This window comes from Aeromonas bestiarum, assembly GCF_000819745.1.
Lineage (GTDB): Bacteria > Pseudomonadota > Gammaproteobacteria > Enterobacterales > Aeromonadaceae > Aeromonas > Aeromonas bestiarum.
The window spans coordinates 1-55,979 of record NZ_CDDA01000037.1; the positions used below are offsets into that span (position 1 = coordinate 1).

A 55,979-nucleotide genomic window follows, 5' to 3' on the forward strand; every position below is an offset into this window, starting at 1 on the left:
ACATAATTGGGACAGCGCCTAAAAAAAGCCCGCAGGGTTGCGGGCTTTATGGATATCCAGTTGCTGACGCCGGGCTTATTCCGCCTTGGGGGCGGCCTCTGCAGGAGCGTCAGTGCTCTCGGCGGCAGTGCTCTCGGTCACTGCGCTGTCGGCCACAGGGGCTTCCGGTGCCGGACCCGGCACCAGATCCACCGCCGGTTTGGCGATGAGGGAGCGGGTATCTTCCACCGCCTCGGTCAGCTTGACCTCGATGATCTGGCCCAGCTCATAGACCACTTCGGTCTTGTCCAGGTAGACGCGGCCGTTGTCCCAGTTGCACTCCAGCCGCTCCTTGTTGTCCAGGATGTGGCGGGCGGGCATGAAGACCACGGCGCCGTTTTCCTGCAGGCGCAGTTTGAGACCGGCACGCATCACGTCGATGATCTCGGCGTTGAACACCTTGTCGGTGCCGGCATCGGCCTTGAGGTAACGAACATAGAGCCAGTCGCCGATGTCGCGCTCCACCCTGCGGTGCAGGCGGCGGCACTCGGTCAGGTGCTCGGTCAGCTCCTGGCTTGGGCGCTCACCCGGGGTCTTGCCAGCGATGACGGCCTTGAGCAGGCGATGGTTGACCATGTCGCCGTACTTGCGAATAGGCGAAGTCCAGGTGGCGTAGGCATCCAGGCCAAGGCCGTAGTGGGCGCCCGGCTCGGCGGACATCAGCGCATAGCTCTGGAAGCGGCGGATCTTGCCGTCCAGCCAGCGGGTATCCAGGCTGTCGATCCAGCGGCGCAGGGCGCAGAAGCCGGACAGGCTGGCGATCTCTTCCTTCTCGAACGGGGCCTCGGCGCTTTTCAGCAGGTCGATGGCGCCGTCGAGGGACTCTTCATCGAACCCTGTGTGGACGTTGAAGATGCCGTAGCCGACGCTCTTGCCCAGCACGCGACCGGCGCAGATGTTGGCGGCGATCATCGACTCTTCGATCATGCGGTTGGCGATGCGGCGCGGCTCCACGTGGATGGCCAGCACGGCGCCGTTCTCACCCAGCTCGAAGTCGTAGTCGGGTCTGTCCGGGAACACCAGGGCGTGCTCGGTACGCCATGCGATGCGTGCCTCCGTCATCGCCTTCATCAGTGGCAGCTGGGCCATGACGTCTGCGTCTATGTCCAGTGCCTTGCCATGCTCGGCCCAGTCGGAGACCTCGTCATAGTTGAGGCGGGCGTGGGAGCAGATGCGGGCGGCGAAGAATTCGGTCTCTTCCAGCAGCAGGCCATCTTCGGCGATCAGCAGGCGGGCGCACAGGGTGTTGCGCTCCTCGCCCTCTTTCAGGGAGCAGAGCTCGTCCGAGAGGGTGCGCGGGATCATGGGCACGTTGCGGCCCGGCATGTAGACGGTGAAGGCGCGCTGGGCGGCTTCCTTGTCCAGCTCGCTGCCTTCGGCCACATAGGCGGTCGGATCGGCGATGGCGACCAGCAGTTCCCAGCCGTTGTCCAGCTTGCGGATGGCCAGGGCGTCATCCATGTCCTTGGTCTTGGCGCCATCTATGGTGAAGAAGGGGGTCGCGGTCAGGTCGGTGCGCGGCAGCTCTTCCTCTTCGATGACGTTCCACTCGGGCAGGTCGGCCGGTTCAATCTGGGCCAGGTTGTGGCGCGCCAGCACCACCCACCAGGGCACGTTGTGGTCTTCCTGATCGGCGATCTTGTGGCTGATCTCGGCGGAGAAGTTGCCATCACTCAGGGCGTGGCGCTTGAGGGTCGCTACCACCCAGTCCCCTTCCTTGAAGGACTTCTCATCCAGACCCTTCTTGGCGCGGGCCTTGATGGCGTCCTTGATCAGCGGATGGTCCGGCACCACGTTGAGGCGATCGCGGAACATCTTCACGCGACCGACGAAGCGGGTCACCGCCTGCTCCAGCAGGGCATCCGGCTCGGCCACTTCCTTCTCTTTTTCGGTACGGATCAGGGCGCTCACCCGGTCACCGTGCATCACCTTCTTCATGTAGGGAGGCGGCACGAAATAGCTGGTCTTCTCATCGACTTCCAGAAAGCCGAAGCCCCGGTCCGAGGCGCGGATCACACCCTCTTTCTTGGGGATGTTTTCGCGGATTTGTTGCTTGAGCTGGGCCAGCAGCGGATTGTCTTGGAACATAAGTGAGGAACCTGAAGTGGAAAACCTGGGTGGAGACCTGATGAAGGATCGCCCAGCACTATACGTTTTTACCCCTCCAAAGCCAAGGTGAATGGCCCCGTCAGCCCCTGTGCAGTGCGTGGCGCCCCTGATCGATCAGGCGCTGGGAGATCTGTTTGTGCAGCCCGCGCTCCAGCACCCAGCGGTGCCAGTAGAGCCGCTCGACCAGGTGATGCTGCGGGCTGAGATCGAGCAGGCTGCCCTGGGCCAGCTGCTGGCGGATCTGCAGTTCGGGGATGAGGCAGTAGGCGAGCCCCTGCTCGGCCATGGCGACGAAGGCCTCCGACGAGCGCACCGTGTGGCAGGGATAGCCGCCGGGCTCCAGCCCGAAGTGGCGTGCCATGAAACTGACGTGCATGTCGTCACGCTGATCAAACGCCACCGCCGGCGCCTTGGCCAACGCTGCCCGGGTCATGCCATTTGGAAAATGGCGAGCGACGAAGGCGGGACTGGCGGTGAGCAGGTAGTGCATCTCGCCGAGCTCGTCGACGCAGCAGCCCGCCAGTGGCTGGCCGTGCAGGCTGACGGCGCCGAAGGCCTGCCCCTCGCGCACCCGGTCCAGGGTGCGGCACTCGTCATCCACCAGCAGGTTCAGCTCTATGGGGTGCTGCTCCAGCAGAGGTGCGAGGGCTGGCAGGAACCAGGTCGCCAGACTGTCGGCGTTGACCGCTATGCTGACCCGGATCGGGGCCTGGGGTTCGTCGGGCGCTATCTCGCCGGCCAGCTCCAGTTCCAGCTGGCGCACCTGGCGGTAGTGGGCCAGCAGCTTCTGGCCGAGAGGGGTCGCCTGTAGTGGCTGGCTGCGAATGAGCAGCGGCTCGGCGAATTGCTGCTCCAGCTGCTTGATGCGCTGGGAGATGGCGGACTGGGTGATGTGCAGGCGCTGGGCGGCCCGCTCGAAGTTCTGTTCCTGCATCACGGCATCCAGCGCCAGCAGCAGCTTGTAGTCCAAGGCCTTCATCAGCATTCCTTATCCGTACAGGTATTGAGAAGGGATGCTACTGGAGTGGCGACCGCAGGACAACGCTGCGCTGGCCGGATCGCCGACAGGCCCGGCTGGCGTGGTGTGCGGGGTGAAAGCGGGTTTGTCACTGTGAGATGTGACAGTGGTGGTCAAAAGATATTCAGGAGATACTCTTTTGCGTCCGTTTTTGCATGGGGTGGAAACGGGCCATAGCGAGAACTTTTAATCCCGGGTCTTATCCCGGGATTTTTTTATGGCGACTCTCACTCAGTGACCAGCTCGCGGGCATCGGCATACTCGCCCTGCATGGGCTGGCCGACGGCACGGGCGAAGCGCTCATCCAGATGGAAGCGGATACCGACCCCGCGCACGGCGCCCAGATCCACCGCCTGACGGTGGCCGAGCCGCTCGATGGGCAGGCCGAGACGGCGGAAGATGCGCTCCACCGGCAGGCTGACCACGGCGACCAGTTCCCGGATCCCCTTCGCCCTGGCGAAGGCATAGACCTCGCGGAAGATGATGCAGGTCAGCTCGCTGATGCCGTTGCCGAGCCGGGGAGCCCGTTCGGCATCGATGGCGAGGCGGGTCAGTTCCCAGACGTCGTTGCTGCGCGGCGGCGCCTCACCGGCGAGGGCGCTGGGGAATATGCTGGGCAGCATGTAATCCTGGGCACAACTGAGCAGCCGGATACAGCCACACAGGCCCTCTTCGTCCTCGATCAGCACCCAGTGGGTGTCCGGGGTATCGAAGCTGTCCTGCTCCAGACCACGGTGGGACTCCACATCCCAGCCGAGGCGATCGGAGAAGACGCGATTACGGAAGCGATAAAGCTCGTTTTCTACCTCCCATCTGGGGTGTTCTTTTAATTTTCCTTTGAAAACAAGCATTCAGATGTCTCCATTTCAGTGTTCGGCGCTATAATCGAGGCCCTGGCCAGGGGGGCTAGCATATGAAACAAGACCAACTGCTTGAGTACCTCGAACATTTCACTTCGGTAACGGACGGGGATCGTTTGGCCGAGTTGATCGGTCGGTTCACGCTCGGTATGGGCTATGACTACTACCGGTTCGCGCTGATCATTCCCATGTCGATGCAAAGGCCCAAGGTGGTGCTGTTCAATCAGTGCCCCGACTCCTGGGTGCAGGCCTATACGGCCAACCATATGCTGGCCTGTGATCCCATCATTCAGCTGGCCCGCAAGCAGACCTTGCCCATTTATTGGAACCGGCTGGAAGGACGGGCGCGTTTTCTGCAAGAGGGCAGTCTGGATGTGATGGGGTTGGCGGCGGAGTTCGGGCTGCGCAACGGCATTTCGTTTCCGTTGCACGGTGCGGCGGGGGAAAACGGCATACTGTCGTTCATCACCGCCGAGCGGGCGTCGAGCGATCTGCTGCTGGAGTCCTCGCCCATCCTCTCCTGGATGTCCAACTACATCTTCGAGGCGGCGATCCGGATTGTGCGGGTCAGTCTGCGGGAAGATGACCCTCAGGAGGCCCTGACTGACCGGGAGACGGAATGCCTGTTCTGGGCCAGTGAAGGGAAAACGTCGGGTGAAATTGCCTGCATCCTGGGGATCACGGAACGCACCGTGAACTACCACCTCAATCAGGTCACCCGTAAAACGGGGTCGATGAATCGCTACCAGGCCATCGCCAAGGGGGTGAGCAGTGGCATTTTGCTGCCCAATCTGGAGCAGGTCGTTGTCACCAACTTCCCCAAGCTGATGCAATAAAACCCAATGATTCTCGGGGCAGAGCGACAGGCTCACAATTGTCAGATCATGCAATTGACAGTTGGTGCCGGATGGAATTCATCCCTGCCCTCAGGAATCTGGCTGATTAGGAAAATGAATCCATCAGCAGATTTATGAATTTCTCTGAACACCCCGCCACCCTTTATAGTGCCGTCCAATTCCTCTTCTGGACGTTCAATCCATGTTCGCAACTAGCCTGCAAGGCTTCACCCTCGGCCTTGCCATGATCATTCCCATCGGTGCCCAGAACGCCTTCGTGCTGAGCCGGGGCATACACCGCAACCACCATCTGCTGGCGGCGACGCTCTGCTGCCTGTGCGATCTCGTTCTGATCGGGATCGGGGTGTTCGGCGGGGCCAACCTGCTGGCGGCCAGCCCTATCGGACTGGCGCTGCTGACCTGGGGCGGCGTGCTGTTTCTCAGCTGGTTCGGCATCCGTTCCCTGCGCAGCGCCTGGCGCGGGCAGGGGGCCAAGCTTGCGGACTCGCCGCAGTTGATGGGGGTCAAGAGCGTGCTGGCCATGACGCTCGGGGTGACCCTGCTCAATCCTCACGTCTATCTGGATACCCTGATGCTGCTCGGCTCCTTCGGCAGCCAGTTTGCCGAGGAGTTGCGGCCGGCCTTTGCGGCCGGGGCCATGCTGGCCTCCCTGGTCTGGTTCTACAGCCTGGCGTTTGGCGCGGCTGCGCTTTCGCCCTGGCTTGCCCGCGGCAGGGTTCAGCAAGCTATTGATACCATTGTTGGTTTCATCATGCTGGGGTTGGCGTTGCAACTGGCGAGCGGGGCTTTGCTGGCCTCATAAGGCTATTTTTGTGCCGTACCTCATAAAAATTAATCCCGGCTTCATGCCCTGACATATTCGTCTGTTAAATTCCCGTCGCTGGTAAAGCGACACTCATAATAAAAGGGACAAGACAGTGAATAAAACCATGAAGCTGGGTGCTATTGCAGCCATCGTGCTGTTGTCTGCCTGTAGCAACGAAAACGACAGCAAGGCGCAACCGGGAGCGGTTGCCCTGCGTCTGATCCAGACCTCCGATATCCACTCCAACGTGCTGGGGTATGACTACTACCAGAACAAGGAGGATCGCAAGTTTGGCTTCTCCCGCACCGCGCTGCTGATCCGCGCGGCCCGCGCCGAAAACCCCAACAACCTGCTGCTCGACAACGGTGACCTGATCCAGGGCACGCCGCTGGCGGATTACATCTTCGAGCAATCCGGTGCCGGCTACCTCGACAAGCAGGCCCATCCTGTGTTCAAGGCCATGAACGAGATCGGCTATGACGCTGGCAACCTGGGCAACCACGAGTTCAACTACGGGTTGGATTACCTCACCAAGACACTGCAGGGCGCCAAGTTCCCCTATGTGAACGCCAACGTGTTCGAGGCGGGAGCCTTCAAGCGCGATGCCAAGGGGCAGATCGACTGGAGCGGCAACAAGTTCAAGCCTTACCTGCTGCTGGAGCGCAAGGTGAAGGATGACAAGGGCCAGTTGCAGACCGTCAAGGTGGGCATACTGGGGCTGACCCCGCCGCAGGTGCTGCAGTGGGACAAGCGTCATCTGGAGGGCAAGGTGGTGGTGGCCGACATGGTCGAGACCGCCAACCACTATGTGCCCGAGCTGCGCGCCAAGGGCGCCGATATAGTGGTGGTGGTGGCCCATACCGGCATCAACGCCAGCAGCTACGAGGCCATGATGGAGAACTCCGCCTGGCATCTGGCCAAGGTGAAAGGGGTGGATGCCCTGATGCTGGGTCATGCCCACAAGAACTTCCCGGGCGACTTCCCGGATCTGCCGGAGGTGGACAACCAGGCCGGTACCCTGAGCGGCGTGCCGACCGTGATGCCCGGCTACTGGGGCAACCACCTCGGTATCATAGACCTCACCCTGCAGCAGGTAGACGGCAAGTGGCAGGTGAAACAGAGCCAGGCCAGCCTGCGCAAGATCGACTCCAGCGAGGGCAGCGCCGTGGATCAGCGGGTCGTGGACCTGGTGCAGGCGGATCACGACGCCACCAACCAGTGGCTGGACGAGCCGCTCGGCAAGATCACCTCCTCCATCCACAGCTTCTTCGCCCTGGTGCAGGATGACCCTTCGGTGCAACTGGTGAGCGATGCTCAGCGCCGCTATGCCGAACAGCTGCAACAGGACGGTCTGCTCAAGGAGTCCTACCCCATACTGTCGGTGGCGGCGCCCTTCCGCGGCGGTCGCAACGGCATCAACGACTTCACCTATGTGGCCCAGGGCGACATCTCCCTGCGCAACGTCTCCGACCTCTATATCTACCCGAACACCCTGCAGGTGGTCGAGGTGAACGGGGCCACCGTCAAGGAGTGGCTGGAGATGAGCGCCGGTCAGTTCAACCAGATAGATACCGGCAAGACAGAGGTGCAGTGGCTGGTGAACGAGAAGTTCCCCACCTACAACTTCGACGTGATCGACGGGGTGAACTACGAGGTGGATATCACCCAGCCGGCCCGTTACAGCAAGGAAGGGGCCAAGGTCAGCGATGGTCAGCGCATCAGCGGGCTCACCTTCAACGGTCAGCCCATGGATCCGGCCCAGAAGTTCTACGTGGTGACCAACAACTACCGCGCCAGCGGTGGCGGCCACTTCCCGGGTATAGACGGCAGCAACATAGTGCATGAAGATCCTTCCGAGACGCGGGAGATCATAGCCCAGTACCTGAAGGCCCAGTCTGCCGACAACCCGGGTGGTTTCAGCCCGGCGGCCAACAACAACTGGCACATGAAGGCACTGCCGGCCAACGTGGACGTGCGGCTCTACTCCTCTCCCCGCGAAGAGGCCAGGCAGCTGGCCGGTGCGGATCTGGAGTACAAGTCCACCCTGCCGATGGACGATGCCAAGCACCCCGGTTACGCCATCTTCCGCCTGATCCGTCAGTAATGCCTGACTGACACCGGCGATAAAAAAAGCCCTCGCAGTGCGAGGGCTTTTTCGTGGGCGGCTGCTGGCCTGTGCTTAGTTCACCACGGCCACGTTGATGCTGCCGTTGCCCTGGGTCATGCGTACCCGGGCGCCCGGCACGAAGGTGGGGCTGGCTTTTTGCACCACTACGATGGATTCGCCGTTCTCTTTCTTGATCTCGAGCTCGACGCCATCGACCTGATTGAACTTGTCACCGGCGGCCTTGCCGGCGGCGGCCCCGGCGATGGCGCCACCGGCGGCGGCGATGTCGCTGCCGCGCCCGCCCCCTATGGTGCTGCCGAGCAGGCCGCCGACCACGGCGCCGCCTATGGTGCCGACCAGGGAGTTCTCATCGGCCTGGATCTTGACCGGGCGGGTGGAGAGTATGGTGCCGTAGCTGACGGTCTGGACCTGCTTGGCGCGATCCTTGGTGTAGACATCACCGGAGTAGACGTCGCTGTTGGCACAGCCGCTGAGGGTGGTGGCTGTGGTGGCGGCCAACAAGGCGATAAGGGTGATACGTTTCAACATGATGGGCCTCCTGGGCTGGCATCTGATCTGGTTAATTCGGTCAGTGAGTTCAACTTTACGCCAACCGGATTGGGCATGAAACCAGCAAAGTGTAACCAATTATAAGACCCGGGCGCCGCAAATCCCGTCAGCAGTGGCTCAGCCGAGCCGTTTTTCCAGCAGCAGGCGATCCTCGCCCGGGCCGAAATAGTCGCGCTCCTCGGCCAGTTGCTGATAACCGAGTCGAAAGTAGAGGCGCTGGGCCGGATTGGCGGGATCCACCGTCAGTTTGATCCGATCGATCTCCAGTTTCAGCAGTCCCTGCTCCACCTGCAGCATCATGCGTTCGGCCAGGCCGAAGCCGCGCGCCTCGGGCAACACAGCCAGGGAGAGCAGCCAGCCCTGCGACCGATCCTGTCCCAGCCCGCCCAGGGCATAGCCCAGCAGTTTGCCGTCCAGCTCGGCCACCAGCAGCAGATCGGGCCAGAGATCCATGGCCTGACGGAAGAAGAAACCGGGGTAGACATCCTCCCCGAAGACGTCGACGTCTATCTGCCAGATGGCGTGCATGTCGGCGTGGCGGGCCACTCTCAAAACGGGGGGCTGATGCATCCGGGCTCCTGTCATTGCGTGCGTGCTGCCGTGCGGCAGTCAAAAAGGAGTCACAGGTTAGTGGGCCATCCGGGCTGATGCAAGCGGGTCTGGTGATGGGGGCGGGCGTCGCAGCTTGCCCGGTTCAGGGCGGCAGGGGCCGGTTGCTGGGCAATCTGGGGGCCTTGCGGCGGCTGTCCAGCAGGTGGCGCAGGGCGAGCCAGGGGTGATGCCACAGCATGCGCGGGCCGCTCCACTTCATGATCAGCTGGATCTGTTTGCGCATGGCCGGGGCGTAGCAGTGGATGTTGCAGTTGGCACAGGTGGGTTTGTGGCCGTGGCCATAGCGGCAGCGCCGCAGGCGCTGGTGGGCGAAGGCTTGCAACTGCTGGCAGTGGCGGCAGGCGGGATCCTGATGATGGTGGTCGCAGTAGAGGCGGATCATGGCGCTGACCGTCTGCTGCTCCCGCTTGAGCCTGGGGTGCTCGGGTGCCTTGCGGGCACGGACCTGGCGCACGGGATCGGGGTGATGGGTTTTCATGGGAGTCATTGTCCTGACCTGCCCCGGCGGGGTCTTGATACAGGTCAAGCCGGCGGGCAAAAAAACAGGGCCCGCGGGCCCTGTTTCATCAGACAATTCTGCTTGTCTGCGATTAGATGAGGCTGGTTGCCTGTTCCAGCCAGGCGAGATCCTCACCCTCCAGCAGCGGGCTCAGGCGGCGGAACACCTCGACATGGTATTCGTTGATCCAGCGGAACTCGGCCGGGCTCAGCAGGCTGCGCTCGATGAGGCGGGTATCGAACGGCACGTAAGTCAGCCGCTCGAAGCCCAGCATCGGCAGCTCGCCGATCTGCTCCTGCTCGGTCACCACCACCAGGTTCTCGCAGCGGATACCGAACGCATCTTCCCGGTAGTAACCCGGCTCGTTGGAGAGCACCATGCCCGGCTGCAGGGCCACCAGGCTGCCCTTGGGGGCGATGCGCTGCGGGCCTTCGTGCACGCTCAGGAAGTGGCCGACCCCGTGGCCTGTGCCGTGGTCATAGTTGTAACCGGCCTGCCACAGCGGCATGCGGGCCAGCACGTCGAGCTGGATGCCGGCGGTGCCGCGCGGGAAGCGGGCCTGATCCAGCGCGATATGACCCTGCAGCACCCGGGTGAACATGGCCTTGTGCTCGTCGGTCAGCTCACCCACCTTGACGGTGCGGGTGATGTCGGTGGTGCCGTCCAGATACTGGGCGCCGGAGTCCACCAGATAGATGCTGTCCTGACCGAAGGCGCGCGGTGTGCCGTTGGTGTGACGGTAGTGGCACATGGCGGCGTTGGGGCCCAGTGCCGAGATGGTATCGAAGCTCGGCTCGACGTAGTGCTCCTGCTCGTGGCGGAAGGCTTCCAGCTGGTCGGCCAGGGTGCCTTCGTCCACCCCTTCAAACTCGCCGGCGGCGATCAGCCGATCCAGCCAGGCGAGGAAGCGGGTGACGGCGACGCCATCGCGCAGGTGGGCACGCTGCATGCCGGCCAGCTCAACGGCGTTCTTGCACGCCTTCGGCAGCATGGTCGGATCCTGACCCGCCACCAAGATGGCACCCGCCTCTTCCATGATGAGCTGGGTCCAGGCGTTGGCCGTGTTGGGGTCAGCCAGCACTTTTTGCTGGTCTTCCCCTATGCGTTGCAGCACGTCACCCAGCTTGTCGATGGGGTAGACGGAGACATCTTGCCCCACGTGCTGGCTGAAGGCGAAGCAGTCGATCTTGTCGGTGTCGACGAAGAAATCCATGCTGGTGTTGGCGTAGAGCACGGCAAAGCCCAATACCACCGGCAGCCGATCCACGTCGCGACCACGCAGGTTGAGCAGCCAGTTGATGGGCTCGGCCTGGGTCAGCAGCACCGCATCCAGCCCGCGTTTGCGCAGATCGCTGGCCAGCAGTTCACGCTTGGCCTGGCTCGACTGGCCAGCCAGTTCCTCGCTGTAGAGGATGACCGGGGTCTTGGTGGGGGCGGGGCGATCGCTCCAGTGCAGGTCTATGGGGTTCTGCTCCACGCGTACCAGCTCTATGCCGCGCTCGGTCAGCAGGGCCCTGGCGTTTTGATACCAGGCCAGGCTGTGCAGGCGGGCGTCGAAGCCGACCCGGGAGCCGGACGGCAGCTGATCCGCCAGCCACTGGACGTGGGGATCTTCGTTCAGATGGAGAAACTCAAACAGCTCGGCCGGTGCCTGCATGCGGGCCTGCACCGTGTAACGACCGTCGATGAACAGGGCCGCCCGCTGCGCCATTATGATGGCGAGCCCGGCGGAGCCGTTGAAACCCGTGATCCAGTCCAGACGCTCGGCGTAGGCGGGGATGTACTCGCCCAGGTGCTCGTCATCGTGGGGGACTATTAAGGCGTCCAGCTCTTGTGTGGCCAGTGTGGCCCTGACCTGGGCGACGCGGGTTTCAATAATCTCGAAATGATTCATGTCGTTAATGCCAGATTGTTGTGATGTGAGTGTTCATTGGTGGTGGCCGCTGTCCAGGATCCGCTTGACTGACTGGCCAGCCGCCTCGATATGTTGCTTGAGCAGCACCACGGCCTCGTGTTTGCGACGGGCGCGGCACAGTTCCAGCAATTGGGCGTGTTCACGCTCGGCCTTGTCCACTCCGTCGCTGGCAAACAGCAGCTCGAAGCGCACATAGCGGTCACAGCTCAGATTGATCTGGGCGATCAGCTCCAGCGCCTGGGGGCGGCCGGCAGCCTGATAGAGGGTGGCGTGAAAACTGTGGTTCAATTCGGCCCAGTGTTCGATCTGGGTGCCTGACTCGAGCGCCTGATCAAACTGGGCGAGGATGGCCTGTGCCTTGACGAAGGTCTCCTCCGTCATCATATCCACGGCGTGAAACAGGGTATCGGCTTCCAGCAGGGCTCGCAAATAAAAGAGCTCCTCGATGGCCGAGGCGTCCAGCATGGTGACCACGGCGCCGCGGTGGGCCTCGAACTTCACCAGCCCCTGGGCCTCCAGTTGCATCAGGGCTTCGCGCACCGGAATGCGGCTCACCGCCAGCTCCTTGGCGATGGCATCCTGACGCAGGGGGGCGCCGGCGGGGAATTCGCCACGCAGGATCCGGCCACGGAGATTTTCCATCACCATCTGGGTTCGGGTCTTGTAGGGTGGGGTCATGGTCGGGTCACAGGGGATTCGTTACAAAATTGTATATTGTATAAAGTTGGGCTGAATCTAACGCGCAACCGCCCACAAGGCAAGGTTTGGCGGGGATCAAACGCCGTCCTCTGGTTAAAAAAATACCGGTCAGCAGGGCTGACCGGTATGGATGTCGGCAAGAGAAGGGAGGCTGGTGTTACAGCTGCGGACCCGCAGCAACCAGGCGCTTGCCCTCTTCGTTGTCGGTGAAGCGCTCGAAGTTCTTGATGAAGCGCTGGGCCAGATCCTGGGCCTTGGCATCCCACTCGGCCTTGTTGGCGTAAGTGTCGCGCGGGTCGAGGATCGCCGGGTTCACGTCGTGCAGCGCGGTCGGCACTTCCAGATTGAAGATCGGCAGCACCTTGGTCTCGGCCTTCTCGATGGAACCGTCCAGGATGGCGTCTATGATGGCGCGGGTATCCTTGATGGAGATGCGCTTGCCGGTGCCGTTCCAGCCGGTGTTGACCAGGTAGGCTTCCGCGCCGGCCACTTCCATCCGTTTCACCAGCTCCTGACCGTACTTGGTCGGGTGCAGGCTGAGGAAGGCCGCACCGAAGCAGGAGGAGAAGGTCGGGGTCGGTTCTGTGATGCCACGCTCGGTACCGGCCAGTTTGGCGGTGAAGCCGGACAGGAAGTGGTACTTGGTCTGCTCCTTGGTCAGCTTGGAGACAGGGGGCAGCACGCCGAAGGCATCGGCGGTCAGGAAGATCACCTTGTTGGCATGACCCGCCTTGGAGACCGGCTTGACGATGTTCTCGATGTGATAGATGGGGTAGGAGACACGGGTGTTCTCGGTCTTGGAGCCATCATCGAAGTCGATGGTTCCATCGGCGGCAACGGTCACGTTCTCCAGCAGCGCATCGCGACGGATGGCGTTGAAGATGTCCGGCTCGGCTTCCTTGGAGAGCTTGATGGTCTTGGCGTAGCAACCCCCTTCGAAGTTGAACACGCCGTCGTCGTCCCAGCCGTGCTCGTCATCGCCGATCAGCTGACGCTTGGGATCGGTGGAGAGCGTGGTCTTGCCGGTGCCGGAGAGGCCGAAGAAGATGGCCACGTCGCCGTCCTGACCCACGTTGGCGGAGCAGTGCATGGAGGCAATGCCGCGCAGGGGCAGGAAGTAGTTCATCATGGAGAACATCCCCTTCTTCATCTCGCCACCGTACCAGGTGCCGCCGATGAGCTGGATCTTCTCGGTCAGGTTGAAGGCGACGAAGTTCTCGGAGTTGAGACCCTGCTCCTTCCAGTTCGGGTTGGTGCACTTGGCACCGTTCATCACCACGAAGTCAGGTTTGAAGGCTTTCAGCTCTTCATCGCTCGGGCGAATGAACATGTTCTTGACGAAGTGAGCCTGCCAGGCCACCTCTGTGATGACGCGCACGGCCAGGCGGGTATCCGGGTTGGCACCGCAGAAGCCGTCAACCACAAACAGGCGCTTGCCCGAGAGCTGTTTGGTCACCAGGGATTTCAGATGTGACCACACTTCCGGGGTAATAGCTTTGTTATCGTTTTTACCCTGGTCAGACCACCACACAGTATTCTGGGTAGTAGCGTCTTTGACGATATATTTATCTTTCGGGGAGCGGCCGGTGAAGATGCCGGTGTTTACGTTGACGGCGCCCAGCTCGGTCACCACGCCGCGCTCGAACCCTTCCAGGTCAGAACGTGTCTCTTCCGCGAAAAGCTGATCGTAAGAGGGGTTGCGAACGATTTCTTGGCTGTTTTTGATACCGTACTGGTCCAGTCCTAATTGTTGGGCCAGGGTGGGTTCTGCCACGATTGTCATTGTATTCTCCTGGGTTCAGAGGTTTGTAGGGTTCTATCTGGCGTTCATCCTATCACTTAGGTGGTAGAGTTTAGCGATCGCCATCAAACTTTATAAAATAGGGTATTTTTTTGTTATTTAAGTTAAAGGCGGGTTTTGCCCGCCTTCAATTAGTGTAACTTGTTTGCATCATTATCGGGAGCCCTGCTGAACAGGGTTTCGACGTCGATCCCATCGAATTGGTACTGGGCGCCGCAATAATCACAATGCATGTCGATCTTGCCGAGCTCCTGCACCATCTCCATGACTTCTTCCTTTTCTATCTGCAGCAGGGCCCCTTCGCAGCGTGCGCGGGAGCAGGTGCAGCGGAACTCGACCGCCTGCGGATCGAACACCCGCACCTTGTCCTGGTGGTAGAGGCGGTAGAGGATCTCTTCCGCTTCCAGGCCGAACAGCTCTTCATCCTTGATGGTGGCGGTGAGCTGGGTCAGGTGATCGAAATCTGCGCTGTGATCCTCGCTCTGGGCGGGCAGCGCCTGCAGCAGTATACCGGCGGCGCGGGGCTCACCCTGGTGGTAGCCGGTACGGATCCACAGCTTGGTGGCCAGCTGTTCAGACTGGGCGAAGTAGTGCTCCAGGCAGCCTGCCAGGGTGTCGGCGTCCAGCGCTATGATGCCCTGGTAGCGCTCGCCCTGCTCCGGGGTGATGGTGATGATCAGCTGACCTTCACCGATCAGGCTCTGCAGCTTGCCATCACTCGGCAGCTCGCCCTCAAAACGGGCCACGCCGCGCAGTTGCTGGTTGTTGTCACCGTTGATGACGGCGAGGCGCACCGGGCCATCGCCCTGCAACTGCACTGTGATGGAGCCTTCAAACTTGAGGGTGGCGGTCAGCAGGCTGGTGGCAACCAGCAGCTCACCCAGGAGTTTTTGCACCTGCACCGGGTAGTTCTGGGCTTCCACCACGTGGCGGTAGGTATGGTCCAGCTGGACCAGCTCACCCCGGACTTCGTACTCTTCAAACAGATAGCGATACAGGAGATCTTGGTTACTCATCATGCATTCCTGGGTTCTTAGGTGAGGTAAATAGATAAAAACATTATTAAACAGGTGGTTAGGAACTAATCCCGTTTCCTGTCGTCATAAAAGGGCCACGTTGGCGAGTCAGTATTGCTTGACCTTGATCAGCTGGCGCCGCTCCTGCTTGTCGGGACGACGCTCGGGGCTCGGGGCAAACTGGCTGTTGAAGCGGCGCGCCTCGCTGTTCTCGGCCCGTTTTTTCAGGCTGGCCTCCGTCTCTTCATAGAGCAGCTGGGCCAGCGGGGCGGACTTGCGCTGTTCGCTCACTTGCAGCACCCGCACCTCCCGTTCGTCCTGGCCTTGCCAGACACGGATGAGGGCACCGGCTTCGACGGCCTTGCCCGGCTTGCTGCGCTGGCCGTTGTAGTGCACCTTGCCCCCTTCAATCTGCTCGCGGGCCAGGCTGCGGGTCTTGTAAAAACGCGCCGCCCACAACCATTTGTCGAGGCGGACCTGGGTTGTGGTTTCTGCGGGATTCGGCATGAATCGACTCCGGGATGGCTGAAAGGGGAGCCTGATTATACCAGAGGCAGGCCTCGGGATAGAAACGGGGGGGCTTATGGTGTGACGGAATGTCAATTTTCGCAGCTTCATCCCATCCGGTCGGTTGTCTCTGGGTCCATTGCCGTACACAATAGCCAACCGATTTGGATGCCAGAATATATTGATAAACATGACGCTACCGTTCAGGGATGACTTGTTGAGCTCCCTTCTGGCCCGTTGCAAAACCGTGCCGCTCTCCCGTTTCAGCCAGCCCCTGTTCTGGCTTCTGCTGCTGTTGCTGGCCCACCAGTGCGCCGGTCTCACCTGGCGTCTGCTGGATCTCGGCAGCCAGCAGGCCAGCCAACCCTGGCAACCGGCCATGGTCGCCAGTCAGGGCCAAGGCTCGGCCCGGCTCGATCTCAGCGGCATCAGCCGGCTGTCGCTGTTCGGCAAGGCGAAGCAACAGGCCCAGGCGGCCGATGCTGTCGCAGCCGATGCCCCCAAGACTCAGCTCAACGCCCAGCTCAACGGTGTGCTGGCGAGTTCAGATCCGGCCAAATCCATCGCCATCATCGCCCACAACGGCGTGCAGAACTCCTATGGTATCGGTGATTTCATCGATGGCACCCAGGCCAAGATCCGTCAGGTGTTCGCCGATCGCGTCATCATAGAGCGGGATGCGCGGGACGAGACCCTGATGCTGGACGGGGAAGAGTACGGCAAGCCGTTGCCCAAACCGGGCAATCAGGATGGCAAGCTCTCCTCGGTGCGCAGCGAACTGCTGGGCAACCCCGGCAAGATCACCGATTACCTCAATATTTCCCCGGTGCGGGTAGATGGCCGCATGGTCGGCTATCGCCTCAATCCGGGCAGCAATCCAGAACTGTTCAATCAACTCGGTCTGGTCGCCAACGACATGGCGGTCAGCATCAATGGCCTGGATTTGCGGGATAACGCTCAGGCCATGCAGGCAATGCAGCAGGTGGCTGGCGCCACGGAAATGACCGTCACCGTCGAGCGGCAAGGACAGCTCTACGACGTTTATGTCGGCTTGTCAGAATAATGATTTGGAGTAGCACCAAGAATGATAAATAAAGGGAAGGGCTGGCGTCTGGCCACGGTTGCGGCGGCGCTGATGATGGCGGGCTCCGCCTGGGCCACCGAGTATTCTGCCAGCTTCAAGAATGCCGACATCGAAGAGTTCATCAACACGGTCGGCAAGAACCTGAGCAAGACCATCATCATAGAGCCTTCGGTGCGCGGCAAGATCAACGTCCGCAGTTACGACCTGCTCAACGAGGAGCAGTACTACCAGTTCTTCCTGAGCGTGCTCGACGTCTATGGCTTCGCCGTGGTGCCCATGGATAACGGTGTGCTCAAGGTGGTGCGCTCCAAGGACGCCAAGACCTCGGCCATCCCGGTGGTGGATGAGACCAACCCGGGGATAGGCGACGAGATGGTGACCCGGGTGGTACCTGTGCGCAACGTCTCGGTGCGCGAACTGGCGCCCCTGCTGCGTCAGCTCAATGACAACGCCGGTGGCGGCAACGTGGTCCATTACGATCCCTCCAACGTGCTGCTCATCACGGGCCGTGCCGCCGTGGTCAACCGTCTGGTGGAAGTGGTTCGCCGGGTCGACAAGGCGGGCGATCAGGAAGTGGACATCATCAAGCTGAAATATGCCTCCGCCGGCGAGATGGTGCGTCTGGTGACCAACCTCAACAAGGATGGCAACAGTCAGGGCGGCAACACCTCCCTGCTGCTGGCCCCCAAGGTGGTGGCCGACGAGCGCACCAACTCTGTGGTGGTCAGTGGTGAACCCAAGGCGCGGGCCCGCATCATACAGATGGTGCGCCAGCTCGACCGGGATCTGCAGAGCCAGGGCAACACCCGGGTCTTCTACCTGAAATATGGCAAGGCCAAGGACATGGTGGAGGTGCTCAAGGGCGTCAGCTCCAGCATAGAAGCAGACAAGAAGGGCGGCGGCACCACTACGACCGGTGGCGGCGCCAGCATAGGGGGTGGCAAGCTGGCCATCTCCGCCGACGAGACCACCAATGCCCTGGTCATCACGGCCCAGCCGGATGTGATGGCCGAGCTGGAGCAGGTGGTCGCCAAGCTGGATATCCGCCGTGCCCAGGTACTGGTTGAGGCGATCATAGTCGAGATCGCCGACGGCGACGGCCTCAACCTCGGCGTGCAGTGGGCCAATACCAACGGCGGCGGCACCCAGTTTACCGATACCAACCTGCCCATCGGCTCGGTGGCCATCGCCGCCAAGGATTACAAGGACAACGGCAATACCGACTCGCTGTCCAAGCTGGCCGGTGGTTTCAACGGCATGGCGGCCGGTTTCTACCATGGCAACTGGGCCGCGCTGGTGACGGCACTGTCGACCAATACCAAGAGCGATATTCTCTCCACCCCGAGTATCGTCACCATGGACAACAAGGAAGCCTCCTTCAACGTCGGTCAGGAAGTGCCGGTGCAGAGCGGCTCCCAGAGCTCGACCACCAGCGATCAGGTGTTCAACACCATAGAGCGCAAGACGGTGGGCACCAAGCTGGTGGTGACGCCACAGATCAACGAAGGGGACTCAGTGCTGCTCAATATCGAGCAGGAGGTCTCCAGCGTGGCGCAGAAACAGGCGACCGGGACTGCCGATCTGGGCCCCACCTTCGATACCCGCACCATCAAGAACGCCGTGCTGGTGAAGAGTGGCGAGACTGTGGTGCTGGGTGGCCTGATGGATGAGCAGAATCAGGAGAAGGTCTCCAAGGTGCCATTGCTGGGCGACATACCCGTGCTCGGCTACCTGTTCCGCTCCACCACCAACACTACCTCCAAGCGCAACCTGATGGTCTTTATCCGGCCCACCATATTGCGGGATGCCAACGTCTACTCAGGCATCTCCAGCAACAAGTACACCATGTTCCGGGCCGAACAGATCGAGGCTGCCGCTCAGGAAAACTACCTCACCTCGCCCAAACGCCAGGTGCTGCCTGAATATGGCCAGGATGTGGCCCAGTCGCCCGAGGTACAGAAGCAGATCGAGCTGATGAAGGCGCGCCAGCAGGCGACGGCCGACGGAGTGCAGCCGTTCGTGGGTAACAAGTAATGGCAGCGTACCAGCTCGATGACACGAGTCTGCCTGCAGCCCTGCCCGAGCTGCCGTTCGCCTTTGCCCGCAACTTCGGTGTCGTCCTGACCGAGCGGCAGGGAACCCCCCTGCTGCTGTGTCGTCCTGGGGTGGCGCCGCAAACCCTGCTGGAGGTGCGGCGGGTGGCGGGCTGCGCCTTCGAGGTGGAGCAGCTCGGCAGTGACGAGTTTGAAGAGCTGCTGATGGCGCACTACCAGCGCGACTCTTCCGAGGCGCGTCAGCTGATGGAAGATCTCGGCAACGAGATGGACTTCTTCGCCCTGGCCGAGGAGCTGCCGCAAAGCGAGGATCTGCTGGACGCCGATGACGACGCCCCCATCATTCGCCTCATCAACGCCATGTTGAGCGAGGCGATAAAAGAGGAGGCGTCTGACATCCATATCGAGACCTTCGAGCGGGTGCTGGTCATTCGCTTCCGCATCGATGGCGTGCTGCGGGAGATACTGCGGCCTCATCGCAAGCTGGCTTCCCTGCTGGTGTCGCGCATCAAGGTCATGTCGCGGATGGACATAGCCGAGAAGCGGGTGCCCCAGGATGGCCGCATCTCGCTGCGTATCGGTGGCCGGGCGGTGGACGTGCGGGTGTCGACCATGCCGTCCAGCTACGGCGAGCGGGTGGTGTTGCGTCTGCTCGACAAGAACAACGTGCGCCTCGAGCTCAAGCAGCTCGGCATGACGCTGGCCAACCGCAACATCATCAGCGAACTCATTCGCAAGCCCCACGGCATCATTCTGGTGACAGGCCCGACCGGTTCGGGCAAGTCCACCACCCTGTATGCGGCGCTCTCCGAGATCAACTCGCGGGATCGCAACATTCTCACGGTGGAAGATCCTATCGAATATGACCTGGAGGGTGTGGGTCAGACTCAGGTCAACACCAAGGTGGACATGACCTTCGCCCGCGGCCTGCGCGCCATTCTGCGTCAGGATCCGGATGTGGTAATGGTGGGGGAAATTCGCGACCTCGAGACCGCCCAGATAGCGGTGCAGGCGTCTCTGACCGGTCACCTGGTGATGTCGACCCTGCACACCAACACCGCCATAGGTGCCATCACCCGGATGCGGGACATGGGGATAGAGCCTTTCCTGCTCTCCTCGTCCCTGTTGGCTGTGCTGGCCCAGCGGCTGGTGCGGACCCTCTGCCCGGATTGCCGCGCCCCGCGCCCCATCACGGAGCAGGAGCGTCTGGCCATGGGCATGGAACTGGCGCCGGATCAGCAGGTGTGGCGGCCGGTGGGCTGCGAGCAGTGCAACCACACCGGCTATCGCGGCCGGACCGGCATTCACGAGCTGGTGGTGATCGACGAGGCGGTGCGCGAAGCGATCCACAGCGCCAGCGGCGAGCTGGCCATAGAGCGGCTGATCCGGGACCATACCCCCAGCATACGCCGCGACGGCATCGACAAGGTGCTCAAGGGGCAGACCAGCCTCGAAGAGGTGCTGCGCGTGACCCGGGAAGACTGACCGCTGGGCATGGAGTCAGCTGCTCAAGGGCCAGAGCCAAGTCTCTGGAAGAAATATTGCGCGTGACCCGGGAAGATTGATGTTTGGTCAGGCAAGCGATTTGAATCGGGATAACGAGACGTCACAGTGCTAGGGCAGAGGAGCAAGAGTATTGTCAGCATTTGAATACAAAGCCCTCGACAGCAAGGGGCGCCAGAAGCAGGGGGTGACCGAGGGTGACTCGGCCCGTCAGGTGCGCCAGCAACTGCGTGAGCAGGGGCTGACCCCGCTCGAGGTGAACGAGACCACAGAGAAGGCAAAGCGGGAAGCGAATCGCTTCGTGCTGTTTCGCCGTGGCGCCTCCACTTCCGAGCTGGCTCTCATCACCCGTCAGCTGGCGACCCTGGTGGGCGCAGGGCTGACCATCGAAGAGGCGCTGAGGGCGGTGGCCGAGCAGTGCGAGAAGGCCCATCTGCGCAGCCTGGTGGCGACGGTACGCAGCAAGGTGGTAGAAGGTTACTCGCTGGCCGATTCGCTGGGGGCCTTCCCTCACGTGTTCGATCAGCTGTTTCGCTCCATGGTGGCGGCCGGTGAAAAATCGGGCCATCTGGAGAAGGTGCTGAACCGGCTCGCCGACTACACGGAGCAGCGCCAGCACATGCGCACCAAGCTGCTGCAGGCGATGATCTACCCCATAGTCCTCACTCTGGTGGCGGTCGGGGTCATCTCGATCCTGCTCACCGCAGTCGTGCCCAAGGTGGTGGCCCAGTTTGAACACATGGGCCAGCAACTGCCTGCGACGACCCGTTTCCTCATCGGCACCAGCGAGCTGATGCAGCATTACGGCCTCTGGTTCCTGCTGCTGCTGTTTATCGGTGGTTTTGTCTGGCGCTGGTGGCTGACCGACGAGAAGCGTCGCCGTCACTGGCATCAGCTGGTGCTGCGCCTGCCGGTCATAGGCCGGGTCAGCCGTGGTCTCAATACCGCCCGCTTCGCCCGCACCCTCAGCATACTCAACGCCAGCGCCGTGCCCCTGCTGGAGGGGATGAAGATCGCCGGCGAAGTGCTCTCCAATGACTTCGCCCGTACTCGCATCGGTGAGGCCACCGAACGGGTGCGGGAGGGGACCAGCCTGCGCAAGGCTCTGGATGAAACCAAGATTTTCCCGCCCATGATGCTGCACATGATCGCCTCCGGCGAGCAGAGCGGCGAGCTCGACAGCATGCTGGAGCGGGCGGCTGACAACCAGGACAGGGAATTTGAAACCCAGGTGAACATCGCACTCGGCGTGTTCGAGCCCCTGCTGGTGGTCTCCATGGCCGGGGTCGTGCTGTTTATCGTGATGTCGATCCTGCAGCCGATCCTCGAGCTCAACAACATGGTGAATTTATGATGTTGGCGTGAGGGTGACTTCGGTCGATCCTGCCGTCAATTCGCTCGAACTCAATAATATGGTCAATCTCTGATGGCCCGCGCCATCTCATTTCGTTAGGGAGTAAGTCATGCAAAAGCGTCGTCAATCCGGTTTTACCCTGCTGGAAGTCATGGTGGTCATAGTGATCCTCGGGATCCTGGCCAGCCTGGTGGTGCCCAACCTGATGGGCAACAAGGAGAAGGCTGACCAGCAGAAAGCCGTCTCCGATATAGTGGCGCTGGAAAATGCCCTCGACATGTACAAGCTGGACAACAACCGTTACCCGACCACGGAGCAGGGCCTGGATGCACTGGTCAACAAGCCGACCGCCGCCCCCGAGCCGCGCAGCTACCGTGACGGCGGCTACATCAAGCGCCTGCCGCAGGATCCCTGGGGCAACCCGTACCAGATGCTGAGCCCGGGCCAGTTTGGCAAGATCGACATCTTCTCCATGGGGCTGGATGGCGAAGCCGGTACCGATGACGACATCGGCAACTGGAATCTGAAGGATTTCCAATAAGTGATTGATTGCGCTGCCATCAAGCTGCTGTGGATGAGGCTGCCGTGAGGGGCTCGTCGTCTCGTCATCGCCAAGCCGGCTTCACCCTGCGGGAGGTGATGTTGAGTGGCGCCATGCTGATGAAGCTGGAGTCTGCTGTCGTCACCTTGGTGGGGTGGGACCAATGAGGCGTCATCGCCAGTCGGGTTTCCCCCATGGCGCCATGCTGATGAGGCGGGAGTCTGCTGTCGTCACCTTGGTGGGGTGGGACCAATGAGGCGTCATCGTCAGTCGGGTTTCACCCTGCTGGAGGTATTGCTGGTGGCCATGCTGATGGGGCTGGTGGCCACCGCCGTCACCCTCAGCATGGGGGGCGCCAGAGGCGATCGCGAGCTCGACAAGCAGGCGCGCCGCTTCATGGCGACCCTGCAACAGGCGCAGGAGTATTCGGTGATGGATGGCCGGCTGGTGGGGCTTCGCATCGAGGATCACGGCTGGCAGTTCATGCAGCGTGCCGCCAAGGATCGCAAGTGGCAGGCGCTGACCGGCGACAAGATCCTGGGACAGGTACAACTGCCCGACACCATGTTGCTGGCCATCGAACTCGAAGGGTTCAGCTGGCGAACCGAGTCCGACAAGAAAACCGAGCGGGGTCGGGACGAGAAGGCGCGCACGCCCCAGGTGCTGATCTTCCCCGGTGGCGAGCTCAGCCCCTTCGTGCTGACGCTGACCCAGCAGGATGAGGATGTGCGCTACCTGCGTACGGTCAAGGCGGATGAATTCGGCCGCTTGCGACTGCTGCAGGACGAGGAGGAAGAGGAATGAACGCCCGTGGCATGACATTGCTGGAAGTCATGGTCGCACTGGCGGTGTTTGCCATCGCGGGTCTCGCCGTGATGAAAACCGCCAGCGAGCACCTCTCTGCGCTCAATTATCTGGAAGAGAAGACGCTGGCGACCTGGGTGGTGGAGAATCAGCTGGTGCAGCAGAAGCTGGAGGCCAAGTGGCCCGGTGACAGCTGGGTGGAAGGGGACGAGCAGATGGCAGGCCAGACCTGGTACTGGCGCTATCGCGGCGTCGCCACCGCCGACAACAACTTCAAGGCGCTGGATATGGAAGTGCGTACCGCGCCCAAGGCCGAGAGCCCAGTGGCCTTCATCCGGACCTATATCAGCCGATGACAACCGCCAACGACACCCAAATGAAGTCCCGTCAGAGCGGCTTCACCCTGCTGGAGACGTCGATGCGGCCATCGCCAGTACCAAGGCCGCGAGTTCGGCATTGCATGCGTCAGGGCGGTTTTACTCTGCTGGAGATGCTGGTGGCCATCGCCATCTTCGCCAGCCTCAGCATGGGCGCCTATCAGGTGCTGCAAGGTGTGCTCACCAGCGACGAGGTGGCCAAGAAGAAGGAGGCCCGCCTCTCCGAGTTGCAGCTGGCCTTCACCCTGATGGAGCGGGACATCACCCAGATGGTGCCCCGCAGCGGCCGTATCGACGGCGAGAACAACAAGGTGCTGCTGGCGGCATCCCGCTTCGGCCAGCAGAGCGATGACTGGGGCATGGCCTTTATCCGCGGTGGCTGGCTCAATCCGGATGGCATGCTGCCACGTTCCGGTTTGCAGCGGGTCGGCTGGCGGCTCAAGGATCACAAGCTGGAGCGGCTGAGCTATCTCTATCCGGATCCCGTGATAGGCACAGAGCCGCGCATCCAGCCCATGCTGGATCGGGTGACGGCGCTGCGGCTCTATTTTTACGACAAGGGGGCCTGGAAGGAGGAGTGGACCCAGCGCAACGTGCTGCCTTACGGCCTGGCGGTGGAGCTGGATCTGGAAGATTACGGCACCCTTCGCCGCCAGTTCCTCATCGGGGCCGGTGGCCAGCGAGCTGAAAATGCGAACTAAGCGGACCGGCAGCATGCCGTCTTGTCGTCGCCAGGGGGGCATGGCCCTGCTGGTGGTGCTGCTCATCTTGTCGGTGATGGTGATCATCGCCAGCAACATGAGTGGCCGCCTGCAGCTGGAGTTGCGCCGTACCGGCAACCTCACCGCCGGCAAGCAGGCCTGGTGGTATGCCATGTCGGCGGAAGCCCTGGTGAGCAAGGTGCTGGTTCAGGATTTCAAGGATGACCCCAATGTGGTGAACCTGGGGCAGAACTGGGCCAGGCAGGATGCTGTCTTCCCGGTGGATGACGGCAAGCTGACCGGCCGGGTGCGGGATCTGCAATCCTGCTTCAACCTCAACAGCCTGAGCGTGCCCCTGAAAGACGGGATCAGCGGCGACGACCTCGAGAAGCAGCCTTATCCGGTGAAGGCGTTTCGCGCCCTGCTCAAGCAGCTCGAGGTCGAGGATTACGAGGCGGTGCAGCTGACCGATGCCATCCGCGACTGGACCGACAAGGACACGGCACTGGTCTCCAGCTACGGCGCCGAGGATGCCTATTACGAGGGGCTGACGCCCCCTTATCTGACCGCGAACCAGTGGATGCTCAGCACGGACGAGCTGAGGGCGGTGCGCGGTGTGAGCGCCAGGCTGTATGCCCGGTTGGCGCCTTATGTCTGCGCCCTGCCTAGCGACAAGCTGCTGGTGAACATCAACACCATCAAGCCGGAACAGGCGGCGCTGCTGGTGGCCCTCTATCTGGACAAGGTGGGGCTCGATGACGCCAAGCGGGTGCTGACCAGCCGCCCCCAGAAGGGGTGGAAGGAGAAAAAGGCGATGACGGATCAGATGCCGGTACCGCTGAGCACCATCCCCGGGCTGGATGCCGTGCTGGACGTCAAGAGCAGCTACTTCGAGGCCAGGCTGATCGCCGAGGTGGGTGATACCCGGGCCAGGCTGGAGAGCGTCTTCGTGCGTGGCAAGGACAACAAGCTGGTGATGCTGCGCCGCCTCAACGGCGGCGCCGAATGACAGACAGGTGTGGGTGGCGGCCGCTGGCCGTACCCGCCCTGACCCCGTATTGGACAGCAGCCGAGAGCTGCGCTCCCGCCCATCCAGAGGGATGCGGACGGGAATGGCAGGAGAGATATTTGTGAGCGAGAGTCTGGTCATCCGTCTGGGGACCAATGCGCAGCAACCGGTCGAGTGGCTGGTGTGGTCGGCCAAGGAGGAGGAGATCATTGCCTCCGGCACCCTGGCCTCGGCCCATGCCCTCGGCGAGTTGCGGGAGCGTGCCGGTGGCCGCCCCGTGGTGACCCTGGTACCGGGCAGCGATCTTATCTTCCGGCGGGTGAGCCTGCCGGGCAAATACAGTCGCCAGGCTGCGGCCGCCTTGCCCTACCTGCTGGAGGAGCAGATCGCATCCGACGTGGATGAGCTGCATCTGGTGGTGCTGGGCCACGAGGGCCACGAGGTGGACCTGATGGCGGTCGACAAGGAGAAGATGCAGATCTGGCTGGGCTGGCTGCAGCAGGCGGGCCTCAAGAGCCAGCAGCTGTTGCCGGACGTGCTGGCCCTGCCGCCCGCTGCCGACGGCTGGTCTGCCCTGCAACTTGGCAAGGAGTGGCTGCTGCGTCAGGGCCCCTGTCAGGGCATAGTGGCCGACGAGTCGCTGCTGGCCATGTTGCTGGCGGCCGAGGCCGACCCCGTCACCATCCACAGCCATACCCCCTTGCCGGCGATCCCGGCGGCCAACTGGCTGGCGGCGGATCCCGAACTGCCCATGCTGTTGCTGGCCAAAGGGGCGCTGAACTGCCAGGCCAACCTGTTGCAGGGCCCCTACCGGCCGCAGACCGAATATTCCCGCTACTGGCTGCAGTGGCGCAAGGTGGCCGTAGTGGCCGGGCTCTTGCTGCTGGTGGCGCTGACCCAGCGCGGTATGCATCTTTATCAGCTGGCGGAGCAGGACAAGGCCCTCAAGGCCGAGATCCGGCAGGTCTACACCCGCATCTTCCCGGGGGAGAACCGCATCGTCAACGTGCGCAGCCAGATGGCACAGCACCTCAAGTTGCTGGGGCAGACCCCGCAGGATGGCGTGCTCTTGCTGCTGACCGAACTGGCCCCCACCTTTGCCGAGGTGCCGGGTCTCAAACCGCAGGTGTTGCGTTTCGACGCCGCCAGGGGCGAGCTGAGATTGCAGGTGACGGCGCCCGGTTTCGCCGAGATAGAGCGCTTTCGCGAACTGGCGGGCAAGCGCTTCGAGGTGCAGCAGGGCGAGGTGCGCAGCACAGAGGGCAAGGTTGAAGGGGCACTGGTGCTGAAGGGTAAATCATCATGATGGACAAACTACAAGGCTGGTGGCGCAGCATCAGCGCCCGCGAGCAGCGGCTGGTGGCCGTGGGGGGCAGTTGCCTGCTGATCGGGTTCTGCTACTGGATCGTCTGGCAACCCATCGCCAACCGCATCGCCGAGCGCGAGCGGCAGGTGCTGAGCCAGCAACAGACCCTCGCTTGGCTCAAGGAGAAGGGGGAAGAGGTGCTGGCGATGCAGGGCGGTCAGGGCCGCCAGATCGACACCAGCGGTACCCTGGAAGGGGTGGTGAACCGCACCGCCTTCAACCAGAAGATCAAGATTGCCCGTCTGCAACCCCAGGGTCAGGAGCTGCAGGTGTGGATCGATACGGTCCAGTTCGATGATTTGCTGATCTGGCTGGCGAGCCTGGCCGATCAGCACGGCGTCCAGGTGCAGGTCATCGAGGTGGCCCGCGAGAATCTGGCGCCGGGTCTGGTCAAGGTCAGACGCCTGCAGTTGAGTCGTCCCCAATGACGCCTGGCGTGCCTAGCGCAGTCCGGTTTCCGGCATCTCGTCCCGGTATGGTGCCGGGCCTGGCCAAGGCCAGATATTTGCAATCGAGTCGTTTTCTATGAAGCAAAAAGTACTGATCGCCGCCCTGTTCCTGGTGGCCTATCTCGGTTTTCTGCTGGTGAAACTGCCAGCCACCCTGGTGGTGCGCCATCTGCCGTTGCCGCCCAACCTGGTGCAGCTGGAAGGGGTGAGCGGCACCCTCTGGAGCGGCCAGGTCGCCCGGCTGCAATACGCCAGCGAGTCGCTGACCCAGCTGCGCTGGGAGCTCAACGGCTGGTCGCTGTTGCGCTTCGCCCCCGAGGTCTCCCTGCGTTTCGGTGATCGCAGCGGCCTCAACGGCCAGGGCGTGGTCGGCTGGAACGGCGCCGCCTTTGGTCGCGACATCACCCTCAACGTGCCCGCGCCCTGGGTGCTGGATCGGGTGCCCATGCGGTTGCCGTTCCCGCTGACGGTGGCGGGCCAACTGCAGCTCAAGGTCGATCAGTTTGCCCAGGGCAATCCCTGGTGTGACAATCTCTACGGCAACCTCCATTGGTATGGTGCCGATGCCGATACCCCGGCCGGCAAGCTGCCGCTAGGGGATCCCGAGCTCAAGCTGACCTGCATCGACTCCCGGCTGGTGGCCGAGCTCAAGCAGGGCTCGGAGGCGGTGCAGGTGCTGGGCAAGCTGGAGCTGCAGCCCAATCGCCAGTACCTGTTCCAGGGCACCCTCAAACCGGGCCCGGAACTGCCGGATCAGATGAAGCAGGGGCTGCCCTTCCTCGGCCAGCCCGACGGTCAGGGGCGCTTCCCGCTGCGCTACCAGGGGCGTATCTGACGATACTGTCTGGTGTTGTGGACGCATGATGAAAATAACCCCGCTTCGGCGGGGTTATGTCGTTATGGGGTTTGTATGTCGCCAACCGGCGCCGTGATCAGGTGATTCAGAAAGAAGCTGAACAGCTCGGCCCGCGAGCCGAGCCGCAGCTTGCCATAAAGATGCTTGCGGTGATTCTTCACCGTGCCGCTGCCAATCCCGAGCTCGGCGGCGATCGCCTCGGTATCCAGCCCCTGCAACAGCAGACCGGCTACCTGCCGCTCCCGGCGGGTGAGTCTATCCCCGCCCACGCTGGCGATGGCCTGCGCCACCGCGGCCTTCAGACTGGCACTGTCAGGCAGTGCCGGGCTTTCCGCCAACAGCGGTTGGCTCTGCTGCCACTGCTGGCGGCAGAGGGAGTGCACCAGCGGAAAGATCGCCTCCAGTTGGGTCAGCTCGCCGCGGCTCAAGACGCTGCGCTTGTCGAGGCGGCCGAGAAACAGCATGAGCGTCAGTCCATCCCGCACCGGCAGAATAAGCCCCACCTCCTCCTGCCAGCCTGTGGCCTGATAGAAGTGGTGGCGATACTCGGGATCCAGCCGTCCCCGCGACACCTGCGCCAGGGTCCAGACCCCAGCCTCCAGACCCTGTTCCAGCGCCAGCATAAAGGGATCCTGGCTGAAGTGGCTGGTGAGGTAGCGGTCAAACAGCAGGGCCCGCTGGTGGCTCAGGTTGTCGTAGAGGTAGACGGGGCGCTGCCCGACCCCGAGCAGCAGGGCGCAATCGAACGCCACCTGCTGCTGGATCAGACGCACCAGCGCCGCCGGAAAGGCACTGCCGTGCAGGGCATCGACCACCTCGGTCATGCTGCGGGTCAGGGCATCTGTGGCGAATGGCTGGGTCATGGTCGTTGAATCATGGTGGTGGGCTCTCGGGGGTGGGGAGCTGCTCCCCACTATGACAGGATGCTAGCACGAGAGTGGCAAAACTGTCCCTCAGGGGACATATCCGCAGCGCACCAGAGCGGCGAGTATGGCCACTTTTCCCCTGCTGCTGGAGCACCCATGATCAACCCCCACCTGCTCGATGAGCTGACCGAGCGCGGCCTTGTGGCCCAGAATTCCGACCCGGCGGCCCTGGCCGATCATCTCGCCACGCCGCGTACCCTCTACTGCGGGTTCGATCCCACAGCCGGCAGCCTGCACATAGGTCATCTGGTGCCGCTCCTGATGCTGCGGCGCTTCCAGTTGGCGGGCCACACCCCGGTGGCCCTGGTGGGCGGAGCCACAGGCCTTATCGGCGATCCCAGCTTCAAGGCGACCGAGCGCAGCCTCAACAGCAGCGAAACCGTGCAGGGCTGGGTCGCCAGCCTGTCGTCCCAGATCAAGGCGCTGCTGCCCGCCGGCGACGGCCTGTCAGCCCCTGTGCTGGTCAACAACGGCGACTGGATGGGGCAGATGTCGGCCCTCGATTTTCTGCGCGACATCGGCAAGCACTTCTCGGTCAACGCCATGCTGGCGCGGGAATCGGTGCGCCAGCGGCTGGCCCGTCCGGATCAGGGCATCTCCTTTACCGAGTTCTCCTACACCCTGCTGCAATCCCAGGATTTTGCGGTGCTCAACCAGCGGCTCGGTTGCACCCTGCAGATCGGTGGCAACGATCAGTGGGGCAATATCACCAGCGGCATGGATCTCGCCCGCCGTCTGCATCAGGCCCAGGTGTACGGCATGACGTTGCCGCTCATCACCAAGGCGGACGGTACCAAGTTCGGCAAGACAGAGGGGGGGGCGGTCTGGCTGGATCCTGCGCTCACCTCGCCCTACGCCTTCTACCAGTTCTGGCTCGGCACCGCGGATGAGGATGTCTACCGCTTCCTGCGCTACTACAGCTTTATGTCGCTGGCCGAGATTGCCGAGCTGGAAGCGGAAGATGCCCAGCGGCAGGGGCGCAAGCAGGCCCAGCAGGTGCTGGCGGACGAGCTGACCGAACTGGTGCACGGCAAGGCGGCGCTGGCGGCGGCGCGTCGCATCAGCGAGCTGCTGTTCAGCGGCGAGGTGGCGCGCCTTGGCGAGAGCGATCTTGCCCAGCTGGCGCAAGACGGCATGCCGAGCTGCACCGTCGGTGGCGAGACGGATCTGGTCAGCCTGCTGGTCGAGAGCGGTCTGGCGAGATCCAAGCGCATCGCCCGCGAACTGCTGGCGGCGGGGGCAATCAGTCTCAATGGCGCCATCAAGCAGGATGAGCAGCTGAGTGCAGAGGATCGGCTGTTTGAGCGCTACCTGCTGCTGCGCCGGGGCAAGAAGCAGTACCAGCTGGTGGCGTGGGCAGAGTAGCCTGTCGCGCCATAGCAACGAGAAAGGGCTGCCCGGGCAGCCCTTTCCATTGTGCGGCAGTCAGCAGGCTCGCTCTGCCAGCAGCAGTTGCCCGGCATCACGGAGAAGATGATTAGCGGCTTATTTTTTGATGTTCAGAGGGTGAGGGGCAGCAGTTCGGCATAGTCACGGATCGCCGGGAAGGCGGTGATGTGCTGCTCGGGCTGGCGGCTGTCAGGGTTCTGGATGGCGAGCTGATAGCCGATGCCGTAGTCGGCGGCGGCGCGCAGGATCCGCTCGCTGTCATCCACAAACAGGGTGCGGGCCGGCTCGAACGCCAGCCGTTCCGCCAGCGCCTGCCAGCAGTGCTGGCTCTCCTTGGACCAGCCCAGCTCGTGAGTGCTCACCATCAGATCCAGATGATCAGACAGCCCCAGCTGCGCATCCTTGACCGACAGGCTGGCGGGGTGGGCGTTGGTAAAGAGCACCAGCCGCTTGCCTGCCGCCCGCAGCTCGGCCAGAAAGGGGATGGCGTTGGGCCGCCACCGGATCTTCTCCAGCAGCTCCTGCTTGAGGGTGCGTATGTCCAGCCCCAGGGTCTGGTTCCAGTAATCCACGCAGTACCAGTCGAGGGTGCCGCTGACGGCGTGATAGTGCCGATCGATCCGCGCCTTGGCCTCCACCAGTGGCAAGCCGAGGCGCTCGGCGTAACGCTCCGGCACCAGTTGCTGCCAGAGGTGGTTGTCAAAATGGAGATCGATCAGGGTGCCATCCATATCGAGCAGGACTGTGTCTATCTGGTGCCAGGGCAAGGGGGTCGGCATGGGGCTTCTCGCGGTCAATGAGGGGAAGGAAAACGGGGCGGCATTATAACGATTTTTCCGTCCGCTTTCGCCGCTTTGCCCCGTGGTGTTCGCTCGGGGAGTCGTTTACTCTTGAAGCACGATTTTTTAACGAGCAGCCAGCGCCCGATGAGTGACCACCACAAGAGCAAGCCCGAATACCTCAGTGTCGAGAAGATGGCGCATGACAAGATCAAACCGGAGATCCTCAGTGTCGAGAAGATGGCGCATGACAAGAGCAAACCGGAGATCCTCAAGGCCGAGATAGTGGCCGAGAGCCGGCTGTTCAAGGTGGAATCCCTGCATCTGAAATTCAGCAATGGGGAAGAGCGGGTCTACGAACGGATGCGCGGTGGCAACCGGGGCGCCGTCATGGTGGTGCCCCTGTTCGATGCCCACACCCTGCTGTTGGTGCGCGAGTACGCGGCGGGCACCCACTCTTACGAGCTGGGCTTCCCCAAAGGGCTGATCGACCCGGGCGAGAACGCCTTCGAGGCGGGCAACCGGGAGCTGATGGAGGAGGCGGGCTTCGGCGCCAACAGCCTGATCCCCCTCAAGCAGGTGTCGCTGGCGCCGGGTTACTTCTCCAGCCGGATGGACATACTGCTGGCGCGGGATCTCTTCCCGGAGCAACGGATCGGCGATGAGCCCGAACCCCTCGAGGTGATCCCCTGGCCCCTCAACCGTATCGACGAATTGCTGGCACGACCCGACTTCAGCGAGTCGCGCAGCATCAGTGCCCTGCTGCTGGCCCAGAAGTGGCTGGCGGAGCAGGAAAACTAGCCCAAACCTGGGCAAAGGCAATAAATAAAAACAGAGGATAACAAGATGCAGGAGTTGTTGGCCTGGGTTCCTGGGGTCAAGGAGATCGCCCGCGAAGCGGGGCGTATCCTTCACGAAATCTATCACGGCGGTCAGTTCGAGCGTCAGCTGAAGGAGGATGCGACCCCGGTCACCAGTGCCGATCTTGCTGCCGATGCCTACCTCAAACAGGCGCTGTCGGCGCTCACCCCCCATGTGCCCGTGCTGACCGAAGAGGCGGCCGATGTGCCCTTCAGTCTGCGAGCCAACTGGCGGCAGTACTGGCTGGTGGATCCCCTCGACGGCACGGGTGAGTTCATCGCCGGCAGCGGCGACTTCGCCACCCTGATCGCCCTGGTGCGGGATAATGTGCCCGTGCTCGGCGTCATCTATGCCCCCGAATCCGACGTGCTCTACTGGGCGGTGCGCGGCCACGGCGCCTTCAAGGAGGTGAACGGCGAGACCTTGCCCATCAGCGCCATGCACCACGAACACGATCAGCCCGATTCGCTGGTGGTGGCCATCAGCCGTCGCCAGAAGCTGGAGAACCTGACCCGTCGTCTCAATCCGGCCATCAACTACGAGCTGATCCCGCTCGGCTCCAGCTCCCTCAAGTCCTGCTTGGTGGCGGAAGGGGCGGCCGACTGCTACGTGCGGCTCGGTCCTACCGGCGAGTGGGATACCGCCGCCGCCCAGTGCATCGTCGAGGCGGCGGGTGGCCGCATCCTCAGCCTGGCGCTGCAGCCGCTCAGTTACAATGAAACCGAGTCGCTGGAGAACCCGGACTTCATCGTCATGGGGGATCCGGATCTCGCCTGGGGCAAGATCCTGGCCCATCAGGCGGGTTGATGCGCTGTCGCCAGACGACACAAACAGGCGGCCTCAGGGCCGCCTGTTTGCTTGGTGTGATCCGCTGGTTTTATCGCAGATGAGCAGGGATATCCGCTGGCAAATCACGAGAATGACAGTGGATGATCACAATCCTTCTTGGGTAATTGGCATGATTTTTCAGGTAATTCTGCAAACGATCCATTGGGCAAAATAAAAAAGTGAGTATGAATGAAAATTTGGTTCAATATTCCATTAAAGTTGAGTTTTGTAGTTTTACTCGATTCTGTGATCCCGATTGGATTCCCAATATCACTGGTTGAAGCCCGTTATGGTAGTGATATGTTTCAGTCCCGCTTTTTGAGAATTAAATCCTGATAAACCACAATAAGCTCAGATTAAAATACTGACAAAATGTGGATTAGTAATGAGTTTATCTGTAGACGTTGTAAAGGATTTGTCCGGTTCCCAGCCCGCCGTTGCCAGCACCAGCCGCTGGCGTCGCCATGACACCCACTGGGCGATCAGCCTGTTTGGTACCGCCGTCGGCGCCGGCATACTGTTTCTGCCCATCAACCTGGGTCTGGGCGGGATCTGGCCCCTGGTCATAGTGGCCGTGCTGGCCGGCCCCATGACCTTTCTGGCTCATCGCGGGCTGGCGCGCTTCGTGCTCTCCTCCTCCCGCCCTCACGCCGATTTCACCGAGGTAGCCGAGGAGCACTTCGGCAAGATGGCCGGTCGCCTCATCTCGGCGCTCTACTTCCTCTCCATCTTCCCGATCCTGCTGATCTACGGGGTGGGGCTGACCAACACGGTGGAGAGCTTCATGGTCAACCAGCTCGGCATGGCCACCCCGAACCGGGTGATGCTCTCCGGCCTGCTGGTGTTCGCCATGATCGCCGTGATGATGGCGGGGGAGAAGGCGATGCTGCGGGCGTTTGCCTTCATGGTCTATCCGCTGGCGGCCATTCTGGCGGCGCTTTCCTGCTATCTCATTCCCCAGTGGCAGTGGCCACAAATGACTGCCTTTGAGGGCGGCAGCTTCCTCAACACCGTCTGGCTGGCGCTGCCGGTCACGGTGTTCGCCTTCAGCCATGCCGCCGCCATCTCGGGCTTTGCCAACGTGCAGCGGCGGGAATATGGCGAGCAGGCCGAGGCCAAGAGCGGCCTGATCCTGCGCAATACCACCATCATGCTGGTGGGTTTCGTGCTCTTCTTCGTCTTCTCCTGCGTGCTGAGCCTCTCCCCGGCCCAGCTGGCCGAGGCCAAGGCGCAGAACGTCTCCGTGCTCTCCTATCTCGCCAACATCACAGACAACCCCGTGATAGTGACGCTGGGGCCGCTCATCGCCTTCATCGCCATCAGCACTTCTTTCCTCGGCCACTTCCTCGGTGCCCGCGAGAGCCTGAAAAGCCTGATCGCCAAGCCCACCGGCCTGCCGCTGGCGAAGGCGGACCGGCTCGGCATAGTCCTGATGTTCTTTGCCATCTGGGGCGCCGCCGTCATCAACCCGGGCATCCTGGGTCTGATGGAGACCCTCTCCGGCCCCGTCATCGCCATGATCCTCTTCATCATGCCGGTGGTGGCCATCTACAAGGTGGAGGCGCTGGCCCGCTTTCGCCAGGGCTGGACCAACGGCTTCATCCTGCTGACCGGGTCGCTGGCGGTCTCGGCGCTGATCTTCAGCCTGTTGAAGTAACAGCGCGCTGCGGCAAAAATGAGAGAGGCGACCCCGGGGTCGCCTCTCTTTTTTCATGGGGCCAAGGGCATCAGCCCAGCTTGGCGCCGTTCTCCACCGCCTGCTCCGGGATGGCCATCACAACGGCGCCGTCGGCCCGGTAGAAACCGGTCAGCAGAAACTCCGACTGGATGGGGCCTATCTGTTTGGGGGGAAAGTTCACCACGGCGACTATCTGGCGGCCCACCAGATCCTCCGGGCGATAGAGATCCGTTATCTGGGCGCTGCTCTTGCGTACCCCGAGCTCGGGGCCGAAATCCGCCCACACCTTGTAGGCGGGCCGGCGCGCCTCTGGGAAGGGCTCGACCCGCACCAGGGTGCCCACTCTCAGCTCTACCATCTCGAAATCCTGCCAGCTAATGGTCTGCATCTTGGCTCCTCGTTTCACACACCTTGCATTGGCCTCAGCATGCCTCGAAACGGCGCTGGCTGTCTTCGGTGACTGGCCGCCCTGTTACGGCAGAAGGCCGTTTTGCTGGCGCCAGAGGGAAGGGGTCAGCCCGCTCTCGGTCAGGAAGCGCTCGGCGAAAGCCCCCTGATTCTGGTAGCCGCAGCGACTGGCGATCTCGCCAATGGGCAGTTGGGTGTGGGCAAGCAGGGTGCGTGCCAGCGTCATGCGCCGTGCCCGTATGTAGTGGGAGACGCTCATCCCCAGCTGCTGGCGAAAGGCGTGCTTGAACTGGCTCTGACCGAGGCAGGCGATGGCGGCGAGCCGCTCATTGCCGAGGGGCTCGGCGAGGTGGGCCTCGATATGGCGCTGCACCTTGAGGATACGGGCGGCAAGACGAGGGAGAGCAGAGGAGTGCACTCCTTGCCCTTGTGCCAGCAGGGAGAGCCACACCTGCTCCATGCCCGCCACCTGGCGCCCCGCTGCCACCATGCGGTACAGGAAGGCGAGGTAGTGGCGCTGGGGCTCGTCCAGCTCGATGAAGGGGTGGGCCGCCAGATCGCCGGGCAGCCAGTCGCTCTCCTGCACCAGAAACGAGAGGGCCGGATCGGCGGCGTAGTCGTGCCGCTCGCCGGGGGCTATCACGCAGACAAAACCGGGGGCGAGGCGACGCCCCTGGCCCTGCACCTCGATCTCAATGGGACCACCGAGAGGGATCACCAGCTGGGCGAAGTCGTGGCTGTGGCTGCAGATGTCACTCTGGTAGCGGCGCAGGCTGAAGGGGGAGGCCGCGGATAGCAATGACGCGGCACTGGGCCGCGTCATCTTCAAAGAGGGATTGCTGTTTGGCATAGGTCGCAGGTATTACTCTGCGTCGAAATCTTCGATCTCTTTGCCCAGCGCTTCCATGATGGCGCGCACCTCGGCGGGGACGCTGTCCGGATGATCCTTGCGCAGATCGTCGTCGCAGGGCAGCGGCTGGCCGGTGAACGCGTGCAGGAAGGCTTCACAGAGCAGCTCACTGTTGGTCGCATGACGCAGGTTGTTCACCTGGCGACGGGTGCGCTCGTCGGTCAACACCTTCAACACCTTGAGCGGGATCGAGACGGTAATCTTCTTGACCTGTTCGCTCTTCTTACCGTGTTCCGCGTAGGGGCTGACGTAGTCGCCGTTCCACTCTGTACCCATGATCCACCTGTTCTCGTTTGGCCGTGAGCGCGGATTTTAACCCTTGTGGAAATTAATGGCAATCCAACAGCAAAGCCATTTAGACGTCTAGAAGTGTTGACGGCTTTTTTATGCTGGCGTAAGGTGGTTCACCATTGGCCAGCAATGGCAGGATAGCCGTGGCAGAGGCAGAGCGGCCATCGCCCAGCGACAGTTCAAGGAGAGAGTGACATGACCCACAAGGCCACCCAGGCGGTACGCACCGGGATTGAGACAGACACACAGTACGGTGCCGTGGTGCCGCCCATCTACCTCTCCAGCAACTACACCTTTGCCGACTTTGGCGAGCCCCGTCAATACGATTATGCCCGATCCGGCAACCCGACCCGCACCAATCTGGCGGACGCGCTGGCGGCGCTGGAAGGGGGCGCCGGTGCCGTGGTGACCGGTACCGGCATGGGCGCCATCCATCTGGTGACGACGGCCCTGCTCAAGGCGGGGGATCTGCTGATCGCCCCCCACGACTGTTACGGCGGCACCTGGCGCCTGTTCGAGTATCTGGCGGCCAAGGGCCACTACCGGGTGCAGTTCGTCGATCAGGGGGATGAAGCCGCGCTGGCCGAGGCCCTGGCGCAGAAGCCGGCACTGGTGTGGGTAGAGACTCCCTCCAACCCCCTGCTGCGGGTGGTGGACATAGCCGCTATCGCCGCCGCCTCCCATGAAGTGGGGGCCCAGGTGGTGGTGGACAACACCTTCCTCTCGCCGCTGCTGCAACAGCCGCTGGCACTCGGTGCCGACCTGGTGGTGCACTCCACCACCAAGTACATCAACGGCCACTCAGACGTGGTGGGCGGCGTGGCCATTGCCAAGGAGCAGCCACTGGCCGAGTCGCTGGTATGGTGGGCCAACTGCCTGGGGCTCACCTCCGGGGCGTTCGACTCCTACCTCACCCTGCGCGGCCTGCGCACCCTGGCTCCCAGATTGCGTGCCCATCAGGAGAACACGGATCGCATCCTTGCCTTCCTGCAGCAACAGCCGCTGGTCAAAAAAATCTATCACCCCAGCCTGCCGACCCATCCGGGCCACGATATTGCGCGCCGTCAACAGTCCGGCTTCGGCGCCATGCTAAGTTTTGAACTCGATTGCAGCGAGGCCGGATTGCGCACCTTCCTCGCGGCCCTCACCCTCTTCTCGGTGGCCGAGTCCCTCGGCGGGGTGGAGAGTCTGGTGGCCCATCCGGCCAGCATGACCCACAGGGCCATGACACCGGCGGCGCAGCAGGCGGCGGGCATCAGCGCCCAGCTGTTGCGGCTGTCGGTCGGCATTGAACACGGTGAAGACCTGGTGGCCGATCTGGCTCAGGCTTTTGAACAGGCGCAGCAGGCAGAGCAGGTAGCGAAGTAATGGAACAGCAGCAACAAGGAGAGATCACGGTGGCAACAGAAGCAGGATTGAAGCGGCGCCATGTACACAAGTTTGGTGGCAGCAGTCTGGCGGATCCGGTCTGCTATCGCCGGGTCGCGGCTATCGTCGAGCAGCAGGTTGGCGGAGATGAACTGATCGTGGTTTCTGCCGCTGGCAAGACCACCAACCGGTTGATCCAGCTGGTGGAGCTGGCCGAGGCGGGGGACGAGGCCGCCGGTGAAGCCATCACGGCCCTGCACGCCTATCAGCAGAGCCTGATCGACGGTCTGCTGGAGGGGGAGTTGCAGCTCGACTTGAGCCAGCAGCTGGCCGATGACATGCAGCTGATCGCCAAGACCCTGGAGGGGCAGTTTGACCGCTTCGCCCGCAACGGCCTGCTCGCCTTTGGCGAGGTGTGGTCGGCGCGCCTGTTGGCGGCCCTGCTCACCAGCCGCGGCGACAAGGCCATCTGGCTCGATGCCCGCAGCTTCCTGCGCGCCGAGGACGGTGCCCTGGTCAAGGTGGATACTGCGCTTTCCAGCGAACTGCTCAAGGCGCGGCTGGCCGAACATGCCGGTCGCATAGTGGTGACAGGTTTCATCGCCGCCGACATGGAGGGGCGCTCCCTGCTGCTCGGTCGCAACGGCTCCGACTACAGCGCCAGCCTGCTGGCCCTGCTGGCGGACGGCGAATCCACCACCATCTGGAGCGACGTGGCCGGTGTCTACAGCGCGGATCCGCGCCGGGTCAAGGAGGCGCGCCTGCTGGAGCGTCTGAGCCTGGCCGAAGCGAACGAGCTGGCCCGTCTCGGCTCCTCGGTGCTGCATTCGCGCACCCTGCAACCCGTGGCCGACAGTCGCCAGCGCCTCACCCTGCGCTGCAGCTACAACCCGGATGAGGGCTGCACTCACATACTGCGCCGGGCGCCGCGCTCCGGCGGCGCCCGCATCGTCTCCTCGGTGGACCAGATCGCCCTGATCGAGCTGAAAGTGCTGCCGCAGACCCATTTTGATCAGACGGTGGCGGCCATCGAGGCCCATCTGGCCCGCCACCGCCTTAACCCGCTTACCCTGCAGCGCCAGCCGGATCGGCGGGTGCTGCGTCTGGCCTACACCCTGGAAGTGGCGGAAGGGGCGTTCGAGCTGCTGCGCGACTTCCAGCTGCAGGGCAGCTTCACCGGCCTGATCCAGAAAGAGGGATTCAGTCTGGTGGCCCTGGTGGGTGCCGGGGTGACCGACAACGCCGAGCAGTGTCACCGTTTCTATCAGTTGCTGGCGGATCAGCCGCTGGAGTTCGTGCAGGTGGCCAGAGATGGCCTGAGTCTGGTGGCCGTCGTGCGCCAGGTGGTGCTGGAGCCCCTGCTTATCGCTCTGCACAGCGCCCTGTTCAGCCGCCCGACCCGGGTCGGGCTGGTGGTGTTCGGCAAGGGCAACATAGGCGGCCACTGGCTGAGCCTCTATGGCCGCGAGAAGGCGCGCCTCGAACATGAACTCAATCTGGCGCTGACTCTCTACGGGGTGTTCAGCTCGGAAGGGGGCCTGCTGGACGAAGAGGGGCTGGATCCCCTCAAGGTGCAGGACAAGTTCAACCCCAAACCGCTGATCTGGCCGGAGTTGCTCTCTCAGCTTGAGCAGCACAGCTTCGATACCCTGGTTGCGCTCGACATGACCGCCAGCGAGACGGTGAGTCGCTACTACCCGGACTTCGCCCAGCTCGGCATCCACATCATAGCGGCCAACAAGTTTGCCGGTGCCGCCGACAGCGAGTTCTACCAGCGCATCAAGCAGAGCTGCCGCGACCATCAGGTGCAGTGGCGCTACAACGCCACCGTGGGCGCCGGGCTGCCGATCCAGTCCAGCATCCAGATGCTGCGCCAGAGCGGCGACCGCATCCAGGGGGTCTCCGGCATTTTCTCCGGCACCCTCTCCTGGCTGTTCCAGCAGTATGACGGCAGCCGCCCCTTCTCCGAACTGGTGGACGAGGCGTGGCAGCACGGCCTGACCGAGCCGGATCCTCGCGAGGATCTCTCCGGCCAGGATGTGCGTCGCAAGCTGCTGATCCTGGCGCGGGAGGCGGGCTTCGAGCTCGACTCCGCCGATATCGAGCTGGAGAACCTGGTACCCGTGCCTCTGCGCAAGGTGAGCACGGATCAGTTCATGGACAGGCTGAGCGAGCTGGACGGCCCGATCCAGTCAGCCTTCGAAGGAGCCAAGCGCCTCGGCAAGGTGCTGCGCTACGTCGCCCGTTTCGAGCACGATGGCAAGGCGCGGGTCGGACTGGAGGCGCTGGAGCCCCACCACCCGTTCGCCAACCTGCTGCCGTGCGACAACATCTTCGCCATCGAGAGCGACAGCTACCGCACCAACCCGCTGGTCATTCAAGGGCCGGGCGCAGGCCGGGAAGTGACGGCCGCCGCCATCCAGTACGATCTCTGGCAGATCTGTGCCTCCCTCTAAGGCACATGTGGGGAGTGTGATCCACCTATCTAACCGAATAAAAAAAGGCGCCATAGTGGCGCCTTTTTTTATGTAGGTTCTATCAGTTCCGTTGATGTAGGTTTTATTCCCCTCTTTGTAAGTGAAATATGGAGTGGAAAGTGACCCATATCTATATATTTACAGAAGTAGCGTATTTGTAGTTACATTACATGCAAGCTGAATTCATTGAAATACACAGGGAATGCTTGTTTGTTAGCTCTCCCGCCACCACCAAGAGTGATCTTTCCTACTTTTTGTATTGATGTTGACTCTGAGTAAATAGGTGTGCCATTCACAGATATTTTCAGTGTTCCGTCCATCTTAATAATCGTTACGCGAACCTTGGACATATTTATATATTTCCCTTTGGGGGAGGTACATGTTCCACCAGTACAGACCTGAGATGTCCAAACATCATTGCCATCTCGACCAATGTAGACCTGAAGAGCGTCACTGCCATCTTCGTTGTTGATTGCCACATATGCCCGAGAATTACTTTCTGACAGATTACTGAAATCCCCCTGCATTACAACGCTCAAGGACAGATCTGTGGTCGGGGTGATGAGTTTTTCGACTCCTGCGAACGCAAAGCTCTGTGAGCTGCCTTGAGCAATTATGCGTAACGTACTGTTCTCGGTACTAATATTTGCCTTGTCAGAGGTGTTATCAAAAACCTGCCAGCCTGACAGTGAACCAGAACTAAAGCTATCGTGAACATAGCCATCTTTAGCATACGCATAGTGAGTGGTCAGCGATATCGCCAGAATGGCTAGAAATATGCTCTTCATGGTAACCCTCCAAATAAAAATGATATTATATCAACTTGGTATATTGTCACACATGCCATATGGAGGATTGCATTGTTTATTTTTAATCTTTTGTGTTATATATGGTTGGGTATGTTCTAACTATCACTGCATGTGAAATTTTCAACCTGTTTAAAAGTTTTATTTTAAATGAAGCTTAAAAATCCAGAATGCAATTAATTATATGTTTAGTTGTATTGATATAAATAACTTGAAAATCTACTGTGTAAAAATGTGCCATATCAGAGCCTTTTCAGTTGGGAACTGCCGCACAATGGGGTATGTCATGGCTGATACCGCACGACGCAACTCCCTGAATCGCAGAGTGCTAGCAGAAATGACTGGGGGAGTTCGGCAGGCAAAGGTGTGTGCCAAGTGCCGGGCAGGCAATCACATGGCAGGCCACTGGCCGTTCGAGGTGATGCAGTCCTGACGAAACTTTTCCCATGGGGCGGGATCTTCAACTCCATTCAGGTTCAACCCCATGTTGATCAACATGCCCTGAAAAATGCGCAACTGACGAAGCACCTGGAATTGCACCTGTTCCCGAGAGAGGTTGGTCGCCAGCAGTTGAGTCACAGCATCATCGACGGCGGAACCATACTCCTGGCGAAAATCTTCCAGTGTTGCCTCCATGGCCGCGTCCCTTAGCTTTTTGAGGGTGGCCGGCGGCATGGTGGAATAGGTTTTGGCTTTGGTTATCAGCTCATCACAGACCATTATGGTGTCGTCGGTATTGGCACCCGCCGTGAAAGAGGCGAAGAGAACCAGCAGATAGAGTAGGCGCATGGACAGGCGTCCTCCATTGAAGATGAAGTTATTATGCGGCAATTAAATACCTGCGAAAAGGGCGCCAATCTGGCGCCCTTTGTTCTATGTGCGTTGCGGCCTGTCAGCCATCAACCCGTGTTGCGCATGCCTGCGGCAATACCGGCGATGGTGACCATCAGCGCCTGATCCAGCTCGGGGTGCAGGATCTCGGCATGGTTGCGCGAGCGGCCCAGCAGCTCGACCTGCAGCACGTTGAGCGGGTCAGTGTAGGGGTTGCGCAGCTTGATGGACTCCTTGATCCAGGGCTGGTCGTCGAGCAAGTCGCCCTGCGGGCGCAGCTCCAGCACCACCTGGATGGAGTCGGCAAGCTCCTGGCGCAGCTGTTTGCCCAGGCCCCACAGCTCCTTGGGTACCAGACGGGTGTCATAGTACTCGGCCAGCCAGACGTCGGCCTTGAGGAACACCATCTCCAGCATCTCGAGGCGGGTGCGGAAGAAGGGCCACTGGCGGCTCATCTCTTCCAGCACGCTCTTCTGACCGTCTGTGATGGCCTGCTGCAGTCCCTTGTGGGCACCGAGCCAGGCCGGCAGCATCAGCCGGTTCTGGGTCCAGGCGAAGATCCAGGGGATGGCGCGCAGGCTCTCGACGCCGCCGTTGGGCTTGCGCTTGGAGGGGCGCGAACCGAGCGGCAGCTTGCCGAGTTCCATCTCGGGGGTGGCGGCACGGAAGTAGGGCACGAAGTCCGGATGGCCGCGCACTATGCTGCGGTAGTGATCGCAGGAGACGGTGGCCAGCTGCTCCATCACGGCGCGCCAGCACTCCTTCGGCTTGGGCGGTGGCAGCAGGTTCCCTTCCAGCACGGCGCTGGTGTAGAGGTTCAGGCTGTGGATGGCCACTTTCGGCAGGCCGAACTTGAAGCGGATCATCTCGCCCTGTTCGGTCACCCGCAGGCCGCCGCGCAGGGATCCCGGTGGTTGTGACAGGATCGCCTGATGGGCGGGGGCGCCGCCACGGCCGACGGTACCGCCACGGCCATGGAACAGGGTGAGGCGCAGCTTGTTGGCCTCGGCCAGTGCCACCAGGGATTCCATGGCGGCGTACTGGGCCCAGCCGGCGGCCATCATGCCCGCGTCCTTGGCGGAGTCGGAGTAGCCGATCATCACGTACTGACGACCCTGGATGTAGCCGCGATACCAGTCCACCGACAGCAGGCGCTCCATCACGGCGGTGCCCGCCATCAGGTCTTCCTGGGTCTCGAACAGCGGGGCGACCGGCATGCGGAACTTGCAACCGGCCTCTTTGAGCAACAGCTGCACCGCCAGCACGTCGGACGGTGCGCCGGCCATGGAGATGATGTAGATGCCGAAGGCATCAGGATCGTGACCGGCGATCACCCGACAGGTGTCTATGGTCTCGCGGGTCTCGTCGCTCGGTTCCCAGTCGGTCGGGATCAGCGGACGGCGGGAGTTCAGCTCGTTGAGCAGGAAGGCCTGCTTGTCGTCCTCGCTCCACTCGGCGTAGTCACCCATGCCGAGGTAACGGGTCAGCTCGGAGAAGACCTGACCGTGACGCTCGCCATCCTGACGTATGTCCAGCTTGACCAGATGGATGCCGAAACAGGCCAGCTTGCGCAGCACGTCCAGCAGCATGCCGTCGGCTATGTTGCCCATGCCGCAGGCGTGCAGCGAGTGGTAGCAGAGCTCCAGCGGCTCGCGCAGCTGGGCCGTGGTCTTGACCAGATCCCGGCTCTCGCTCGCCTGACCCTGCACCTTGGCGGTGAGAAATTCCTGGGTCTCGCGCAGCTGTTCACGCAGCTCGCGCACCAGGGCGCGGTAGGGCTCTGGGTGATCGCCCACCCGCTCGCGCACTGCGTCTGTGCAGTCGGACATGGAGAGCTCGGAGGTGAGCTCCTTGATGTCCTTGTAGAACAGGTTGACCGCCATCCAGCGGCCCAGCTCCAGTACTTCTGCGGTCACCTTGGCGGTGACGAAGGGGTTGCCGTCACGGTCACCGCCCATCCAGGAGGTGAACTTGACCGGCGCGGCATCCAGCGGCAGCCGCACACCCAGGTGCTGTTGCAGCCGCTCGTCCAGGTTGCGCATGAATTCGGGAATGGCCGGCCATAGGCTGTTTTCCACCACGGCGAAGCCCCACTTGGCTTCGTCCACCGGGGTCGGACGCTGCTCGCGGATCTCGTTGGTGTGCCAGGCCTGATTGACCAGCTGCTCGATGCGATTGAGGATCTTGTCCCGCTCGCGGGGCAGCAGATCGGAGAGTTCCAGCGCCTCCAGGCAGTCGTTGAGCTGCACGTGCTTGTGGATCAGGGTGCGACGGGTCACCTCGGTCGGGTGAGCGGTCAGCACAAGGTCGATATCCAGCTCGCGCACGGCCTGGATGATGGCTTCCTGTGACAGGTTGGAGGCCTTGAGCTTGGCGAACATCTGCTCCAGCGGATCCGGGGTGCAGACCTGCTCTTCGCAGCGGCGGGAGATGGTGTGGAACTGTTCGGCCACGTTGGCCAGGTTGAGGAACTGGCTGAAGGCGCGGGCCACCGGCAGCAGCTCGTCATCGCTCAGGGTGCGCAGGGTATCGAGCAGACGTTCCCGGTCTGCTTCATTGCCTTTGCGGGAGGATTTGGCCAACTGGCGAATGGTTTCGATCTTGTCGAGGAAGGCCTGTCCCTGATGATCCTTGATGGACTTGCCCAGCAGTTGACCCAGCATGCCTACGTTGGCGCGTAGCGCGGCGTACTTTTCGTTCATTCCACATCCTTATCTGGTTGGTGTCTCTCTCCATCCGAGGTGAGAGACAGCCTCACTTATTGTTGTGTGATTACAACATATGCTCCGTCATCTTAGGGTGACAATCTACCCAGATTGTCTGCGCAAGGTCAAATAACAGGCCGATTCAGAACATGTATTTCCCTCACCTGTCCCGAGGCGGCATGTTATGTAACTTACTTACATTCCCGTCAATTCAGAGGCAAAACCGGCGGATCAGGTGTTGCAGCACAGCCGTGGTCGGTTTGACGAAGGAGAGATCCAGGTATTCGTCCGGCTGATGGGCCTGGGTGATATGGCCCGGGCCCAGCACGATTGTCTGGCATCCCAGCTGCTGGATAAAGGGCGCCTCGGTGCAATAGTTCACCGACTCCGCCTTGTGCCCGCTCGCCTTCTCGGCCTCGCGCACCAGCACAGAGTCGTCCGCGCAGGCATAGGCGGGGATGGGCTCGTGCAGGTGTTGCAGGTGCAGGCAGCCCGGCTGGTGGATTTCGATGGGGGCGAGTGCCTCCTTCAGCATGCCCATCAGTTCGTCCGGCCCCACCTGCGGGGTGGGGCGCATGTCGATGTGCAGCTCGCAGCAACCGCAGATGCGGTTCGGGCTGTCGCCCCCCTGGATGTATCCCAGATTCAGCGTGGGCTGCGGCACCGCGAACCTGTAGTCGGCATAGGTCTCTTCCAGGCGCAGCTGCAGGCGCAGCACCCGCCCCATGGCCTGGTGCATTATCTCCAGCGCATTGACGCCGTTGGCGGGATCCGAGCTGTGACCGCTCTTGCCCGTGATGCGGATCGCCTCCGACATGTGCCCCTTGTGGGCCACCACGGGCACCAGTCCGGTGGGCTCGCCGATCACCGCGTAGTCGGGTTTCAGCTCGGCCGCCGCTGCGATGGCGCGGGCGCCCGCCATTGTGGTCTCTTCATCGGCGGTGGCCAGGATGCGCAGCGGCTTGCTGAGGGTGGTGAGATCTATCTCTTTGAGCGCCTCGACGATAAAGGCGAAGAAACCCTTCATGTCTATGGTGCCGAGGCCGTAGAGGCGATTGCCCTCTTCGGTCACCTTGAAGGGATCCTTGCTCCAGGCGCCCTCGTCGAACGGGACTGTATCTGTATGGCCCGCCAGCAGCAGGCCGCCCTCGCCCTGACCGATCGTCGCCACCAGATTGAACTTGCCCGGCAGATCCGGCAGGGCGGTCACCTCGCACTGAAAACCGAGCTGGCCGAACCAGTCGGCCAGCAGCCGGATCACCGCCTCGTTGCTCTGATCCCAGCGGGGATCCGTGCTGCTGATGGAGGGAATCGCAATAATATTCTTATAAAGTGCAAAAAAATCCAGATTGGCCATCAGCTCCTCCTTGCGTCCCCGGAATGTTTCTGTTAGAAAATACAAATGCAAAGTGAGTGCATTAATATTCTGTGAGTTTGCCTGAATATCTGGCTCATCGACAAGGCTTCTAGTTGTAAGGGAAAGTTAATGTTCTGTCACCTGATCTATAACCGACGACACACACCCGCCTGAATTGCCCCTCCGCACGCGTTGCGTCAAAGGGGCGGTTCCTCACCCCTTGCACCATCTGCAGCACCATGCTGTGAATTTCGAACCCTGACTTGGAATACTCAATAATGCTTAACACCGTTATCGTCGGTGCCAGTGGCTACGCGGGAGCCGAACTGGCCGCACTGGTCCAGAACCACCCTCAACTCAAGCTGTTCGGCCTCTATGTGTCGGCCGGCAGCCAGGATGCACACAAGCGTTTCTCTTCCCTGCATCCCCAGTGGGTCGGCGCGCTGGATCAGCCGCTGCTGCCGCTGGACGAGGATGGCATGACCCGGATCCTGACCCAGGCCGATCTGGTGCTGCTGGCCACCGCCCACGAGGTGAGTGCCGAGCTTGCACCCAAGTTCCTGGCCAAGGGTCTGCCGGTGTTCGATCTCTCCGGTGCCTTCCGGGTCAAGGATCAAGGTTTCTACGACAGCTTCTATGGCTTCACCCACCAGAGCGAGCAGTGGCTGGATCAGGCCGTCTACGGTCTGGCGGAGTGGAATGCCGATGCCATTGCCGCCGCCCAGCTGATTGCTGTGCCGGGTTGTTACCCGACCGCTTCCTTGTGTGCCCTCAAGCCGCTGCAGCAGGCCGGCCTGATCGCCAAGGGGTGGCAGCCCATCATCAACGCCGTGTCCGGTGTCTCCGGCGCCGGTCGCAAGGCTGCCATCAACACCAGCTTCTGCGAAGTGAGCCTGAATCCCTACGGCACCTTCAACCACAGACACCAGCCTGAGATCAGCCACCACCTGGGCTGCGAGGTGCTGTTCCAGCCCCACCTCGGCAACTATGTGCGCGGCATCCTGGCCACCATCTATGTGCAGCTGGCGGACGGCGTGACGCCGACCCAGGTGGATCAGGCCTTCCTCAAGGCTTACGAAGGCAAGCCGCTGGTGCGCCTCACCGGCCAGATGCCCTCCATCCGTGGCGTGGCAAGCACCCCTTACTGTGATATCGCCTGGCAACAGCAGGGCAACATGCTGGTGGTGGTTTCCGCCATCGACAATCTGCTCAAGGGCGCCGCCTCCCAGGCTGTGCAATGCATAAATATCAAATTCGGATTTGAACCGGCCACCGGCCTGATTTAAGGACTTAAGGAAGGATTGCAACGATGGACAAACAGACGCTGGTAATCAAGTTGGGTGGTGCCCTGATCGAGAACGACGAGGCGCTGACCGCCCTGTTCGCCACCCTCAAAACCTTTCTGGATGAGCAACACAGACCCCTGGTGCTGGTGCACGGCGGCGGCTGCCTGGTGGATGACCTGCTCAAGGGGCTGGGTCTGACTTCCACCAAGAAGAACGGCCTGCGGGTGACCCCGTTCGAGCAGATCCCCTTTATCGCCGGCGCCCTGGCGGGGACCGCCAACAAGCAGATGATGGCCAAGGCCATCGCCACCGGCATTCCGGCCGTGGGGCTCTGCCTCGCCGATGGCGGCCTGTGTCAGGTAACCCAGCTCGACCCGGATCTCGGTGCGGTCGGCGACTGCAAACCGGGCAACCCGGCGCTGGTGACCGGCATACTGGGGCAGGGCTTCCTGCCGGTGGTGAGCTCCATCGGCATCACGGCCGATGGCCAGCTGATGAACGTCAACGCGGATCAAGCGGCCACCGCCATTGCCGAGGCGCTCGGCGCCGATCTGGTGATGCTGTCGGACGTGAGCGGCATCCTGGATGGCAAGGGCAAGCTGGTGCCGCAGCTGAACAAGGCGACCGCACTGGATCTGATGGAGAAGGGGGTGATCAGCGATGGCATGGCGGTCAAGGTGAAAGCCGCGCTGCATGCTGCCGAGACCCTCGGCAAACCGGTCTGTGTGGCCAGCTGGCGTTACCCGGATCAACTGCTCAAGCTGCTGGCCGGTGGTGCCGTCGGCACCCAGGTCACCCTCTAACCCTGGCCGGAAAAAGGAACATCCGATGCAACATCTTCTGAAAGACAGCGACTTGAACAAATCCCAGATCCTGGCGCTGATCGCCCTGGGCAAATCGGTCAAGGCAGATCCGAAAAAGTACAGCCAGGCGCTGGCGGGCAAGAGCGTGGTCACCTTGTTCGAGAAGCCCTCCCTACGTACCCGGGTCACCTTCGACATCGGCATCGCCAGACTCGGTGGCCACAGCGTCTATCTGGATCAACAGAACGGTGCGCTGGGCAAGCGCGAATCGGTGCAGGACTTTGCCGCCAACCTGTCGCGCTGGTGTGACGCCATAGTCGCGCGGGTATTCGACCACCAGACGCTTGTTGGATTAGCGGAGCATGGCACAGTGCCCGTGGTGAACAGCCTGTGCAACCTCTACCACCCCTGCCAGGGGCTGGCCGACTTTATGACCATTGCCGAGCATTACGCGGATCTGTCCAAGGTGAAACTGGCGTATCTGGGCGATGGCAACAACGTCAGCCACTCTCTGCTGCTGCTGGGGGCGACGCTCGGCACCGATGTGACCCTGATCTGCCCCAAGGGCCACGGCCCGGATACCCAGATCTTCCTGCAGGCCCAGGCGCTGGCGGCCGATTCCGGCGCCACCATTCACATCAGCGATGACGTGGGGGATATCGAAGGGTTTGACGTGGTTTACACCGATACCTGGGTCTCCATGGGTGACAACACGCCAATGGAGCAGGTAAAAGATATCTTTATGCCTTATCAGATCAACCAGGCTCTGCTCGACCGCACCGGCATCCAGCATGTGCTGCACTGCCAGCCGGCGCACCGGGGGCTGGAGATCACCTCCCAGGTCATGGATGGCCCAGCCTCCCTCATCATGGACGAGGCCGAGAACCGTATGCATATCCAGAACGCCGTGCTGCTGACCCTGTTTGGACAGGGTCACAAGTAACGCGGCAACCGAACCTGAAGCACAACCTTTTATCGAATCATCATGGAGAGAAGTAAAATGAGCGGAATCAACAAGATAGTACTGGCTTACTCGGGCGGACTGGATACCTCGGCCATCATTCCCTGGCTGAAAGAGAACTATGATGCGGAAATCATCGCCTTCGTCGCCGACGTGGGTCAGGAGCGCGACGATCTGGAAGGGATAGAGCAGAAGGCCATCGCCTCCGGCGCCACCAAGTGCATCGTCAAGGATCTGCGCGAAGAGTTCGTCAAGGAGTACGTCTATCCGACCCTGAAGACAGGGGCCGTCTACGAAGGCACCTACCTGCTCGGCACCTCAATGGCGCGTCCCATCATTGCCAAGGCCATGGTGGACGCGGCCCTGGCGGAAGGCGCCGACGCCATCTCCCACGGTTGCACCGGCAAGGGCAACGATCAGGTGCGTTTCGAAGGCGCCGTGGCGGCCCTGGCCCCGCAACTGAAGGTGATCGCCCCCTGGCGTCTGTGGGACATGCGCTCCCGTGAAGATCTGCTGGCCTATCTGGAAGCCCGCGACATCCCCTGCAAGGCGACCCTGAAGAAGATCTACAGCCGCGATGCCAACGCCTGGCACATCTCCACCGAGGGTGGCGAGCTGGAGAGCACCTGGAACGAGCCGTCCGAAGCGGTCTGGCAGTGGACCGTCTCCGCCGAGCAGGCACCGAACGAGCCGGAATACGTCAAGCTGACCGTGGCTCAGGGTGAAGTGGTCGCCGTTGACGACCAGCCGCTGACCCCGCACCAGATCCTGATGACCCTGAACGAGCGTGCCGGCAAGCACGGCGTCGGCCGCATCGACATCACCGAAAACCGCATGGTGGGCATGAAGTCCCGTGGCTGCTACGAGACTCCGGGTGGTACCGTCATGGTGGCTGCACTGCGCGCCGTGGAAGAGCTGGTACTGGACAGACCGACCCGCGCCTGGCGCGAGAAGCTGGGTGCCGAGTTCTCCCACCTGGTCTATGACGGTCGCTGGTTCACCCCGCTGTGCAAGGCCATTGTCGCCTCCGCCAACGCCATCGCCGAGGATCTCGACGGCGAAGTGATCCTGAAGATGTACAAGGGTCAGGTCACAGCAGTGCAGAAGAAGTCGCCGAACAGCCTCTACTCCGAAGACTTCGCCACCTTCGGTGCCGACGAGGTGTACGACCAGAGCCATGCCGAAGGCTTTATCCGTCTCTACACCCTGGCCAGCCGGATCCGCGCCATGAAGGAGCAGCATCAGGCCATCGGCGGTGATCACACCCACGGCTAAGCCTTGAGGTTTCAAGCCGCAGAAAATCGGTGAGGGGGCTTGGCCCCCTCACTTATAAGCGGCTAAGCGGCGACCTGGTTCTCACAGGGATAACTGGTGAGCTGTGACAAGAGCGGCAGCACCTCGGCTGCTTCTGTGAGATAACAGGGCCAGTTTCCGAATGATGTTGGTGTGTTTTGCTCCCTTCTCCCCTTGTGGGAGAAGGGTTGGGGATGAGGGGGTGGTAGCCAACCATACCCTCACCCTGGCCCTCTCCCAGAGGGAGAGGGAACCGGTTCGCAGTTGCTGGATGTGACGTGACCAACGGCAACAGCATCGATCACCACCGCACTGTTATGCAGAAAAATACAGGGCAAGATTTCAGCGCGCAGGCCAAGGGGTCGCGCCAGTACGGCAGGCGCAAGGCGCCTGCCGACAACGCATTCAAGGAGAGCAGTATGGCACTTTGGGGTGGACGCTTCAGTCAGGGAGCAGACAGCAGGTTCAAGCAGTTCAACGATTCGCTGCGGTTTGATTACCGGCTGGCGGAGCAGGATATCCAGGGCTCCATGGCCTGGGCCAAGGCGCTGGTGAAAGTGGGCGTATTGACCGCGGCCGAGCAAGGGAAGCTTCAGCAGGCGATGGAGGTGCTGCTGGCCTCGGTGCAGCAGGATCCCCAGCAGATCCTGAGCTCCGACGCCGAAGACATTCACTCCTGGGTCGAAGGGAAGCTGATCGATGCCGTCGGCTCCTTGGGCAAGAAGCTGCACACAGGTCGTTCGCGCAACGATCAGGTCGCCACCGACCTCAAACTCTGGTGTAAGGCGCAGGGTGAGCTGCTGCTCGCCTCCATCACTGCCCTGCAAGCCGGACTGGTCGCCTCCGCCCGCGCCAATCAGGCCGCCGTGCTGCCCGGCTACACCCACTTGCAGCGCGCCCAGCCGGTCACCTTCGCCCATTGGGCCCTGGCCTATGTGGAGATGCTGGAGCGGGACCATTCCCGCCTGCAGGATGCGCTGAAGCGCCTCGACATCAGCCCGCTCGGCTGCGGCGCCCTGGCGGGCACCGCCTATGCCATCGACCGCGAAGCCTTGGCGCTGGACATGGGCTTTGGCGGCGCCACCCGCAACAGCCTGGATTCAGTCTCCGATCGGGATCACGTGGTGGAGCTGATGCACGTGGCGTCCCTCTCCATGACTCACCTGTCGCGCTTTGCCGAGGATCTCATCTTCTACAACACGGGGGAGGCGGGTTTCGTGGAGTTATCCGATGCAGTGACCTCGGGGTCGTCGCTGATGCCGCAGAAGAAGAACCCGGATGCGCTTGAGCTCATTCGTGGCAAGACAGGCAGGGTAGTGGGCGCCCAGATGGGCATGCTGATGAGCCTCAAGGCGCTGCCGCTGGCTTACAACAAGGACATGCAGGAAGACAAGGAAGGGCTGTTCGATGCCCTCGACACCTGGCACGACTGCCTCGATATGGCGGCGCTGGTGCTGATCGATCTGAAAGTGAACGTCGAACGCACCAAGGCGGCGGCCCAGGGCGGCTACGCCAACGCCACCGAGCTGGCAGACTATCTGGTGGCCAAGGGGATTCCCTTCCGTGAGGCGCACCATATCGTCGGCGAGACAGTGGTCTATGCGCTTGAGGTGAAGAAGCCGCTGGAAGATCTCTCTTTGCCTGAGTTCCAGCGCTTCAGCCCTGTCATCGGCGAGGATGTCTATCCCAATCTGGAGCTGGAAGCGACCCTGGCCAAGCGGGTCGCCAAAGGCGGTGTCGCCCGCGAGCTGGTGGATGCGGCCCTCACCACCGCCGAACAGTGGCTGGCCAAGCGCGGCTGATTGCCAAGTTGAATGAAACGAAGAGGGCTCAGGCCCTCTTTTTATATCTGTGCCATCGCCTGCCGACCTCGATTGCGCAAGAATGGACCTCTGTATGGAAGCCAAACCTCGGCCAAGGAGCCCTTATGTATCAGCCACCCCATTTCGCCGTTACCGATCCCGAGACGCTGCACCAGTTGATCCTGGCCCACCCGCTGGGGGCTCTGATCACCCACGGTGAGCGGGGGCTGGATGCGAACCATTTGCCGTTTGAGCTGGACGCCGGCAGTGGCGAGCAGGGCGTCCTGCGCGCTCATGTTGCCCGCAACAACCCGCTCTGGCAGGAGGCCAGGGATGGCGATGAGGTACTGGTGATCTTCAAGGCTGCCGACGGCTACGTCTCCCCCAACTGGTATCCGAGCAAGCAAGTGCATCACCAGCAGGTGCCGACCTGGAACTACAGCGTGGTGCATGCTCATGGCCGAATTCGTATCCACGATGATGCGCGCTTCGTGCGTCGCCTGCTGGCAAATCTAACCCGTCATCATGAAGCCGGAGAGCCGACCCCTTGGAAGATGGCGGACGCGCCGAGAGACTATCTCGAGGCCATGGTACAGGCCGTGGTTGGCATCGAAGTCGAGATAACCGGGCTGGTTGGCAAGTTCAAACTGAGTCAGAACAAGGAGGAGGCGGACCGGCAAGGGGCAATCGAAGCCCTGCAAGCCAAGGGCCAGACGGCGCTGGCAGAGGCGATGCTGAGCCCACCGCCTTCACTACCATAACGTTGCATCCTGCTATCCGGCCCAACAAAAACGGCAACCCTGAGGTTGCCGTTTTTAATGTATCCACCCTTGCTCACGCACTGGCATTAAGCAGCTTGCCGACGCCTTCCCCCTTGCCGTTGGGCAGGGTCTGCTTGAAGGCGCCGAGCAGCTGATCCAGGTTCAGATCGCTGCTGCCAAGGGTGCCCTTGAGGGCATCGAGTTCGCTTTGCAGGGCGTCGAGACGGGTGCTCTGGGTGCCGCTGGCGAGCTGGCCGCGGGCCGTGTCTATGGCCTCGGGCAGCGACTGGCCATTGTTCTCCTGACCCAGGGTCTGCAGCAACTCGCTCATGAAATGGTTGATGGCGGGGCGGTTCTGCTCGCTATTGGCGTCCTTGACTCCGAGCCGCTGGAACAGGCTCTGGACCGTGGGTGCCAGGCGATCTTCCTGCACGGGGGACTCGGCCTTGGCCTGTGGCGTGCCGTCGCCGAGCAGCTTGCTGCCGAGCTTGAGGGCAAGGGAGGCGAGGGGAAGCAGGGTGCTGATGGCGATCATGATGTCACTCTCCGGTACGGCTGATGACAGTGACAGAGCAGGGATTGGGCCAGTTTGGTGAAAAATGCAGCAGTCGTGGGCAGGCCGCTGATCCTGTTGTGAATTTAGTTTTGCAGGCCGTAGGGGGGAGGGGCAAGTGTGGGGGAAAGCGGCAACCCCTTGCAGCCCGGAAGCTGGCCGGTTTGCCGCCGTGGCCGCCGGCTCACAGATTCTTGAACGGGCGGCGCTTCTCCTCCTCGATGACGATGGCTTCCAGATTGGCGATCCGCTCCCGCAGCTCCTGAATAAGCACATCCTGTTTGCCGAGGCGATCCGTGATGCGGATATCCCCCAGTTGGTAGCGGGCGCGTTTGCTGAGATAGCCGAACAGCATGCTGATAAAGACGATCAGGACTATGCCTGTCCACATTGTCATGGGTGACTCCTTGTCGATAAATACGCGAGAAAACCGCCTTGCAGGCCCTCTGTTGTCTCATACCCAGAAAGGGGTCGCAATGCCCGCGCTGGTGAGGAGTATGAGCCCTCGGCTCAGGCCAGTGCCTATGCGCAAGCCGCGTCACGCCGTTGATCGGTGCGTCGTGCTGGCGCCTTGGTGATCCTCAGACCCCTTGCCAGAGCGGCCGGCCGAGCCAGAGTCCCCACAGGGTGAGGTGCAGCAGCACGATAAACCAGAACACCAGCCGGTAGCTGCCCTTCTGGGTTTTGTGGCGCAGCCAGTGACGGGCGACCAGGGCCCCGGGCCAGCCGCCGCACAGCTCCAGCAGATGGAGGCGGGATTCGGGGATGCGCCAGCCACCGCGAATGGCCTGCCGCTTGTCGTGGGCGTAGGCCAGCGCCGTCAGCAGGCTCATGGTGGTGACTATGGCCAGCGGCCACCAGTTGGCGTCAGCCAGGCCAAGCCAGGCGGTCCAGAGCAGGGGAAACAGGGCCAGCCAGATCACAGTGCCAGCTCCCAGCCACGGGGGGCATCCGGGGTCAGGGTGCGGATCACGCGAGCGGGGTTGCCCACCGCTACCGAGTCGGCCGGTATGTCGCGGGTGACCACGGCGCCGGCGCCTATGATGGATCGCGCCCCGATCGTGACGCCGGGGCAGATGATGGCGCCGCCGCCGATCCAGCAGTCATCGCCTATGTGAACCGGCTTGTTGTAGGCGGTCCAGTTGCGCCGCTCCAGATAGTCCGTGCTGTGGGTGGCTGTGTAGATCTGCACGTTGGGGGCCAGCAGCACATGGCTGCCGATGTGCACCTCGCCCACGTCGAGAATGGTGATGTTGAAGTTGAAGAAGGTCTTCTCGCCGATGTGGATGTTGCGGCCGAATTCGCAGGTGAAGGGGGTACTGATCCAGCAGGAGTCGGGGCAGTGGCCGAACAGCTCGCCGCACAGGCGCTGGCGCAGTGGCTGATCTCCGGCCGGGGAGGCGTTGAGTTGTGCCAGCAGCGCCTGGCCGCGGATCCGGTCGTTCGCTATCTCCTCGCTCTGGCTGTCCAGGGCGCCGCCCGCCAGTACCTTGTCCCAATCGCTTGCCATGCTCACCTCTCCTCATGTGCCAAGAGGAGCCAGTATACGCCAGCGACCCGGCGGCGTCAGGCTGTCACTTGCTGCAACCTCAGGCGCCCGGCCAGATGAGCGGCAGGATCAGAAGGGCAGAAACGAAGTAGGGCAGCAGCACCCGCAGCCCCAGCCGACGGCCGCCTATCCCCAAGGCCAGCAGCCCCTTCACCAGCGAGTTGACCAGCCCGGCGAGCAGGATGCCGCGCGCCGCCACCTCCAGCGCCAGCTCCTTGTGGGAGAGTTGGGAGAGCGACAGGGTAATGGCGTCCACGTCCGTGATCCCCGAGACCAGCGACAGCAGATAGACACCTGAGTTGCCCACCTTGCTCTGCAGCAGGGTGGCCATGAAGCCGATCAGCGCTAGCAGCAGGCCGAACTTGATGGCGGTGGCGAGATCGAGCGGGTTGCTGGTCTGGGGCTGCACAGGGCCATCGGTCAGCTCCTCGCGCTGACGCCAGAACCAGAAGGCGAAGCCGTAGACGGTGGCCGCCAGCAGCAGCAGAGGCGCCGCCAGGCGCATCGCCAGCTCGCTGTGAATGAGCAGCACCAGCACCAGCAGCCGCAGCCACATGGTGGCTCCCGCCATCAGTATGCCGGTGGCCAGCAGCCGCTCCAGCCCGCCCTGTTCCCTGTTGAGGCGGGCAAACTGCAGGGTGAGGGCGGTGGAGGAGGCGAGCCCCGCCAGTATGCTGGTGAGCACCAGTCCCGAGCGGGTGCCGAGCAGGCGTACCGCGAAGTGGCCCGAGAACGAGATGCCGGCGATCACCACCACCATCAGCCAGATCTTGAAGGGGTTGAAGGCATCGAGGGGCCCCATCTCCTCGTTGGGCAGTACCGGCAGCAGCACCAGGGAAATGAGCAGGAAGCGCAGGGTTGCGTGGAATTCGGTCTCGCTCAGAAACAGCATCCCCTGCTGGATCTTGCCCTTGAGCCCCATCAAGAGGGCCGCCAGCACGGCGCAGGCCACCGCCTCGCTCGGACTCAGCAGCACGGACATCAGCCCCAGCAGGTAGGTGAGCAGCATGGCCACCGAGCTGGTGAGGCCGAACTCCCCCTGCCAGCGCTGGGCCAGCCAGACCGAGAGGCCGCAGCCCGTCACCACCGCCAGCAGGCCGAGCAGCGGCAGCCAGGGCCCCAGGGTCGGCAGCAGCAGGGCGCAGACACCGCCGAGCAGGCCGATGAGGCCATAGGTCCGCATCCCGGCGATGCGCTGGTTGTCCCCCAGCTGGCGCACCTGCCAGCCGCGCTCCAGTCCTATGATGAGGCCGATGGCCAGCGACACCAGGGCACCATTGACGGGGTCTGCATTGATCCACATAACGACTTCCTTTTCGCTGTGTCATGGCCTTGATCCCATGATGGCACAGCCAACAGGGGGGCAGGGAGGCATGGCTCACAGAGTGTGCGAGTGGCGCCGGTCGGCGGGTTGATATGAGCAAAAGAGATAAGCAAAGCGTTATTTCTTGGTTCTCGGCATAACAAGCCCACGGCATGCTGCATTCAACCCAACGAGATATGGAGTATCACCATGAAACTGCGAATGACCGCCCTCACCCTGCTCTCTCTGCTGGCCCTCGGCCAGGCCAACGCCGCCGAGATCCGCCTGCTCAACGTCTCCTACGATCCGACTCGCGAGCTGTTTCAGGAGTACAACGGCGCCTTCGCCAAGGAGTGGAAAGCCAAGACGGGTGACGATGTGGTGGTGAGCCAGTCTCACGGTGGCTCCGGCAAGCAGGCTCGTGCCGTGGTGGACGGGCTGGAAGCGGACCTCGTGTCGCTGGCGCTGGCCTATGACGTCAACGCCGTCGCCAAGCAGGGCTTGATCGCCGCCGACTGGCAGAGCCGGCTGGCCAACAACGC

General features: G+C 62.1%; 53 protein-coding genes (1 of these 53 running past the window's edge). 28 read left to right on the plus strand and 25 right to left on the minus strand.

Features of this window, described 5'->3' with window-relative positions:
- Window positions 1-75: 75 nt before the first annotated feature.
- The 3 genes from BN1118_RS18360 to BN1118_RS18370 form a co-directional block, all read right to left on the minus strand.
- On the minus strand, window positions 76-2,127 hold the full coding sequence (locus BN1118_RS18360; RefSeq protein ID WP_043140738.1) for an exoribonuclease II: 2,052 nt from the start codon (window positions 2,125-2,127) through the stop codon (window positions 76-78).
- A 100-nt stretch (window positions 2,128-2,227) separates the two neighbouring features.
- Window positions 2,228-3,127: a LysR family transcriptional regulator ArgP gene (locus tag BN1118_RS18365; RefSeq protein ID WP_043557421.1), complete on the minus strand. Its 900-nt coding sequence runs from the start codon at window positions 3,125-3,127 to the stop codon at window positions 2,228-2,230.
- Window positions 3,128-3,393: 266 nt separating this feature from the next.
- Window positions 3,394-4,017, minus strand: coding sequence for an acyl-homoserine-lactone synthase (locus BN1118_RS18370; RefSeq protein ID WP_043557422.1), 624 nt, complete (start codon window positions 4,015-4,017; stop codon window positions 3,394-3,396).
- Window positions 4,018-4,079: 62 nt separating this feature from the next.
- Here BN1118_RS18370 and BN1118_RS18375 point away from each other — a divergent pair, with 62 nt between their 5' ends.
- From BN1118_RS18375 to BN1118_RS18385, 3 genes are all read left to right on the plus strand, one after another.
- Window positions 4,080-4,862: a LuxR family transcriptional regulator gene (locus BN1118_RS18375; RefSeq protein ID WP_042868909.1), complete on the plus strand. Its 783-nt coding sequence runs from the start codon at window positions 4,080-4,082 to the stop codon at window positions 4,860-4,862.
- Between the two features lie 202 nt (window positions 4,863-5,064).
- Entirely contained in the window at window positions 5,065-5,685 is a 621-nt protein-coding gene (lysE, locus tag BN1118_RS18380; protein ID WP_043557424.1) for an L-lysine exporter, read from the plus strand.
- Between the two features lie 127 nt (window positions 5,686-5,812).
- Window positions 5,813-7,792, plus strand: coding sequence for a bifunctional 2',3'-cyclic-nucleotide 2'-phosphodiesterase/3'-nucleotidase (locus BN1118_RS18385; RefSeq protein WP_043557426.1), 1,980 nt, complete (start codon window positions 5,813-5,815; stop codon window positions 7,790-7,792).
- Between the two features lie 75 nt (window positions 7,793-7,867).
- Here the strand turns inward: BN1118_RS18385 and BN1118_RS18390 are convergent, their stop codons facing one another.
- The 8 genes from BN1118_RS18390 to hslR all read right to left on the minus strand — a co-directional run bounded on the left by BN1118_RS18390 (window position 7,868) and on the right by hslR (window position 15,414).
- Window positions 7,868-8,344 (minus strand): outer membrane lipoprotein, encoded by a 477-nt coding sequence (locus tag BN1118_RS18390; RefSeq protein ID WP_043140749.1) that lies wholly within the window; start codon window positions 8,342-8,344, stop codon window positions 7,868-7,870.
- 138 nt (window positions 8,345-8,482) lie between these two features.
- Window positions 8,483-8,935, minus strand: a complete 453-nt coding sequence (locus tag BN1118_RS18395; RefSeq protein WP_043557428.1) for a GNAT family N-acetyltransferase — start codon at window positions 8,933-8,935, stop codon at window positions 8,483-8,485.
- A gap of 124 nt (window positions 8,936-9,059) precedes the next feature.
- The gene (locus BN1118_RS18400) at window positions 9,060-9,455 is read right to left on the minus strand and encodes a nitrous oxide-stimulated promoter family protein (protein WP_052159102.1); all 396 of its coding nucleotides are present in this window, start codon (window positions 9,453-9,455) and stop codon (window positions 9,060-9,062) included.
- 112 nt (window positions 9,456-9,567) lie between these two features.
- Entirely contained in the window at window positions 9,568-11,370 is a 1,803-nt protein-coding gene (locus BN1118_RS18405; RefSeq protein ID WP_043557429.1) for an aminopeptidase P family protein, read from the minus strand.
- 33 nt (window positions 11,371-11,403) lie between these two features.
- Window positions 11,404-12,069: a GntR family transcriptional regulator gene (locus tag BN1118_RS18410; protein WP_043140759.1), complete on the minus strand. Its 666-nt coding sequence runs from the start codon at window positions 12,067-12,069 to the stop codon at window positions 11,404-11,406.
- Between the two features lie 178 nt (window positions 12,070-12,247).
- Window positions 12,248-13,873, minus strand: a complete 1,626-nt coding sequence (gene pckA, locus BN1118_RS18415; RefSeq protein ID WP_043557430.1) for a phosphoenolpyruvate carboxykinase (ATP) — start codon at window positions 13,871-13,873, stop codon at window positions 12,248-12,250.
- Between the two features lie 149 nt (window positions 13,874-14,022).
- Window positions 14,023-14,907 carry an Hsp33 family molecular chaperone HslO gene (gene hslO / locus BN1118_RS18420; RefSeq protein WP_043140765.1) on the minus strand — a complete coding sequence of 295 codons (885 nt, stop codon included), beginning with the start codon at window positions 14,905-14,907 and terminating at the stop codon, window positions 14,023-14,025.
- Window positions 14,908-15,015: 108 nt separating this feature from the next.
- Complete coding sequence (gene hslR, locus BN1118_RS18425; protein ID WP_043140769.1) at window positions 15,016-15,414, minus strand: ribosome-associated heat shock protein Hsp15; 399 nt, start codon at window positions 15,412-15,414, stop codon at window positions 15,016-15,018.
- A gap of 214 nt (window positions 15,415-15,628) precedes the next feature.
- Here hslR and exeC point away from each other — a divergent pair, with 214 nt between their 5' ends.
- The 12 genes from exeC to exeN all read left to right on the plus strand — a co-directional run bounded on the left by exeC (window position 15,629) and on the right by exeN (window position 27,491).
- On the plus strand, window positions 15,629-16,477 hold the full coding sequence (gene exeC, locus BN1118_RS18430) for a GspC family type II secretion system variant ExeC (RefSeq protein WP_280136103.1): 849 nt from the start codon (window positions 15,629-15,631) through the stop codon (window positions 16,475-16,477).
- 21 nt (window positions 16,478-16,498) lie between these two features.
- Window positions 16,499-18,532, plus strand: a complete 2,034-nt coding sequence (gene exeD, locus BN1118_RS18435; RefSeq protein ID WP_043557432.1) for a GspD family T2SS secretin variant ExeD — start codon at window positions 16,499-16,501, stop codon at window positions 18,530-18,532.
- Window positions 18,532-20,037: a GspE family T2SS ATPase variant ExeE gene (exeE, locus tag BN1118_RS18440; protein ID WP_043557433.1), complete on the plus strand. Its 1,506-nt coding sequence runs from the start codon at window positions 18,532-18,534 to the stop codon at window positions 20,035-20,037. Before exeD ends, exeE begins: the two co-directional genes overlap by 1 nt.
- A 151-nt stretch (window positions 20,038-20,188) precedes the next feature.
- Window positions 20,189-21,409, plus strand: coding sequence for a GspF family T2SS innner membrane protein variant ExeF (gene exeF / locus BN1118_RS18445; protein ID WP_043557435.1), 1,221 nt, complete (start codon window positions 20,189-20,191; stop codon window positions 21,407-21,409).
- A 109-nt stretch (window positions 21,410-21,518) separates the two neighbouring features.
- Window positions 21,519-21,950, plus strand: coding sequence for a GspG family T2SS major pseudopilin variant ExeG (exeG, locus tag BN1118_RS18450; protein WP_042868940.1), 432 nt, complete (start codon window positions 21,519-21,521; stop codon window positions 21,948-21,950).
- Between the two features lie 252 nt (window positions 21,951-22,202).
- Window positions 22,203-22,754 (plus strand): GspH family T2SS minor pseudopilin variant ExeH, encoded by a 552-nt coding sequence (exeH, locus tag BN1118_RS18455; protein ID WP_043557436.1) that lies wholly within the window; start codon window positions 22,203-22,205, stop codon window positions 22,752-22,754.
- A complete protein-coding gene (exeI, locus tag BN1118_RS18460) occupies window positions 22,751-23,110 on the plus strand; it encodes a GspI family T2SS minor pseudopilin variant ExeI (protein ID WP_043140785.1) in 360 nt (119 codons plus the stop codon). Before exeH ends, exeI begins: the two co-directional genes overlap by 4 nt.
- A 104-nt stretch (window positions 23,111-23,214) precedes the next feature.
- The gene (gene exeJ / locus BN1118_RS18465) at window positions 23,215-23,832 is read left to right on the plus strand and encodes a GspJ family T2SS minor pseudopilin variant ExeJ (RefSeq protein ID WP_043557437.1); all 618 of its coding nucleotides are present in this window, start codon (window positions 23,215-23,217) and stop codon (window positions 23,830-23,832) included.
- A complete protein-coding gene (exeK, locus tag BN1118_RS18470; RefSeq protein ID WP_103471666.1) occupies window positions 23,822-24,841 on the plus strand; it encodes a GspK family T2SS minor pseudopilin variant ExeK in 1,020 nt (339 codons plus the stop codon). Before exeJ ends, exeK begins: the two co-directional genes overlap by 11 nt.
- 121 nt (window positions 24,842-24,962) lie before the next feature.
- Window positions 24,963-26,147 carry a GspL family type II secretion system protein ExeL gene (gene exeL, locus BN1118_RS18475; protein ID WP_156995119.1) on the plus strand — a complete coding sequence of 395 codons (1,185 nt, stop codon included), beginning with the start codon at window positions 24,963-24,965 and terminating at the stop codon, window positions 26,145-26,147.
- A complete protein-coding gene (gene exeM / locus BN1118_RS18480) occupies window positions 26,144-26,635 on the plus strand; it encodes a GspM family type II secretion system protein ExeM (protein ID WP_043557439.1) in 492 nt (163 codons plus the stop codon). The genes exeL and exeM overlap by 4 nt, the downstream gene beginning before the upstream one ends.
- A gap of 97 nt (window positions 26,636-26,732) precedes the next feature.
- A complete protein-coding gene (gene exeN / locus BN1118_RS18485; protein ID WP_043140799.1) occupies window positions 26,733-27,491 on the plus strand; it encodes a GspN family type II secretion system protein ExeN in 759 nt (252 codons plus the stop codon).
- A 62-nt stretch (window positions 27,492-27,553) separates the two neighbouring features.
- On the opposite strand, the gene BN1118_RS18490 is transcribed toward exeN, so the two are convergent.
- Window positions 27,554-28,375, minus strand: a complete 822-nt coding sequence (locus BN1118_RS18490; protein ID WP_043557440.1) for a helix-turn-helix transcriptional regulator — start codon at window positions 28,373-28,375, stop codon at window positions 27,554-27,556.
- 159 nt (window positions 28,376-28,534) lie between these two features.
- Between BN1118_RS18490 and tyrS the strand changes: the two genes are divergently transcribed.
- Window positions 28,535-29,803, plus strand: a complete 1,269-nt coding sequence (gene tyrS / locus BN1118_RS18495; protein WP_043557441.1) for a tyrosine--tRNA ligase — start codon at window positions 28,535-28,537, stop codon at window positions 29,801-29,803.
- Between the two features lie 134 nt (window positions 29,804-29,937).
- Here the strand turns inward: tyrS and yrfG are convergent, their stop codons facing one another.
- On the minus strand, window positions 29,938-30,606 hold the full coding sequence (yrfG, locus tag BN1118_RS18500; RefSeq protein WP_043557443.1) for a GMP/IMP nucleotidase: 669 nt from the start codon (window positions 30,604-30,606) through the stop codon (window positions 29,938-29,940).
- Between the two features lie 147 nt (window positions 30,607-30,753).
- Between yrfG and nudE the strand changes: the two genes are divergently transcribed.
- The 3 genes from nudE (at window position 30,754) to BN1118_RS18515 (ending at window position 33,952) form a co-directional block, all read left to right on the plus strand.
- A complete protein-coding gene (nudE, locus tag BN1118_RS18505; RefSeq protein WP_043557444.1) occupies window positions 30,754-31,407 on the plus strand; it encodes an ADP compounds hydrolase NudE in 654 nt (217 codons plus the stop codon).
- Between the two features lie 45 nt (window positions 31,408-31,452).
- Window positions 31,453-32,274 (plus strand): 3'(2'),5'-bisphosphate nucleotidase CysQ, encoded by an 822-nt coding sequence (gene cysQ / locus BN1118_RS18510; protein ID WP_042868960.1) that lies wholly within the window; start codon window positions 31,453-31,455, stop codon window positions 32,272-32,274.
- 406 nt (window positions 32,275-32,680) lie between these two features.
- Window positions 32,681-33,952, plus strand: a complete 1,272-nt coding sequence (locus BN1118_RS18515; RefSeq protein WP_043557446.1) for an aromatic amino acid transport family protein — start codon at window positions 32,681-32,683, stop codon at window positions 33,950-33,952.
- A 70-nt stretch (window positions 33,953-34,022) separates the two neighbouring features.
- Here BN1118_RS18515 and BN1118_RS18520 read toward each other — a convergent pair whose 3' ends face one another.
- From BN1118_RS18520 to metJ, 3 genes are all read right to left on the minus strand, one after another.
- Complete coding sequence (locus BN1118_RS18520; RefSeq protein WP_043140821.1) at window positions 34,023-34,361, minus strand: tRNA-binding protein; 339 nt, start codon at window positions 34,359-34,361, stop codon at window positions 34,023-34,025.
- Between the two features lie 84 nt (window positions 34,362-34,445).
- Window positions 34,446-35,204, minus strand: a complete 759-nt coding sequence (locus BN1118_RS18525) for an AraC family transcriptional regulator (protein WP_043557571.1) — start codon at window positions 35,202-35,204, stop codon at window positions 34,446-34,448.
- 39 nt (window positions 35,205-35,243) lie between these two features.
- Entirely contained in the window at window positions 35,244-35,567 is a 324-nt protein-coding gene (metJ, locus tag BN1118_RS18530; RefSeq protein WP_005315809.1) for a met regulon transcriptional regulator MetJ, read from the minus strand.
- 210 nt (window positions 35,568-35,777) lie between these two features.
- Between metJ and metB the strand changes: the two genes are divergently transcribed.
- On the plus strand, window positions 35,778-36,950 hold the full coding sequence (gene metB, locus BN1118_RS18535; RefSeq protein WP_043557448.1) for a cystathionine gamma-synthase: 1,173 nt from the start codon (window positions 35,778-35,780) through the stop codon (window positions 36,948-36,950).
- Window positions 36,950-39,406 (plus strand): bifunctional aspartate kinase/homoserine dehydrogenase II, encoded by a 2,457-nt coding sequence (locus BN1118_RS18540; RefSeq protein WP_043557449.1) that lies wholly within the window; start codon window positions 36,950-36,952, stop codon window positions 39,404-39,406. Before metB ends, BN1118_RS18540 begins: the two co-directional genes overlap by 1 nt.
- A 182-nt stretch (window positions 39,407-39,588) precedes the next feature.
- Here BN1118_RS18540 and BN1118_RS21920 read toward each other — a convergent pair whose 3' ends face one another.
- The 4 genes from BN1118_RS21920 to argE form a co-directional block, all read right to left on the minus strand.
- Entirely contained in the window at window positions 39,589-40,215 is a 627-nt protein-coding gene (locus BN1118_RS21920) for a hypothetical protein (protein ID WP_156995121.1), read from the minus strand.
- 408 nt (window positions 40,216-40,623) lie between these two features.
- Window positions 40,624-41,022: a hypothetical protein gene (locus BN1118_RS18545; RefSeq protein WP_043557450.1), complete on the minus strand. Its 399-nt coding sequence runs from the start codon at window positions 41,020-41,022 to the stop codon at window positions 40,624-40,626.
- Between the two features lie 110 nt (window positions 41,023-41,132).
- Window positions 41,133-43,766, minus strand: coding sequence for a phosphoenolpyruvate carboxylase (gene ppc / locus BN1118_RS18550; RefSeq protein WP_043557452.1), 2,634 nt, complete (start codon window positions 43,764-43,766; stop codon window positions 41,133-41,135).
- A 214-nt stretch (window positions 43,767-43,980) separates the two neighbouring features.
- A complete protein-coding gene (argE, locus tag BN1118_RS18555) occupies window positions 43,981-45,126 on the minus strand; it encodes an acetylornithine deacetylase (protein ID WP_043557453.1) in 1,146 nt (381 codons plus the stop codon).
- Between the two features lie 278 nt (window positions 45,127-45,404).
- On the opposite strand from argE, the gene argC reads away from it, so the two are divergent.
- The 6 genes from argC (at window position 45,405) to BN1118_RS18585 (ending at window position 52,032) form a co-directional block, all read left to right on the plus strand.
- Window positions 45,405-46,412, plus strand: coding sequence for an N-acetyl-gamma-glutamyl-phosphate reductase (gene argC, locus BN1118_RS18560; RefSeq protein ID WP_043557454.1), 1,008 nt, complete (start codon window positions 45,405-45,407; stop codon window positions 46,410-46,412).
- Window positions 46,413-46,435: 23 nt separating this feature from the next.
- Window positions 46,436-47,215 (plus strand): acetylglutamate kinase, encoded by a 780-nt coding sequence (argB, locus tag BN1118_RS18565; protein ID WP_043142293.1) that lies wholly within the window; start codon window positions 46,436-46,438, stop codon window positions 47,213-47,215.
- Window positions 47,216-47,240: 25 nt separating this feature from the next.
- A complete protein-coding gene (locus tag BN1118_RS18570; protein WP_043557455.1) occupies window positions 47,241-48,158 on the plus strand; it encodes an ornithine carbamoyltransferase in 918 nt (305 codons plus the stop codon).
- A 57-nt stretch (window positions 48,159-48,215) separates the two neighbouring features.
- The gene (locus BN1118_RS18575; RefSeq protein WP_043557456.1) at window positions 48,216-49,451 is read left to right on the plus strand and encodes an argininosuccinate synthase; all 1,236 of its coding nucleotides are present in this window, start codon (window positions 48,216-48,218) and stop codon (window positions 49,449-49,451) included.
- Between the two features lie 437 nt (window positions 49,452-49,888).
- On the plus strand, window positions 49,889-51,271 hold the full coding sequence (gene argH, locus BN1118_RS18580) for an argininosuccinate lyase (RefSeq protein WP_043557572.1): 1,383 nt from the start codon (window positions 49,889-49,891) through the stop codon (window positions 51,269-51,271).
- Window positions 51,272-51,396: 125 nt separating this feature from the next.
- Entirely contained in the window at window positions 51,397-52,032 is a 636-nt protein-coding gene (locus tag BN1118_RS18585; protein ID WP_043557458.1) for an FMN-binding negative transcriptional regulator, read from the plus strand.
- Between the two features lie 73 nt (window positions 52,033-52,105).
- On the opposite strand, the gene BN1118_RS18590 is transcribed toward BN1118_RS18585, so the two are convergent.
- The 5 genes from BN1118_RS18590 to BN1118_RS18610 form a co-directional block, all read right to left on the minus strand.
- Window positions 52,106-52,567, minus strand: a complete 462-nt coding sequence (locus BN1118_RS18590; RefSeq protein ID WP_043557459.1) for a hypothetical protein — start codon at window positions 52,565-52,567, stop codon at window positions 52,106-52,108.
- Window positions 52,568-52,769: 202 nt separating this feature from the next.
- The gene (locus tag BN1118_RS18595; RefSeq protein WP_042868993.1) at window positions 52,770-52,982 is read right to left on the minus strand and encodes a hypothetical protein; all 213 of its coding nucleotides are present in this window, start codon (window positions 52,980-52,982) and stop codon (window positions 52,770-52,772) included.
- Between the two features lie 184 nt (window positions 52,983-53,166).
- Window positions 53,167-53,508, minus strand: a complete 342-nt coding sequence (locus tag BN1118_RS18600) for a DUF1294 domain-containing protein (RefSeq protein ID WP_043142303.1) — start codon at window positions 53,506-53,508, stop codon at window positions 53,167-53,169.
- The gene (locus BN1118_RS18605; RefSeq protein WP_043557461.1) at window positions 53,505-54,095 is read right to left on the minus strand and encodes a sugar O-acetyltransferase; all 591 of its coding nucleotides are present in this window, start codon (window positions 54,093-54,095) and stop codon (window positions 53,505-53,507) included. The genes BN1118_RS18600 and BN1118_RS18605 overlap by 4 nt, the downstream gene beginning before the upstream one ends.
- Window positions 54,096-54,174: 79 nt before the next feature.
- The gene (locus BN1118_RS18610; RefSeq protein WP_043557462.1) at window positions 54,175-55,437 is read right to left on the minus strand and encodes an MgtC/SapB family protein; all 1,263 of its coding nucleotides are present in this window, start codon (window positions 55,435-55,437) and stop codon (window positions 54,175-54,177) included.
- Between the two features lie 210 nt (window positions 55,438-55,647).
- Between BN1118_RS18610 and BN1118_RS18615 the strand changes: the two genes are divergently transcribed.
- On the plus strand, window positions 55,648-55,979 hold the start of the coding sequence (locus tag BN1118_RS18615) for a sulfate ABC transporter substrate-binding protein (protein WP_043557463.1). The gene runs 670 nt beyond the window's last position; 332 of the gene's 1,002 nt are visible here — the first part of the coding sequence; it begins with the start codon at window positions 55,648-55,650; the stop codon falls past the right edge of the window.

Excerpts from the sequence above, each read along its gene's own strand:
- BN1118_RS18360 (WP_043140738.1), bottom strand. The coding sequence starts at position 2,127 with ATGTTCCAAGACAATCCGCTGCTGGCCCAGCTCAAGCAACAAATCCGC.
- BN1118_RS18365 (WP_043557421.1), bottom strand. The coding sequence starts at position 3,127 with ATGAAGGCCTTGGACTACAAGCTGCTGCTGGCGCTGGATGCCGTGATG.
- BN1118_RS18370 (WP_043557422.1), bottom strand. The coding sequence starts at position 4,017 with ATGCTTGTTTTCAAAGGAAAATTAAAAGAACACCCCAGATGGGAGGTA.
- BN1118_RS18375 (WP_042868909.1), top strand. The coding sequence starts at position 4,080 with ATGAAACAAGACCAACTGCTTGAGTACCTCGAACATTTCACTTCGGTA.
- lysE (WP_043557424.1), top strand. The coding sequence starts at position 5,065 with ATGTTCGCAACTAGCCTGCAAGGCTTCACCCTCGGCCTTGCCATGATC.
- BN1118_RS18385 (WP_043557426.1), top strand. The coding sequence starts at position 5,813 with ATGAAGCTGGGTGCTATTGCAGCCATCGTGCTGTTGTCTGCCTGTAGC.
- BN1118_RS18390 (WP_043140749.1), bottom strand. The coding sequence starts at position 8,344 with ATGTTGAAACGTATCACCCTTATCGCCTTGTTGGCCGCCACCACAGCC.
- BN1118_RS18395 (WP_043557428.1), bottom strand. The coding sequence starts at position 8,935 with ATGCATCAGCCCCCCGTTTTGAGAGTGGCCCGCCACGCCGACATGCAC.
- BN1118_RS18400 (WP_052159102.1), bottom strand. The coding sequence starts at position 9,455 with ATGAAAACCCATCACCCCGATCCCGTGCGCCAGGTCCGTGCCCGCAAG.
- BN1118_RS18405 (WP_043557429.1), bottom strand. The coding sequence starts at position 11,370 with ATGAATCATTTCGAGATTATTGAAACCCGCGTCGCCCAGGTCAGGGCC.
- BN1118_RS18410 (WP_043140759.1), bottom strand. The coding sequence starts at position 12,069 with ATGACCCCACCCTACAAGACCCGAACCCAGATGGTGATGGAAAATCTC.
- pckA (WP_043557430.1), bottom strand. The coding sequence starts at position 13,873 with ATGACAATCGTGGCAGAACCCACCCTGGCCCAACAATTAGGACTGGAC.
- hslO (WP_043140765.1), bottom strand. The coding sequence starts at position 14,907 with ATGAGTAACCAAGATCTCCTGTATCGCTATCTGTTTGAAGAGTACGAA.
- hslR (WP_043140769.1), bottom strand. The coding sequence starts at position 15,414 with ATGCCGAATCCCGCAGAAACCACAACCCAGGTCCGCCTCGACAAATGG.
- exeD (WP_043557432.1), top strand. The coding sequence starts at position 16,499 with ATGATAAATAAAGGGAAGGGCTGGCGTCTGGCCACGGTTGCGGCGGCG.
- exeE (WP_043557433.1), top strand. The coding sequence starts at position 18,532 with ATGGCAGCGTACCAGCTCGATGACACGAGTCTGCCTGCAGCCCTGCCC.
- exeG (WP_042868940.1), top strand. The coding sequence starts at position 21,519 with ATGCAAAAGCGTCGTCAATCCGGTTTTACCCTGCTGGAAGTCATGGTG.
- exeH (WP_043557436.1), top strand. The coding sequence starts at position 22,203 with ATGAGGCGTCATCGTCAGTCGGGTTTCACCCTGCTGGAGGTATTGCTG.
- exeI (WP_043140785.1), top strand. The coding sequence starts at position 22,751 with ATGAACGCCCGTGGCATGACATTGCTGGAAGTCATGGTCGCACTGGCG.
- exeJ (WP_043557437.1), top strand. The coding sequence starts at position 23,215 with ATGCGTCAGGGCGGTTTTACTCTGCTGGAGATGCTGGTGGCCATCGCC.
- exeK (WP_103471666.1), top strand. The coding sequence starts at position 23,822 with ATGCGAACTAAGCGGACCGGCAGCATGCCGTCTTGTCGTCGCCAGGGG.
- exeM (WP_043557439.1), top strand. The coding sequence starts at position 26,144 with ATGATGGACAAACTACAAGGCTGGTGGCGCAGCATCAGCGCCCGCGAG.
- exeN (WP_043140799.1), top strand. The coding sequence starts at position 26,733 with ATGAAGCAAAAAGTACTGATCGCCGCCCTGTTCCTGGTGGCCTATCTC.
- BN1118_RS18490 (WP_043557440.1), bottom strand. The coding sequence starts at position 28,375 with ATGACCCAGCCATTCGCCACAGATGCCCTGACCCGCAGCATGACCGAG.
- tyrS (WP_043557441.1), top strand. The coding sequence starts at position 28,535 with ATGATCAACCCCCACCTGCTCGATGAGCTGACCGAGCGCGGCCTTGTG.
- yrfG (WP_043557443.1), bottom strand. The coding sequence starts at position 30,606 with ATGCCGACCCCCTTGCCCTGGCACCAGATAGACACAGTCCTGCTCGAT.
- nudE (WP_043557444.1), top strand. The coding sequence starts at position 30,754 with ATGAGTGACCACCACAAGAGCAAGCCCGAATACCTCAGTGTCGAGAAG.
- cysQ (WP_042868960.1), top strand. The coding sequence starts at position 31,453 with ATGCAGGAGTTGTTGGCCTGGGTTCCTGGGGTCAAGGAGATCGCCCGC.
- BN1118_RS18515 (WP_043557446.1), top strand. The coding sequence starts at position 32,681 with ATGAGTTTATCTGTAGACGTTGTAAAGGATTTGTCCGGTTCCCAGCCC.
- BN1118_RS18520 (WP_043140821.1), bottom strand. The coding sequence starts at position 34,361 with ATGCAGACCATTAGCTGGCAGGATTTCGAGATGGTAGAGCTGAGAGTG.
- BN1118_RS18525 (WP_043557571.1), bottom strand. The coding sequence starts at position 35,204 with ATGACGCGGCCCAGTGCCGCGTCATTGCTATCCGCGGCCTCCCCCTTC.
- metJ (WP_005315809.1), bottom strand. The coding sequence starts at position 35,567 with ATGGGTACAGAGTGGAACGGCGACTACGTCAGCCCCTACGCGGAACAC.
- metB (WP_043557448.1), top strand. The coding sequence starts at position 35,778 with ATGACCCACAAGGCCACCCAGGCGGTACGCACCGGGATTGAGACAGAC.
- BN1118_RS18540 (WP_043557449.1), top strand. The coding sequence starts at position 36,950 with ATGGAACAGCAGCAACAAGGAGAGATCACGGTGGCAACAGAAGCAGGA.
- BN1118_RS21920 (WP_156995121.1), bottom strand. The coding sequence starts at position 40,215 with ATGAAGAGCATATTTCTAGCCATTCTGGCGATATCGCTGACCACTCAC.
- BN1118_RS18545 (WP_043557450.1), bottom strand. The coding sequence starts at position 41,022 with ATGCGCCTACTCTATCTGCTGGTTCTCTTCGCCTCTTTCACGGCGGGT.
- ppc (WP_043557452.1), bottom strand. The coding sequence starts at position 43,766 with ATGAACGAAAAGTACGCCGCGCTACGCGCCAACGTAGGCATGCTGGGT.
- argE (WP_043557453.1), bottom strand. The coding sequence starts at position 45,126 with ATGGCCAATCTGGATTTTTTTGCACTTTATAAGAATATTATTGCGATT.
- argC (WP_043557454.1), top strand. The coding sequence starts at position 45,405 with ATGCTTAACACCGTTATCGTCGGTGCCAGTGGCTACGCGGGAGCCGAA.
- argB (WP_043142293.1), top strand. The coding sequence starts at position 46,436 with ATGGACAAACAGACGCTGGTAATCAAGTTGGGTGGTGCCCTGATCGAG.
- BN1118_RS18570 (WP_043557455.1), top strand. The coding sequence starts at position 47,241 with ATGCAACATCTTCTGAAAGACAGCGACTTGAACAAATCCCAGATCCTG.
- BN1118_RS18575 (WP_043557456.1), top strand. The coding sequence starts at position 48,216 with ATGAGCGGAATCAACAAGATAGTACTGGCTTACTCGGGCGGACTGGAT.
- argH (WP_043557572.1), top strand. The coding sequence starts at position 49,889 with ATGGCACTTTGGGGTGGACGCTTCAGTCAGGGAGCAGACAGCAGGTTC.
- BN1118_RS18585 (WP_043557458.1), top strand. The coding sequence starts at position 51,397 with ATGTATCAGCCACCCCATTTCGCCGTTACCGATCCCGAGACGCTGCAC.
- BN1118_RS18590 (WP_043557459.1), bottom strand. The coding sequence starts at position 52,567 with ATGATCGCCATCAGCACCCTGCTTCCCCTCGCCTCCCTTGCCCTCAAG.
- BN1118_RS18595 (WP_042868993.1), bottom strand. The coding sequence starts at position 52,982 with ATGACAATGTGGACAGGCATAGTCCTGATCGTCTTTATCAGCATGCTG.
- BN1118_RS18605 (WP_043557461.1), bottom strand. The coding sequence starts at position 54,095 with ATGGCAAGCGATTGGGACAAGGTACTGGCGGGCGGCGCCCTGGACAGC.
- BN1118_RS18610 (WP_043557462.1), bottom strand. The coding sequence starts at position 55,437 with ATGTGGATCAATGCAGACCCCGTCAATGGTGCCCTGGTGTCGCTGGCC.